Annotated in this window: 54 protein-coding genes and 1 pseudogene (2 of these 55 only partly in view); 44 read left to right on the forward strand and 11 right to left on the reverse strand. The window is 35.6% G+C overall.

What is annotated here, in order from left to right:
* From HHL20_RS01405 to HHL20_RS01510, 22 genes are all read left to right on the forward strand, one after another.
* On the forward strand, positions 1-1,317 hold the 3' portion of the coding sequence (locus HHL20_RS01405) for an alpha-ketoacid dehydrogenase subunit alpha/beta (RefSeq protein ID WP_169229420.1). The gene continues 615 nt to the left of window position 1, outside the view; only the last 1,317 of its 1,932 coding nucleotides appear in the window; its start codon lies beyond the left edge, outside the window; it ends in the stop codon at positions 1,315-1,317.
* Entirely contained in the window at positions 1,310-2,464 is a 1,155-nt protein-coding gene (locus HHL20_RS01410; protein WP_169229421.1) for an acetyltransferase, read from the forward strand. The genes HHL20_RS01405 and HHL20_RS01410 overlap by 8 nt, the downstream gene beginning before the upstream one ends.
* Complete coding sequence (locus HHL20_RS19655) at positions 2,457-3,473, forward strand: Gfo/Idh/MocA family protein (RefSeq protein ID WP_317165918.1); 1,017 nt, start codon at positions 2,457-2,459, stop codon at positions 3,471-3,473. Before HHL20_RS01410 ends, HHL20_RS19655 begins: the two co-directional genes overlap by 8 nt.
* Complete coding sequence (locus HHL20_RS01420) at positions 3,470-4,693, forward strand: oligosaccharide flippase family protein (RefSeq protein WP_169229422.1); 1,224 nt, start codon at positions 3,470-3,472, stop codon at positions 4,691-4,693. Before HHL20_RS19655 ends, HHL20_RS01420 begins: the two co-directional genes overlap by 4 nt.
* Positions 4,694-4,702: 9 nt before the next feature.
* Positions 4,703-5,884 carry an O-antigen polymerase gene (locus HHL20_RS01425; RefSeq protein WP_169229423.1) on the forward strand — a complete coding sequence of 394 codons (1,182 nt, stop codon included), beginning with the start codon at positions 4,703-4,705 and terminating at the stop codon, positions 5,882-5,884.
* Positions 5,885-5,898: 14 nt separating this feature from the next.
* Entirely contained in the window at positions 5,899-7,287 is a 1,389-nt protein-coding gene (locus HHL20_RS01430; RefSeq protein ID WP_169229424.1) for a right-handed parallel beta-helix repeat-containing protein, read from the forward strand.
* 9 nt (positions 7,288-7,296) lie between these two features.
* The gene (locus tag HHL20_RS01435) at positions 7,297-8,445 is read left to right on the forward strand and encodes a glycosyltransferase (RefSeq protein WP_169229425.1); all 1,149 of its coding nucleotides are present in this window, start codon (positions 7,297-7,299) and stop codon (positions 8,443-8,445) included.
* A gap of 283 nt (positions 8,446-8,728) precedes the next feature.
* Positions 8,729-9,871, forward strand: coding sequence for an N-acetyl sugar amidotransferase (locus HHL20_RS01440; protein WP_169231088.1), 1,143 nt, complete (start codon positions 8,729-8,731; stop codon positions 9,869-9,871).
* Positions 9,868-10,482, forward strand: coding sequence for an imidazole glycerol phosphate synthase subunit HisH (hisH, locus tag HHL20_RS01445; protein WP_169229426.1), 615 nt, complete (start codon positions 9,868-9,870; stop codon positions 10,480-10,482). The genes HHL20_RS01440 and hisH overlap by 4 nt, the downstream gene beginning before the upstream one ends.
* A 15-nt stretch (positions 10,483-10,497) precedes the next feature.
* Complete coding sequence (locus HHL20_RS01450) at positions 10,498-11,262, forward strand: AglZ/HisF2 family acetamidino modification protein (RefSeq protein ID WP_169229427.1); 765 nt, start codon at positions 10,498-10,500, stop codon at positions 11,260-11,262.
* A 2-nt stretch (positions 11,263-11,264) separates the two neighbouring features.
* On the forward strand, positions 11,265-13,091 hold the full coding sequence (asnB, locus tag HHL20_RS01455) for an asparagine synthase (glutamine-hydrolyzing) (RefSeq protein WP_169229428.1): 1,827 nt from the start codon (positions 11,265-11,267) through the stop codon (positions 13,089-13,091).
* Positions 13,081-14,118, forward strand: a complete 1,038-nt coding sequence (locus HHL20_RS01460) for a polysaccharide biosynthesis protein (RefSeq protein ID WP_169229429.1) — start codon at positions 13,081-13,083, stop codon at positions 14,116-14,118. Before asnB ends, HHL20_RS01460 begins: the two co-directional genes overlap by 11 nt.
* A gap of 9 nt (positions 14,119-14,127) precedes the next feature.
* Entirely contained in the window at positions 14,128-14,553 is a 426-nt protein-coding gene (locus HHL20_RS01465; RefSeq protein ID WP_169229430.1) for a WxcM-like domain-containing protein, read from the forward strand.
* A complete protein-coding gene (locus HHL20_RS01470; protein ID WP_169229431.1) occupies positions 14,553-15,671 on the forward strand; it encodes a polysaccharide biosynthesis C-terminal domain-containing protein in 1,119 nt (372 codons plus the stop codon). The genes HHL20_RS01465 and HHL20_RS01470 overlap by 1 nt, the downstream gene beginning before the upstream one ends.
* A gap of 5 nt (positions 15,672-15,676) precedes the next feature.
* Positions 15,677-16,927: an O-antigen ligase family protein gene (locus tag HHL20_RS01475; RefSeq protein ID WP_169229432.1), complete on the forward strand. Its 1,251-nt coding sequence runs from the start codon at positions 15,677-15,679 to the stop codon at positions 16,925-16,927.
* Complete coding sequence (gene wecB, locus HHL20_RS01480) at positions 16,884-18,020, forward strand: non-hydrolyzing UDP-N-acetylglucosamine 2-epimerase (RefSeq protein WP_169229433.1); 1,137 nt, start codon at positions 16,884-16,886, stop codon at positions 18,018-18,020. The genes HHL20_RS01475 and wecB overlap by 44 nt, the downstream gene beginning before the upstream one ends.
* A complete protein-coding gene (locus HHL20_RS01485) occupies positions 18,020-19,225 on the forward strand; it encodes a glycosyltransferase family 4 protein (RefSeq protein ID WP_169229434.1) in 1,206 nt (401 codons plus the stop codon). The genes wecB and HHL20_RS01485 overlap by 1 nt, the downstream gene beginning before the upstream one ends.
* On the forward strand, positions 19,222-20,118 hold the full coding sequence (locus HHL20_RS01490) for an NAD-dependent epimerase/dehydratase family protein (RefSeq protein WP_169229435.1): 897 nt from the start codon (positions 19,222-19,224) through the stop codon (positions 20,116-20,118). Before HHL20_RS01485 ends, HHL20_RS01490 begins: the two co-directional genes overlap by 4 nt.
* The gene (locus tag HHL20_RS01495; protein ID WP_169229436.1) at positions 20,115-21,092 is read left to right on the forward strand and encodes an MraY family glycosyltransferase; all 978 of its coding nucleotides are present in this window, start codon (positions 20,115-20,117) and stop codon (positions 21,090-21,092) included. The genes HHL20_RS01490 and HHL20_RS01495 overlap by 4 nt, the downstream gene beginning before the upstream one ends.
* A 1-nt stretch (position 21,093) precedes the next feature.
* A complete protein-coding gene (gene rfbC / locus HHL20_RS01500; RefSeq protein ID WP_169229437.1) occupies positions 21,094-21,633 on the forward strand; it encodes a dTDP-4-dehydrorhamnose 3,5-epimerase in 540 nt (179 codons plus the stop codon).
* A gap of 101 nt (positions 21,634-21,734) precedes the next feature.
* Positions 21,735-23,036 carry a 30S ribosomal protein S12 methylthiotransferase RimO gene (rimO, locus tag HHL20_RS01505; protein WP_169229438.1) on the forward strand — a complete coding sequence of 434 codons (1,302 nt, stop codon included), beginning with the start codon at positions 21,735-21,737 and terminating at the stop codon, positions 23,034-23,036.
* 387 nt (positions 23,037-23,423) lie between these two features.
* Entirely contained in the window at positions 23,424-23,795 is a 372-nt protein-coding gene (locus tag HHL20_RS01510; RefSeq protein ID WP_169229439.1) for a septal ring lytic transglycosylase RlpA family protein, read from the forward strand.
* 58 nt (positions 23,796-23,853) lie between these two features.
* Here HHL20_RS01510 and HHL20_RS01515 read toward each other — a convergent pair whose 3' ends face one another.
* Together HHL20_RS01515 and porX are read right to left on the reverse strand one after the other, a co-directional pair.
* Positions 23,854-24,618 (reverse strand): exodeoxyribonuclease III, encoded by a 765-nt coding sequence (locus tag HHL20_RS01515; RefSeq protein ID WP_169229440.1) that lies wholly within the window; start codon positions 24,616-24,618, stop codon positions 23,854-23,856.
* Between the two features lie 195 nt (positions 24,619-24,813).
* Positions 24,814-26,358: a T9SS response regulator signal transducer PorX gene (gene porX / locus HHL20_RS01520; RefSeq protein ID WP_169229441.1), complete on the reverse strand. Its 1,545-nt coding sequence runs from the start codon at positions 26,356-26,358 to the stop codon at positions 24,814-24,816.
* Between the two features lie 217 nt (positions 26,359-26,575).
* Between porX and HHL20_RS01525 the strand changes: the two genes are divergently transcribed.
* The 9 genes from HHL20_RS01525 (at position 26,576) to HHL20_RS01565 (ending at position 34,716) form a co-directional block, all read left to right on the forward strand.
* The gene (locus HHL20_RS01525) at positions 26,576-27,802 is read left to right on the forward strand and encodes an HD domain-containing protein (RefSeq protein WP_169229442.1); all 1,227 of its coding nucleotides are present in this window, start codon (positions 26,576-26,578) and stop codon (positions 27,800-27,802) included.
* Between the two features lie 72 nt (positions 27,803-27,874).
* Entirely contained in the window at positions 27,875-28,906 is a 1,032-nt protein-coding gene (lpxD, locus tag HHL20_RS01530) for a UDP-3-O-(3-hydroxymyristoyl)glucosamine N-acyltransferase (protein ID WP_169229443.1), read from the forward strand.
* Complete coding sequence (locus tag HHL20_RS01535) at positions 28,899-30,296, forward strand: bifunctional UDP-3-O-[3-hydroxymyristoyl] N-acetylglucosamine deacetylase/3-hydroxyacyl-ACP dehydratase (RefSeq protein WP_029294772.1); 1,398 nt, start codon at positions 28,899-28,901, stop codon at positions 30,294-30,296. Before lpxD ends, HHL20_RS01535 begins: the two co-directional genes overlap by 8 nt.
* Positions 30,297-31,085: an acyl-ACP--UDP-N-acetylglucosamine O-acyltransferase gene (gene lpxA, locus HHL20_RS01540; protein WP_066439196.1), complete on the forward strand. Its 789-nt coding sequence runs from the start codon at positions 30,297-30,299 to the stop codon at positions 31,083-31,085.
* 14 nt (positions 31,086-31,099) lie between these two features.
* Positions 31,100-31,432, forward strand: coding sequence for a hypothetical protein (locus HHL20_RS01545; protein WP_194306220.1), 333 nt, complete (start codon positions 31,100-31,102; stop codon positions 31,430-31,432).
* A 15-nt stretch (positions 31,433-31,447) separates the two neighbouring features.
* The gene (gene efp / locus HHL20_RS01550; protein ID WP_027379799.1) at positions 31,448-32,014 is read left to right on the forward strand and encodes an elongation factor P; all 567 of its coding nucleotides are present in this window, start codon (positions 31,448-31,450) and stop codon (positions 32,012-32,014) included.
* Between the two features lie 150 nt (positions 32,015-32,164).
* Positions 32,165-33,067 (forward strand): UDP-3-O-(3-hydroxymyristoyl)glucosamine N-acyltransferase, encoded by a 903-nt coding sequence (locus HHL20_RS01555; RefSeq protein WP_169229444.1) that lies wholly within the window; start codon positions 32,165-32,167, stop codon positions 33,065-33,067.
* A 90-nt stretch (positions 33,068-33,157) separates the two neighbouring features.
* The gene (gene sucD, locus HHL20_RS01560; RefSeq protein ID WP_029294782.1) at positions 33,158-34,030 is read left to right on the forward strand and encodes a succinate--CoA ligase subunit alpha; all 873 of its coding nucleotides are present in this window, start codon (positions 33,158-33,160) and stop codon (positions 34,028-34,030) included.
* Between the two features lie 17 nt (positions 34,031-34,047).
* Positions 34,048-34,716 (forward strand): outer membrane beta-barrel protein, encoded by a 669-nt coding sequence (locus tag HHL20_RS01565; RefSeq protein ID WP_169229445.1) that lies wholly within the window; start codon positions 34,048-34,050, stop codon positions 34,714-34,716.
* A gap of 81 nt (positions 34,717-34,797) precedes the next feature.
* On the opposite strand, the gene HHL20_RS01570 is transcribed toward HHL20_RS01565, so the two are convergent.
* From HHL20_RS01570 to HHL20_RS01580, 3 genes are all read right to left on the reverse strand, one after another.
* Positions 34,798-36,108 (reverse strand): ABC transporter permease, encoded by a 1,311-nt coding sequence (locus HHL20_RS01570; RefSeq protein ID WP_169229446.1) that lies wholly within the window; start codon positions 36,106-36,108, stop codon positions 34,798-34,800.
* Between the two features lie 2 nt (positions 36,109-36,110).
* Positions 36,111-37,022 (reverse strand): ABC transporter ATP-binding protein, encoded by a 912-nt coding sequence (locus tag HHL20_RS01575; RefSeq protein ID WP_169229447.1) that lies wholly within the window; start codon positions 37,020-37,022, stop codon positions 36,111-36,113.
* 102 nt (positions 37,023-37,124) lie between these two features.
* Positions 37,125-37,475: a T9SS type A sorting domain-containing protein gene (locus HHL20_RS01580; protein WP_169229448.1), complete on the reverse strand. Its 351-nt coding sequence runs from the start codon at positions 37,473-37,475 to the stop codon at positions 37,125-37,127.
* Between the two features lie 120 nt (positions 37,476-37,595).
* Here HHL20_RS01580 and hemB point away from each other — a divergent pair, with 120 nt between their 5' ends.
* From hemB to HHL20_RS01600, 4 genes and pseudogenes are all read left to right on the forward strand, one after another.
* Positions 37,596-38,585 (forward strand): porphobilinogen synthase, encoded by a 990-nt coding sequence (hemB, locus tag HHL20_RS01585; RefSeq protein ID WP_169229449.1) that lies wholly within the window; start codon positions 37,596-37,598, stop codon positions 38,583-38,585.
* Between the two features lie 99 nt (positions 38,586-38,684).
* Positions 38,685-39,410, forward strand: a pseudogene (gene lptB / locus HHL20_RS01590) (LPS export ABC transporter ATP-binding protein); the annotation flags it as partial.
* 499 nt (positions 39,411-39,909) lie between these two features.
* A complete protein-coding gene (locus HHL20_RS01595) occupies positions 39,910-41,634 on the forward strand; it encodes an ABC transporter ATP-binding protein (RefSeq protein WP_169231090.1) in 1,725 nt (574 codons plus the stop codon).
* 74 nt (positions 41,635-41,708) lie between these two features.
* Positions 41,709-42,677, forward strand: coding sequence for a helix-turn-helix transcriptional regulator (locus tag HHL20_RS01600; protein ID WP_169229451.1), 969 nt, complete (start codon positions 41,709-41,711; stop codon positions 42,675-42,677).
* Positions 42,678-42,786: 109 nt separating this feature from the next.
* On the opposite strand, the gene HHL20_RS01605 is transcribed toward HHL20_RS01600, so the two are convergent.
* On the reverse strand, positions 42,787-43,278 hold the full coding sequence (locus HHL20_RS01605) for a DinB family protein (RefSeq protein WP_169229452.1): 492 nt from the start codon (positions 43,276-43,278) through the stop codon (positions 42,787-42,789).
* A 505-nt stretch (positions 43,279-43,783) separates the two neighbouring features.
* Between HHL20_RS01605 and HHL20_RS01610 the strand changes: the two genes are divergently transcribed.
* The 4 genes from HHL20_RS01610 to HHL20_RS01625 all read left to right on the forward strand — a co-directional run bounded on the left by HHL20_RS01610 (position 43,784) and on the right by HHL20_RS01625 (position 47,522).
* Positions 43,784-44,353, forward strand: a complete 570-nt coding sequence (locus HHL20_RS01610) for a cob(I)yrinic acid a,c-diamide adenosyltransferase (RefSeq protein WP_169229453.1) — start codon at positions 43,784-43,786, stop codon at positions 44,351-44,353.
* On the forward strand, positions 44,343-44,972 hold the full coding sequence (locus HHL20_RS01615; RefSeq protein ID WP_169229454.1) for a thiamine diphosphokinase: 630 nt from the start codon (positions 44,343-44,345) through the stop codon (positions 44,970-44,972). Before HHL20_RS01610 ends, HHL20_RS01615 begins: the two co-directional genes overlap by 11 nt.
* A 169-nt stretch (positions 44,973-45,141) precedes the next feature.
* Complete coding sequence (locus HHL20_RS01620; protein ID WP_169229455.1) at positions 45,142-46,017, forward strand: tyrosine-protein phosphatase; 876 nt, start codon at positions 45,142-45,144, stop codon at positions 46,015-46,017.
* Between the two features lie 110 nt (positions 46,018-46,127).
* Entirely contained in the window at positions 46,128-47,522 is a 1,395-nt protein-coding gene (locus tag HHL20_RS01625; protein WP_169229456.1) for a type III PLP-dependent enzyme domain-containing protein, read from the forward strand.
* 117 nt (positions 47,523-47,639) lie between these two features.
* Here HHL20_RS01625 and HHL20_RS01630 read toward each other — a convergent pair whose 3' ends face one another.
* Positions 47,640-48,299, reverse strand: coding sequence for an HAD family hydrolase (locus HHL20_RS01630; protein ID WP_169229457.1), 660 nt, complete (start codon positions 48,297-48,299; stop codon positions 47,640-47,642).
* A 187-nt stretch (positions 48,300-48,486) separates the two neighbouring features.
* Here HHL20_RS01630 and speB point away from each other — a divergent pair, with 187 nt between their 5' ends.
* From speB to HHL20_RS01645, 3 genes are all read left to right on the forward strand, one after another.
* Entirely contained in the window at positions 48,487-49,344 is an 858-nt protein-coding gene (speB, locus tag HHL20_RS01635; protein ID WP_169229458.1) for an agmatinase, read from the forward strand.
* 67 nt (positions 49,345-49,411) lie between these two features.
* Positions 49,412-50,287 (forward strand): bifunctional helix-turn-helix domain-containing protein/methylated-DNA--[protein]-cysteine S-methyltransferase, encoded by an 876-nt coding sequence (locus tag HHL20_RS01640; RefSeq protein WP_185194786.1) that lies wholly within the window; start codon positions 49,412-49,414, stop codon positions 50,285-50,287.
* Between the two features lie 216 nt (positions 50,288-50,503).
* Positions 50,504-51,115 carry an alpha-ketoglutarate-dependent dioxygenase AlkB family protein gene (locus HHL20_RS01645; RefSeq protein WP_169229459.1) on the forward strand — a complete coding sequence of 204 codons (612 nt, stop codon included), beginning with the start codon at positions 50,504-50,506 and terminating at the stop codon, positions 51,113-51,115.
* 104 nt (positions 51,116-51,219) lie between these two features.
* Here HHL20_RS01645 and HHL20_RS01650 read toward each other — a convergent pair whose 3' ends face one another.
* The 3 genes from HHL20_RS01650 to HHL20_RS01660 all read right to left on the reverse strand — a co-directional run bounded on the left by HHL20_RS01650 (position 51,220) and on the right by HHL20_RS01660 (position 54,156).
* Positions 51,220-53,079: a CocE/NonD family hydrolase gene (locus HHL20_RS01650; protein WP_169229460.1), complete on the reverse strand. Its 1,860-nt coding sequence runs from the start codon at positions 53,077-53,079 to the stop codon at positions 51,220-51,222.
* A 155-nt stretch (positions 53,080-53,234) separates the two neighbouring features.
* Positions 53,235-53,654 carry an SH3 domain-containing protein gene (locus HHL20_RS01655; RefSeq protein ID WP_169229461.1) on the reverse strand — a complete coding sequence of 140 codons (420 nt, stop codon included), beginning with the start codon at positions 53,652-53,654 and terminating at the stop codon, positions 53,235-53,237.
* Position 53,655: 1 nt separating this feature from the next.
* A complete protein-coding gene (locus tag HHL20_RS01660) occupies positions 53,656-54,156 on the reverse strand; it encodes a BON domain-containing protein (protein WP_169229462.1) in 501 nt (166 codons plus the stop codon).
* A gap of 344 nt (positions 54,157-54,500) precedes the next feature.
* Here HHL20_RS01660 and HHL20_RS01665 point away from each other — a divergent pair, with 344 nt between their 5' ends.
* On the forward strand, positions 54,501-55,751 hold the full coding sequence (locus HHL20_RS01665) for a dicarboxylate/amino acid:cation symporter (RefSeq protein WP_169229463.1): 1,251 nt from the start codon (positions 54,501-54,503) through the stop codon (positions 55,749-55,751).
* 422 nt (positions 55,752-56,173) lie between these two features.
* Positions 56,174-56,887, forward strand: coding sequence for a phytanoyl-CoA dioxygenase family protein (locus HHL20_RS01670; RefSeq protein WP_185194787.1), 714 nt, complete (start codon positions 56,174-56,176; stop codon positions 56,885-56,887).
* Between the two features lie 36 nt (positions 56,888-56,923).
* On the opposite strand, the gene HHL20_RS01675 is transcribed toward HHL20_RS01670, so the two are convergent.
* Positions 56,924-57,671, reverse strand: partial view of a hypothetical protein gene (locus HHL20_RS01675; protein WP_169229464.1) — the 3' portion only. The gene runs 14 nt beyond the window's last position; only the last 748 of its 762 coding nucleotides appear in the window; the start codon falls outside the window, past its right edge; the stop codon is at positions 56,924-56,926.

Here is a 57,671-nt window from a genome sequence, read left to right on the forward strand (position 1 = left end):
GCAATAGCCAAAACAAGAGAAGGACAGCCCGTCTTCTTGGAAATTGAATGTTACAGGCTAAACTCACACTCAAAAGGTGATGATAACAGAGATGCTGCTGAGATTGAGAAGTTTGTATGTATAGATCCAATACATGTTTTCTATAAAAATCATTCTGCTAAAGCAATCGAATATGAAAATTCTGCCAAAGAATTGCTATATAAATATCTTGAAGAGCTGTCTGCTGAAGAGTCGCTTAGTTCAATGAGAAAACATATTTCAATTTTCAATGAAAAAGCTGATAAGGAAAAGATAACCTCAGAAAAAATAGGAAAAAGAATAAACAAGCTTATCAATGAAGGGCTTGACATATTTCTGGCAAAAGAAAATTCACTCTTTTTGGGTGAAGACATTATGCAGACTACAGAACATACGCCAGGTAACTACGGAGGAGCCTTCAAAGTGTCTGAGAAATTAAGTGAAAAATATAAAAACAGAGTTTTTAATACCCCTATTTGTGAGAGTTCCATTGTTGGGTTTGCAATAGGATCCGCATTGAATGGGTATAAATCTATTGCGGAAATCATGTTTGGTGATTTTCTGACACTGGCTTTCGATCAGATATTACAGCAAGGATCAAAAATTCCCGAAATGTTCGGACAAAAAGTTGAACTCCCTATGATTATTAGAACCCCAATGGGAGGAAGAAGAGGATACGGACCTACACATTCACAAAATATCGAAAAACACTTCCTGTTTATCCCAAATACAAGGGTTTTAGCATTGAATTCGTTTTATGATCCGAAAAATATTTTTAAAACTTTATATCAGCATAATGACATTTTAACTTTAATTATCGAAGATAAAATTTCGTACACTAAAGAAATATTTTGGAAAGATCTGAAAGGATATGAAATTTCTAAAACACAAGAGGAGTTTCCGACTTTGATATTCAGTCCGACAAAAATAAAACCTAATGTAACAATACTTTGTTATGGAGGGATGTTGGATGAAGTACTTGCATCTATTGATGATTTGATAATCGAGGAAATTTTCCCTGAGATAATATGTCCTATTCAGATTTCTCCATTCAATATTAATGAAGTGGTAAACAGTGTGGCAAAAACAAAAAACATTTGTATTGTTGAAGAAGGATCGAAATACGCTGGATTGTCGGGAGAAATCTTCTCATATTTTGTGGAACATAAAATACAAATAAACAAAGCAGTACGAATTTCTAATGAAAGTTTAATTCCTTGTGCCAAAGAAGCAGAAATAACAACCATCCCAAATAAGAACATAATTTTTAACGAGATTAAAAAATTTATTTATGAATAAGTATTTTATTGAGCAGATTAACGTAAGTGACAATGAATATCTTGTTACTTCCATATTGTTCCAAAACGGGGATAAAATAAATAAAGGAGATGTAATTTTTTCTTATGAATCTTCTAAAGCAGACTTTGACGGGGAATCTGATCATGAAGGTTATATTTATTATAACCCTACACTTGCGCTTAGAAAAAACTATAAAATAGGTTATTTATTAGCTGTAGTTTCCGAAAACCCAATAACTGATTTTAACAATATTTTCACAGAAAATAATAGTACTGAACTAGAATCTGGTATTCACATAAATCAGGATAGAATTATTACTAAAAAAGCACAGAAATTAATTGAAGAAAACAATATTGATCCCGGTGTTTTTACAGAGGAAATTGTTTCCGAAGAAATTGTTTCAGATTATCTAAGCAAAAATAAAAAACATACTTTTCAGGATATTGGATTTTACTACTCCGGTACTTTGGACTTTAAAGTTAATAACGGACAGAAAAGACTGGCTATTATTGGTGCAGGAAAAGCAGCCCTCCAGCTTTTGGATACTGTTTTTGAACTTAAAAATATCAATCCTGTTGTATTGTACGACGGTAATCAGAATATCATAGGAAAAAAACTGTTAGGGATAGAAATAAAACAGCTTTCTATTGAGAATATTGTAAAAGATTTTAAAGACCAGATGTTTGATGAGATCATCATATCTTTCTCAGGAAACATTGCTGAAAGAAAAAAATGGTTTGATTTACTTAAAGAAAACGACCTTTCTATAGCTAATATTTTTCATCCTACATGTATTATAAGCAATTTTGTAAATTTAGGTGAAGGAAATATCTTTTTTGCCAATACCAGAATAGGTCCATTCGTTGAAATTGGCAATAATAATGTTGTTTCATCTTACTGCAGTTTTGAACATCATAACAAACTGGGAAACCATAATACATTCGGTCCATCGGTTGTTTTTTCCGGAAGCTGTACCATTGGCGATGAAATTAAATTTGGTACGGGCATCTTTATAGAGCCAAGAGTTAATATTGAAAGCAATAGCATAATTGCCTCAGGATGTATTGTGCAAAGAAATATTTCCGCTTACAGCATTTTAAGAAACACAACAAAATTTGAAATAAAAAAAATTAATACAGGTGAATAAAATAAAATTTGCGGTTGTCGGCTGTGGCCATATTGGCAAAAGACACGCGGAAATGATATCCAGAAACCCTGAATGTGAACTGGTAGCGCTTATAGATATAAAAGAAAAATCAGTCTTAGGAATTGAAAGTTATAATGTTCCTTTTTTCTCATCGTTAGATGATTTTTTAAAATCCGAAATTGAAACGGATGTTATAAATATTGCATCACCCAATGGCTTTCATTTTGAACAAGCTTATAAAGTGATTTCTTCTGGTAAACATGTTGTTGTAGAAAAACCGATGGCATTAAAAAAACAACATGCTGAAAAGCTTATTTTTCAGGCATTACATAAGCATAAGCAAATTTTTGCAGTAATGCAGAACAGGTATTCGCCACCCTCTGTCTGGATCAAAGAGATGATAGAAAGCGGTAGATTGGGAGAAATATATATGGTTCAGCTCAATTGCTATTGGAATCGGGATGACAGATACTATAAGCCTGAATCATGGCACGGTAAGCTGGAGCTTGACGGAGGAACTCTTTTTACCCAGTTTTCTCATTTCATTGATATTATGTATTGGTTATTTGGAGACATTACTAATATTCAGGGTAAATTTGCCGATTTTAACCATAAAGATCTTACTGATTTTGAAGACTCAGGCTTTGTAAACTTTGATTTCGTAGAAGGAGGAATGGGTTCTTTAAATTATTCTACTTCCGTATGGAGCCAAAATCTTGAAAGTTCAATGACTATTATTGCAGAAAATGGGTCCGTAAAGATTGGCGGCCAATATATGGATAAGGTAGAAATCTGTAATGTCAAAGATTATGTATTGCCAGAGTTGCCTCCTACAAATCCAGGGAATGATTATGGAGCATATAAAGGCTCTGCTGCGAACCATCATTACATTATTGAAAATGTAGTGGATGTTCTAAAGGAAAGAAATACGATTACTACCAATGCGCTGGAAGGTCTGAAAGTAGTAGACATAATTGAAAGGATATATGCCTTTAAAAAGAATTCATGAAAGAAAAACTGCAAGGTGTACTCAGGTCATCAAGTATAACGAGTTCTCTTAAGTTAATGATAGGTACCGGAATAAGCCAATTTGTTCCGGTACTCTTTAGTCCCTTATTAGCAAGAATTTATTCACCGGTTAATTTTGGTGATCTAGCTATTTTTATGGCGTTCTCGGTCATTATTGGGATGTGTGCTTCAGGAATGTATGAGTTTGCAATTGTTCTTCCCGAAAAAGATTATGACGCGATAAATATAGTAAAATTGATAACGCTCATTTCTTTATCAATAAGCTGCTTATGTGAAGCTGTTTTTTTAATTCTTAGTTTCTTTATTGAATTAGATACATTTTATCACCTAATACCTTTTTCAATCTTTTTTACGACTTGTTATAATATTTTGTCCTATTGGTATAATAGGACCAAAAAATATAAAAAGCTAAATTTTGTTAGAATTCTTCAATCTGTAATAATTGTTTCCGGAAGCTTTATTTTCTATAACCATGAATATGGATTAATTTATGGCTTTCTATTGGGAGGACTCTTTTGTTGTTTAATGTTCTTATTGAACTTTTTAATCTATTTTCGTAGTATTAATATTCGTGAAATTAAAAGCCTGGCAATTACTTATAAGAAATTTCCCTTGCTGATATTACCATCATCCATGATGAATACGATAAGCAGCTATGCACCTGTTTTTTTTATAAAGAAATTCTATTCATCATCAACATTAGGTTCTTATTCTATATCAAACAGAGTACTTACAGCCCCAATATCTGTAATAAGTACTGCTATAGGACAAGTATATTTCAAAAATCTTTCTGATTATTATAATGAAGGAAAAAGTGATCTTATTAAAAAAACATTTTTAAACAGTACGTATATTTTAAGTCTCATATCAATCTTTATTTTTTTACCTTTATTTTTTTTAGGTAAAGAATTGACAGTTTTTGTTTTTGGAAATGCTTGGAAGGAAGCCGGAGAATTTATCGGAATTATCGCCTTGGCGTCTATGATTAAATTTGTCGTTTCTCCACTTAGTACAATTTTAATTGTTAAAAAAGAATTGAGTAAAGTTGCTAAATGGCAAACCATTTATTTTTTTACAACCATGGGGATTTTTATAATAGGTAGTTTTTTTCCAATTAAAACATTATTGTGGATATATGTTATTCATGAAACAATATTATATGGTATTTATTACTATATTATGAAAAATATAATAACGTAATTAATAATTATGCTTGGTACACTTGAGGTAAATATTAAAAAGACTAAACGATCATTTGCAATTGGATATAGTGCAGTATTTTTAATTTTTTATTGTATAATTCCTCTTTTTTTTATGGGAAATCCTGCAAATGACAAAATTGCCGGTACATTGGCGGGGATTACAATTTTGTCTATTTTAGGCTTTCTTACCTCTTTTTACATTAATTTTTTTCCCGAAGTTAAAAGAAAATATTTGGTTATAAATGGAGATATATTCAGCAGATATGTATTCCTTTTTTATATCATAGTAGTTTTGCTGATTGTAGTTACTGCAGGTGAGTTACCTATTTTAGCTTCCTTAAGAGGTGCTAGTCAGGAGGATCTTTTCGGACTGAGAGAAGGATTTCTAAAAGATCGAAAAGGGTTTGAGATTATTTTTAGCTATTTAATAACATTGATTGACAGTACATTTTTTCCATTTGTAATTATAAGGGCTTTTTTATACAAAAATAAAAACAGATATATATACTTAATTGCTTTTATTTTATATTCTATTTCTTTTTTGGAAAAGGCATATTTTCTAAAGATTGCTATCCCTCTTTTTCTGTTTTTTTATTATAAATCCAAAAATAAGAAAACATATTTACTAATAAGCGGAGGTGCTATTATAGCAATTATCATTTTAATGTTCACCCTCTCGAAGTTTGATGCTATTGAAGTAATAAGAGATGAACCATTTTTTAGTATTTATCATATTCCTTCTACAGTTTCAGAGGCTGTTATCTGGAGGATTGTTGCGGTGCCCGTAATCACTGCATATCAAGGGCTTGATCTCTTTTTTTCAAATAGTTTTAATGGTGAATATCTGTATGGAGCAACAAGTAGCTTATTGTCATCTTTATTCGGACTGGAAAGGATAAACTTTGAGAGAGTATTGTATCAAAGTCAATTCGGTGGGAGTGAGACCGGAAATGCTAATCAGTTTTATCTCATAGAAGCTTTTATTAATTACGGCTACATCGGTGTTTTTGTATTTTCTTTGATTGTAGGAAAAATGGCAAAAGACTTTATCAATACCAAGAATATAGCTGTTATTTGTATCATTCCTTTATTATTTTATAGTCTTTTTAATTCAGGCTTAATAGGAAATCTGTTTAGTAACGGATATATATTATTTTATTTAATGATTAAGTTTGTTAAATTTAAATAAATTTAAAATCTATAATGTTTAAGAAAATTATCTGTACACTATTAATATTTTTAATATCAGAAAGTATATTGGCTGCCGGTTTTGATGATGACACCAAATATCTACAGACTTTGCTTTACGGTAAAAATCGAGTGGAATTTCCATCAGATAAAATTTATACAATTAAAGGTACTCTTTATTTGAAGGATAATCAAACCATTATAGGTAATGGTACAACAATTATACAGTCATTACCCGAAAGCCCTATTTTTGATTGTGCTGAAAAAGAAAATATATCAATCACCGGAATTATTTTGAAAGGATACGGTAACGATTATATACCAACCTCTTCTTCCCTTGCCGTAGGTATCTATTGTTTAGGAACCAAAAACCTGACAATAAAAAAGAATAATTTTTTTAATTTTTCATATTCACCTATATCTGGCTTAAGAAATGTGAAAAATATACTTTTTGAAAATAATTATTGTGAAGGTCCGGGATTAAACAATGCTGAAAATTATCAGAAAGATATGACAGGTGTTGCTTTGGGGGGTGAAGAAATTAAAATTATCAATAATAGAATAACCAACAGCTCACAAGGGATCATTATTGCGGAGGGAAGCAATAAGGTAATTCTTAAAAATAATCAAATATTTAATCTTCCTCTTGAACACGGTATTTATATTGACACCTCATGCTCGAATATTACTATAGAGAATAATCGCATTACTAATGTCAAAGGCTCAGGAATAAAAATCCAGAATAGAAATAAAATAATAGGCTTTGGAATAAGTAAAAATATAATTATAAAAAACAATAGCGTTTCAGATACAGAATTAGGGGATGGTATACTGGTTACCAATACCGAAGGAAGTGAAGTATATGCCGAAAACGTCTTAATTGAGAGTAATACTATAAAAAATACAGGCCAGGATGGTATTAATATGAGAGTTTCGAAAAACAGTAAAGTTTCAGGTAATAAAATTCAAAATACAAAAAGAGCAGGTATATATCTTAAAGATAATCATAATCTTACCATTTATCAAAACAGGATAGAAGATACAAAACAGAATGGTATTTTTGATGAGGGTTCCGGGAAAAATATCAATATAGACAACAATATTATTATAAATACAGGGATAGAAGGTATTGATAAAAATGGACTTAGTTCCGGGATCTTTATTCAGAATGGAGAAAACAGAAGTATTACAAACAATTATGTACAAGGTAATCCCAAATACACCCAATACGCATTATATATTCCTTATGGAAATCAAAATACAATGATCTTGAAAAATAATAAATTTATAGGTGCCAGAGATTCTGGTGCCAGATTTTCCGAGAAAAAAACAAAGTTTAAAGAATTTACCGGGAATCAATTCGACTCCAAACTTAGTGGTTCAAAAAACTTAAATCAACCTTAAATTAATGTGATGAAGAAAAAAGGTTTATTTTTATTTGCCGATTATTTTGATTCTACCACTACAATAATACGTGTCTTAAAAGCTTCAAAAGATGTATTTGGAGAAATTAATTTTCTGTATTGGGCTCGTTCGGGAGAAAAAAGAAATCCGCCTGATGAAGAACTTTATAAAGGATTGCAATTCGATGCTTTTGCAGAAACAGCTAGTCCTAGGAGCTTTTCAGCGCTCTTATTATTTATTAAATTCCAATGGTGGTTGTTTAAACAATTGCTTCAGAAAAAATCAAATTTTATAGTTGCTTTTACTTTTTATACAATATTTCCAGCACTTGTATACAAGTATTTTATCAACTGGAAATGTAAAGTGATTTACGATCCAAGAGATTATGCTGCAGATAGTTATAGAATTAATAAGACCATTAATTTTTTAATAAGGCTAATTGATAATATATTCATCAAGGCCTCGGATTTTGTAATATTTCCGGACAGACAGTATTTTATTTATTATGGATTATTTAAATTGAAAAATAATAAGTTCCTAATTCTTCCTAATTCTACTGAAGATAGCATTGAACAAGTAAAGCAAAATGATATATATTTAAAATATAATCTTCCAAAAGATAAATTTATAATTCCGGTAATAGGATATTTTTCTGAAACAAGAGGTGAAAAAATTCTTTTTGATCTCATTAAAAAAAATGACCCCAGATTATTATTTGTTTTTGCAGGAGATATTAGGGACGAGAAATACTTGAATTTTTTTAAGCAGCACAACAATATAACTTATCTGAAAAAAATACCTTATATAGATGCTTTGTCAATAATGAAAGAAGCTCTGCTGGTACCTCAGCTATATGATCCAGAGCTTAGAAATAATGTTTATGCACTACCGACAAAATACTATGACTGTCTAATGGTAGGTACTCCGATAGTAGTTAGTTTAGGACAAATAGATGTTGCTCGCGAAATCATTGCCAATAAATTTGGATGGGCAATAGATTACTATGATGTAGAAAGTCTTTATAAAATTATCAATGATTATATCAATAACGAACAAACTATAAACAAGGATGAACTCAGAAAATTTTTCTTGGAAAAGTATGATTACAGACTTTATAAGGTAAGGCTTAGAGAGATTTATAGTAAAATGTTAAATTAAATCAGTATTTTGCGAAATAATAGTGAATTTAATAATCGGAGTGTCTTAGTTTATTTCAGTAAATTCTCTCCGATTCGATCCATATTGATTTGAAGGAATATGATTATTAACAATTTTTTACTCTAAAATATAAATTATCATACTATCTCCGGAGTAATTTAAGATAATTCCATCTTTATTATTCGGAATTATCATTTTTTTATATAAATTTTATTACAGTTTCTTAATTTATAGATGCAATAAAAAATAAAAATTAAATTTGCAAATGACGAATAAGACACATATGACAAATAGAAACTATCAGATCTGTACCAAAACAATAATGGATACTACAGATCCACATATAATTTTCAATGAAAAAGGAGAAAGTGATTACTACACCAATTTTAAAGAAAATATTGAACCCAATTGGCATACAGATGGAAGAGGCTATGACGAATTAATGAAAATTGCCGATAAAATAAAAAAAACATCAAAAAATAAAGATTTTGATTGTATTATCGGCCTGAGTGGTGGATTGGACAGTTCGTATGCTGCTTATGTAGCCAAAGAAATTATGGGAATACGCCCCCTTATTTTCCATGTTGATGCAGGATGGAATACAGACAAAGCAGTTGGAAATATAGAAAAACTTATCAATGGATTGGGTCTGGACTTATTTACTGAAGTCATCAACTGGGAAGAAATGAAAGATTTGCAGCTTGCATTTTTAAAATCTCAGATTTCAGATCAGGATCTACCTCAGGATTATGCTTTTTTCTCAGCACTTTACAAATTCGCAAAAAAACATAAAATAAATTATGTTCTTACAGGAGGGAATTTCTCCACGGAATGCTGTAGAGAACCTGAAGAATGGGGCGGTTTTCCGGGGATTGATACTACATTGGTTAAAGATATTCATTCTAAATTTGGTAAAAGACCACTTAGAACTTTTCCGTTAGTTGATATTCTTTCTTATAAAATATACTATAAATATGTTTATGGTATGGAAGTTTTTAAACCCTTGAACCTGGTACCGTATATTAAAAAAGATGCAGAAAATCTTTTAACGGAAAAATTCGGTTGGGAGCCTTTTCAGCATAAGCACCATGAATCCAGATTTACACGTTTTTATGAAGATTACTGGCTGCCGAGAAAATTCGGGTATCAAAAAAGAAAAGCGCATTTTTCATCACTTATTCTTACAGGTCAAATGACCAGAGAAGAAGCTTTAGATAGAGTTTCCAGACCGGAATTATCAGAAGAATTCCTACAGAGGGAATTTGAGTATGTAGCCAATAAACTGGATCTTACAAAAGAAGAACTTCAGCAGATCTTTGAAGGTGAAAATAAAACATACAAAGACTATAAAAATAAAATGGGAATCATAAAACTGGGCGCCCAGGCAATGCAAAAATTGGGATTAGAAAAAAGATTATTCAGATGATAACAATTATTGATTACGGGGTGGGAAATATCAATGCATTTGTAAATGTTTACAAAAGAGTAGATGTTCCCGTAAAAATTGCAAAGTCAAAAGACGATTTACTGGATGCCGAAAAGCTTATTCTTCCAGGAGTAGGACACTTTGACCATGCGATGAACCAGCTTAATAATTCCGGAATGCGCGATACACTCGATGATTTAGTATTAGATAAAAAAATACCCGTCATTGGAATCTGTGTAGGAATGCAGATGATGGCAAACAGTAGTGATGAAGGAAAACTAGAAGGATTGAAGTGGATTGATGCTACTGTTAAAAAATTTGATGAAACAAAAATTAATCAGGTAACGCGGCTGCCACATATGGGTTGGAATGATGTAAAGCCTGTAAAAGACATGGAGCTGTTTAAAGGATTGGAAAAGGACTCAATTTTTTATTTTCTTCATACCTATTATTTTCATTGTCATAACAATGAAGACATAATGGCTGTAACAGAATATGGAGAAGAATTTGCATCAGCAGCACACCATGAGAATAAATACGGAATACAATTCCACCCTGAAAAAAGTCACCACTACGGCGAAATTTTACTTCATAATTTTGCCAAACTTTAAAACATTGTAACACGAATGTTAAGACCCAGAATCATACCCAGTCTTCTAATACAGGATAATGGACTTGTAAAAACAGTAAACTTCAAAAATCCGAAATACGTTGGTGATCCCATTAATGCGGTACGGATATTTAATGAAAAGGAAGTTGACGAGCTTGCCATCTTCGATATTGATGCAACTGTAAAAGGATTAGAACCAAATTATAGCCTTATTGAAAGAATTGCCAATCAGTCTAGAATGCCACTTTGCTATGGAGGCGGTGTAAAAACCGTTGAACAGGCACAAAAAATATTCGGACTTGGGATTGAAAAAATAGCACTTTCATCAGCTGTTCTTCAAAATCCGGGACTCATCACACAGATAGCAGAGAGAGTGGGGTCTCAAAGTGTAATTGTAGTACTCGATGTCAAAAAAAAGCTCTTTGGCGGCCATGAAGCTTATACTCACAACGGAAAAAAATCTACGGGAATTAATCCTTTTAAATTTGCTGAAGAAGCCCAGAAACTGGGCGCTGGCGAAATCATCATCAATTCTATAGATCAGGATGGCATAATGAAAGGCTATGATATTGCATTAATTGATAAGATAAGAGAAAAGATATCTCTTCCTCTCACCGTTTTAGGAGGGGCAGGTTCTTTAAATGATATTAAACAGGTAATTGACAGGCATGGGATTATTGGAGTAGCAGCAGGTAGTTTGTTTGTATTTAAAGGCGTGTACAGAGCCGTTTTAATAAACTACCCTTCTTTCGAAGAAAAAGAAGCTCTAAGGCAAAAATAATTATGTGCGGAATAGCCGGAATAATATACAAGGATTATACACAGGTAAAAGAAGGGACTCTAAAAACAATGACAGATAAAATGTCACACAGAGGTCCGGATGCAGAAGGCTTTTTTATTAATAAAAATATAGGATTTGGACATCGCAGATTATCAATCATTGATACAAGCCAGTCTGCAAATCAGCCGTTTTGTCTTGGTGATCAATATGTTTTGGTTTTTAATGGCGCTATTTACAATTATATTGAACTGAAAGATGAGCTTATAAAAAAAGGTTATCATTTTAAAACAGACTCCGACACGGAAGTCCTGATTACAGCTTATGATTGCTGGGGTGAAGAATGTGTTGGAAAATTCAACGGCATGTGGGCATTTGCTATTTTTGATCGTAAAAAAAATAAAATATTCTGTTCACGCGACCGGTTTGGAATCAAACCGTTTTATTATTTTACAAACAAAAATAAATTTATCTTTGCTTCGGAAATAAAACCTATTTTAGAAATTGAAAAGATCGAAAAAATAAGTATGCAGGTGCTTTTACAGTACCTTATTGCAAATAAATCTGAGCAGTCCAACGAAACTTTTTTTGATGGTATATTAAAACTTCCTCCATCACATAATCTTGTATATAACCTCACAGACAATAAGATTGATATTTATAAATATTATGATGTTCAATTTAGGAAAGAAATTAATGATCTGAGTCTGGAAGAATCTATAAGTATTTTTGAGAAAGAATTTGAAAAATCGATAAATCTAAGACTTAGATCAGATGTTAAAATAGGAACAGCGTTAAGTGGCGGACTAGACAGCGCATACGTAGCTTCAATTATAAATAAAGTAAATGAGGGACCTCAAAAAAAATTAAATATTGTAGCAATTACTGTAGGGTCAATAGACAAGAAAATTGATGAGAGTGAACTTTCTGATATAACCACTCGTTCTTTAGGAATAAAGCATGATATTATAGTTCCGGAAATTGATGAATTTAAAGATACTTTTGAAGAGGTAATCTTTAAGCACGAAGAGCCTTTCGGTGGAATCTCAATCTACATGCAGAAATTCTTAATGAAAGAAGCAAATAAATTAGGCGTTAAAGTACTTTTAGACGGTCAGGGTGCGGATGAAATATTATTGGGATATAATAAATATGTAATAGCCTACTTGAAAGATATTGATATAATCAAAAAATTGCGTCTCATTTCTAAAATAAAAAATCAGTATAACATTTCAGTATTTAAGTTATTACAATTATACCTTTTTTTTTCTTCTTCTCATATCAGAAAGCTTTGGATAAGAAAGAATAGCTTTTTTCTAAAAAACAAGTATGTTAAATATCTTAATTTTAATGTTGGTCTTGAAAAATCTTATGGTAATATATTTAACCTTCAAAAAGATGAAATATTAAGGGATCAATTGCCAGAACTTTTAAAATGGGAAGATAAAAACTCAATGAGCTATTCAATAGAATCCAGACTCCCATTCCTGGATTATAATTTAGTTGAAGTATGTTTATCAATAAATAATCAGTATAAAGTAAAAAATGGCTGGTCAAAATACATACTTAGAAAAAATCTGGAAAAGTATTTACCAGATAAGATTACCTATAATAAAAAGAAAATTGGTTTCGATGCGCCAGTGAAATATTGGTGGCCGAGATCCCAGGAAATAATTGATACGATCAATAATTCAAAAATTGTACAGGAAATTTCAAAAAAGAAATTTACCTTTATAGCAGATCGTGAACTAGAATGGCGTCTATATAATATCGCAGTTTGGGAAAAGCTTTATAACATGAAATTAGAAATTAAAACACACAATGCAGATTAAAGATAAAATACTTCTTATTACAGGCGGAACAGGATCTTTCGGTACAGCTGTCCTGAGAAAATTTATTAACACAGATCATTTTAAAGAAATCCGTATTTTTTCTCGTGATGAGAAAAAGCAGGATGATATGAGAAATCAGTTTAAAAATGACAAACTGAAATTTTATATTGGTGATGTGAGAGACTATAAAAGCATCGAACCTGCAATGAGAGGAGTAAACTATGTTTTTCATGCTGCTGCATTAAAACAGGTCCCCTCTTGCGAATTCTTTCCCATGCAGGCCGTGAAAACCAATGTTGAAGGAACTCAGAATGTCATTGAGGCGGCTGTTCAGAATCATGTAGAAAAAGTAATCTGTTTAAGTACTGATAAAGCTGCATATCCTATTAATGCAATGGGCATTTCAAAAGCAATGATGGAAAAAGTAGCCATTGCAGCCTCCAGAAATCTTGACGATACTGTTGTTTGCCTTACAAGATATGGAAATGTAATGGCTTCAAGAGGTTCGGTAATTCCTTTGTTTGTAAAGCAGATTAAAAACGGAGATTCCATAACCATTACAGATCCCAATATGACCAGATTCCTGATGTCATTGGAAGAAGCAGTAGACTTAGTATTATTCGCTTTTGAGCACGGAAACCCTGGCGATTTATTCGTCAATAAAGCACCGGCCGGAACAATCGGCGATCTGGCTCAGGCTTTGAAAGAAATGTTTAAGGCTGATAATCCTGTAAAAATCATCGGAACAAGACATGGCGAAAAATTATATGAAACGCTCTGTACCCGTGAAGAAATGATTAAGGCAGAAGATATGGGCAATTTTTATAGAATTCCTGCCGACAATAGAGATCTTAATTATGCTCAATATTTTTCAGAAGGTACAGAAGATATTTCTAAAATTGAAGATTACCATTCTCATAACACACAGCAGCAGGATGTAGAAGGAATGAAAAAGCTTTTAATGAAACTGCCGCTCATAAGAAAAGAGGTGTTGGGAGAAGACAACATAATGCAATATCCCGATTAAATATTGTTTATGGAAAGACCAATGATTATTAAAGGAAAAAGTTTTGCAGATGACAGAGGAAGTCTTTTTTTTAATAACGATTTCAATGCATCACAAATTAAAAGAATCTACTATATAGAAAATAGAGATACTCAGTTTATAAGAGGCTGGACCGGTCATAAAATCGAACAAAGATGGTTTTCTGCGGTACAGGGAAGTTTTACCATAAACCTGATTAAAATTGACCACTGGGAAAAACCGTCTGAAAATCTGCCGGTTTTAAAGTTTGAATTGAATTCAGAAAATTTAGACATTCTGCATGTTCCTCCGGGATATGCAAGTGCGATTCAGTCTCATCATGAAAATTCAAGATTGCTGGTAATGGCAGATTATGCCCTCGGCGAAATTACTGATGATTATCGTTTTCCCATAAACCACTTCGAAAATTTAAAATAATGAAGAAAATTGGAATTACCGGCCAGAATGGCTTTGTAGGCTCATATCTATACAATACACTGGGCTTATCCTCGGATAAATATGAAAGAATTCCTTTCCAAAGAGATTTTTTCAATAATGAAGAAAAACTGGATGAATTTGTCGGACAATGCGATGTGATCGTACATCTTGCAGCCATGAACAGGAATTCTGATCCACAAGTTATTTACAATAACAATATTGACCTGGTAAAAAAACTGATTGCATCCTTAGAAAAAACAAATTCAAAAGCACATATTCTATTCTCCTCCTCTTCTCAGGAAGAGAAAGACAATCTTTACGGAAAATCTAAAAAAGAAGGCCGTGAACTTTTGGCTGACTGGGCAGAAAAATCAGGTGGGAAATTTACAGGTATGGTGATTCCAAATGTATTCGGACCATTCGGGAAGCCAAATTACAATTCTTTTATTGCAACTTTTTGTTATAAGCTTACAAACCGAGAAAGCCCCGTTATTGATAACGACGGAGAAGTAAAATTAATCTATGTAGGAGAACTTGTAAAAGAGATCATTAGCCAAATTGAAGCAGAAAAAGATCTGAATTTCTACGAAGTTCCGCACACTTCTGTATATAAGGTTTCGGAGGTACTGAAGAAATTAGAAAATTATAAACAACTGTATTTTGAAAACGGGGAAATCCCTGTTTTGGAAAGTACATTTGATCTAAACCTTTTCAATACGTTCCGCTGCTATTTTGATATTAAAAATCATTATCCTGTAAAATTTACGCAGCATACAGATCCTAGAGGAGCTTTTGTAGAGGTAATAAGGCTTGGAATAGGAGGACAGTGTTCATTTTCAACAACAGTTCCCGGAATCACAAGAGGAAATCATTTTCATACAAGAAAAATAGAAAGATTTGCCGTTATAAAAGGAAAAGCTTTAATACAGCTGAGAAAAATAGACACAGATGAGGTTCTGGATTTTTATCTTGATGGAACAGAGCCTGCTTACGTAGATATGCCGATCTGGTATACGCACAACATTAAAAATATAGGAGAAGAGGAATTATATACAATTTTCTGGATCAATGAACCTTTTAACCCTGAAGATGCAGATACTTATTTTTTAAAAGTATAGTTTAAATGGAACAAGCAATCCGTCTAAAATATTTGATAACTAGACATCAGGAAATGTATTTCTTGGCGTTTGCTTTATTTGGCTATATGCTTATTTATATAGATCCTTATGATTCTAAAATATTTCCTCCTTATATTAATGTACTTGTTAGAGGAATTTTGTTTATTTTATCACTATATTTTATAATAAAAAATTTTTTAATTCTTAAAAATAGAAAAAATATTGCTTTAGCATTTATATTATTTTTTTTGTTTCACTTTTTTAAATTGTATATAACTTTACCAAGCATTGCATTAGATTCTAATGCTTTTTCTAATCTAAAAAATTCTGTCTATTATTATGGTCTTATTGTAATACCTGTTCCGGTAATAGCAATTTTAACTTTAAACTACCAGACAATTGACTTTAATAAGTTTTCTCAAACAATATTTTGGTTTCTATTAATTCTTCTAGGAATTAATTTTGTGCATACAAATTTTATTTTTGAAGATTATAATAGTAATGGGAGAGGTGGGATATTCAGATCATATTATATTTTTGTAGGTCATTATGGTCTTAGTTTGGTCGTCTTATCATTGTATATGTATTTATTTTTAAGACGAAAAGGATATCAATATATACTCGGTATATTAATAGGAGTTTTTCCTATATATGTTTCTGCTGCAAGAAGTCCCATTTTAGCTTTGTTAATAATTCTTTCCCTTTTTCTAATACTTATTAACAAAAAAAAATATTGGATATGTTTTTTTTGTCTATTATTATTATCTTTAGTGGTTTTATATTTCATATACAAAAGCAAAATTGGTGAAGACTTAATTTTTTTTAAAAGATTAAATGACGCAATTTTTGAAAATAATGCATCAGGAAGATCTTTCTATTTGAATCAAGGAATAGATGTATTTATAAAACATCCTTTTTTAGGAGGTAATGCTTTATTTAAAGATGGTATGTACCCGCATAATCTATTTGTAGAAATTCTTATGTCGACAGGATTATTGGGTATGGCTCTGTTTATAATTTATTTTAAATTTGTAGCAGAAAGCTTTTTTAAAATATTAAAGAATATTTATAAATATAAGGAAAGTGGGATATTGATTTTTTTTTTCCTGCAGTATTTTATTTTAGCTCAAACCTCGGGAAGCCTATATTCATCATTTGAATTTTGGTATTTTGGAGCAGCCGTAATCGGTTTAGGATATATAAATTTTACAAATGAAGAAACTAAAAGTAATAACCGTCGTGGGAACACGGCCTGAAATCATCAGATTATCAAGAGTATTATCAGCTTTAGATGCATCTGAAGCTGTTGAGCATATTATTGTTCATACCGGACAAAACTATGATTATGAACTGAATCAGATCTTTTTTGAAGATCTGGGACTTCGTAAACCAGATTATTTTCTGGAAGCAGCAGGTAAAACGGCAACAGAAACCGTAGGAAATATCCTTATCAAAATAGATCCTCTTTTGGAAGATCTTAAACCGGATGCTTTTTTGGTGTTAGGAGATACCAACTCGTGTCTTTGTGCAATCCCTGCAAAAAAACGGCAGATTCCTATTTTCCATATGGAAGCGGGAAACAGATGTTTCGACCAGAGGGTTCCTGAAGAAACCAACAGAAAAATTGTAGACCATACGGCAGATATTAACTTAACCTATTCAGATATTGCCAGAGAATATCTCTTGCGCGAAGGACTTCCTGCTGACAGGATTATCAAAACTGGTTCGCCGATGTTTGAAGTCTTACATCATTATCTTCCGCAAATTGAAAAATCCGATGTCCTTAAACGTCTTAATCTTGAAGAAGGAAAATATTTCGTAGTATCATCTCACAGAGAAGAAAATATTAATTCTGAAAAAAATTTTGACGGATTAATAGAAAGTCTGAATGCAATCGCTGAAAAGTTTCGTTTACCAATTATTGTTTCTACCCATCCCAGAACAAGAAATATGATTGATAAAATGAACTTTGAGGTGAGACCGGAAATTCAATTTTTAAAACCTTTAGGTTTTCATGACTATAATGCGTTGCAAATGAAAAGCTATGCGGTTTTATCAGATTCAGGAACAATTTCTGAAGAATCTTCAATTCTTAACTTCCGCGCATTGAATATACGCGAAGCTCATGAACGTCCTGAAGCTATGGAAGAAGCATCCGTAATGATGGTAGGGCTTTCTCCGGACAGAATCTTGCAGGGCCTGACCCAGCTTCAGCAGCAAAAAACAGGCAGGGAAAGAAATTACAGAACGGTAGCAGATTATTCAATGCCGAACGTTTCCGAAAAGATGGTAAGAATTATACTAAGTTATACCGATTATATTAACAGGGTTGTCTGGAGTAAAAGCTAATGAGAATTCTTATTGTAACGCAGTATTTTTACCCGGAAAACTTTAAAAGTAATGACTTGGCCTTTGAGTTGAAAAAAAGAGGCCATGATGTTACCGTGCTCACCGGAATCCCCAATTATCCTGAAGGTAAAATATTTTCAGGATACGGATATTTCAAAAAAAGAAGACAGATTATTAATGATGTTAAAATTATAAGAGCACTTTTATTGCCTAGAGGAAATGGCGGCGGTGTTAGGCTATTTATCAACTATTTTAGCTGGGCTTTTTTTGCCTCACTAAAAGCATTAAAGCTATCCTCAAAAAAATATGACGCAGTAATAGTTCATGAACCTTCACCAATTACCCAGTTTTATCCCGCGCTGGTTGTAAAAAAACTTCAAAAGACACCAATTTATTTCTGGGTAATGGATTTATGGCCGGAAAGCCTTGAAATTGCCGGCGGTATTAAAAATAAATTCATACTCAATTTCTTCACCAAAATGGTGCGAAATTTTTATAAAGAATCAGAAAAAATATTGATTACCTCTAAAGGTTTTAAAAAATCTATTTTACAAAAAGGTAATTTTGAAAATAAAATTCATTATTTTCCCAACTGGGCAGAAGACACCATATCTTCAGGAAATACAGAATTTCCTATTCCTGAACTTCCGGAAGGATTCAGGATTATGTTTGCCGGAAATATAGGCGAAGCTCAGGATATGGATAATATTATGAAGTCAGCTTTAATGCTTAAAGAAAACAAAGACATTAAGTTTATATTATTGGGAGATGGCAGAAAAATGCCTTTTGTACAGGAATTTATTAAGGAAAATAATCTTGGGCAAACAGTATATACCTTAGGACGTTATCCTGTAGAAGCTATGGCATCTTTTTTTAATAAGGCTGATATATTATTAGTGAGTCTTAAAGATGATCCTATATTCAATATTACAGTTCCCGCTAAAGTACAGGCGTACATGAGTTCCGGAAAACCCATTTTGGCTATGCTGAATGGAGAAGGAGCAGAAAATATAGCTGAAGCCGAATGCGGATTTTCCGTTCCAGCAGGGAATAGTGAAGAATTAGCAGCTAAAATTAAAACAATATCACAAATGAAAAAAGAAGATTTAGCAATTTTAGGAAGAAATGGAAAACAATTTTATAAGTTGAATTATAAAATGGAACAGTGCATTTCAAATCTTGAAAAAATAATTTCCCAAAAATGAAAACAATTATTACAGGAGCTTCAGGGTTTGTAGGGCAGAATCTTTCACAATACCTAAAGAATGAAAACTGCGATATTAAGGCAATATCATTGCGTTCAGACTGGACTCTTGACAACGATGCAGATGCTGTAATCCATCTGGCCGGTAAAGCACATGATGTCGAAAACAGCTCTGCAGAAGAAGATTATTTCAAAATTAATACAGATCTTACAAAAAAAGTTTTTGATGAGTTTTTAAATTCGGATATCAAAGATTTTATTTATTTTAGCAGTGTTAAGGCTGTAGCCGATTGTGTTGAGGATATATTGGATGAAAATCGCTTTGCAGAACCCAAGACTCCTTATGGGAAATCTAAAAGGTTTGCAGAAGAGTATTTACTTACTAAAAAGATTCCTGACACAAAAAGACTTTTTATTATTCGCCCTTGCATGATTCATGGCCCCGGAAATAAAGGTAACCTTAATCTTTTATACAAAATTGTCAAAATGGGAATTCCATGGCCATTAGGAGCCTTTGATAATAAAAGATCTTTTTTAAATATTGATAATCTTAATTTTTTAATATTACAAATACTTAAAAACAAAAAAATTGAATCTGGAATCTATAATTTTGCAGACGATGATTTTTTATCAACCAATGAGCTGATTAAAATTATTGATGAAGTATTAGGCAAAAAAACAAAGCAATTGAATGTATATCCGGATATTATAAATATATTTTCAAAAGTAGGTGATAAAGTAAAACTTCCTTTAAACTCAGAAAGATTAAAAAAGCTTACAGAAAATTATAAAGTATCAAATAATAAGATAAAATTAGCTTTGAATATCAGGCAACTTCCCGTTTCCACTAGAGAAGGATTAATAAAAACTATAAAAAGCTTTCAACACAAATGATAGAATATCTCTTAATTTTCATAACCTTGTTCATTTTGATTCAGGCATATTTTGCAGTTGCAGACAAATATAATATTATCGATAAGCCGAATCATCGCAGTGCCCATTCGCAGATCACCCTCAGAGGAGGGGGAATAATTTTCCCTATTGCCTTTATTATTTTCTCCATATTCAATTATAAGGAGGTAATGGAGACGTATTGGTCTTTCGGACTTGGGTTATTGGCCATATGTCTCGTAAGTTTTATTGACGATGTCAGGACCTTGTCCGGAAAAATACGAATCACTGTTCACTTCCTGTCGGTAGCACTTTTACTTAATTTCACAGGAACATTCAGTGCAATGCCGGTCTGGGTGTGGCCTGCTTTTTTCATCATGATTATCGGTACCCTCAATGCATACAATTTTATGGATGGCATTAATGGGATGACAGGAGCTTATACCCTGGTGACCTTATTAACTTTATTCTACATAAACCGTGATATTATCACATTTACACAGGAAAATTTTATCATGTATGCACTTTTGGCATCTTTAGTATTCCTGTTTTTCAATTTTAGAAAAAAAGCAAAGTGTTTTGCCGGAGATGTGGGAAGTATGGGAATCGGTTTCTGGCTGATCGCATTGATTACTTTACTAATCATGAAAACGCAGGATTATAGATACATACTTCTTTTTTCAGTATACGGAATGGAGGTTGTACTCACGATCATAGAAAGACTCATGATGAAAGAAAATATATTTGAAGCTCACAGAAGGCATCTGTATCAGCTTCTTGCCAATGAGAAAAGAATGTCTCATCTGGTCATAAGCGCGGTTTATGCTTTAACCCAGCTGGTAATAAATCTTTTTTTAATACACTCAGAACTGCCTGTTTACGCAATTATTCCGATTATATTTATTCCGCTTGGCAGCGTTTATCTCTTCCTTAAATTAAGATTAAAGAAGAAAGTACAATCATCAGTAATTAAATAATATGAAAATAAAAGAAACGCCTCTAAAGGACTGTTACATCATTGAACCTACAATTTTTGAAGATGATAGAGGTTATTTTTTTGAAAAGTACAATGAGAAAAGATTTGAGGAGCTTACCGGATTGAATGGTCATTTTGTACAGGACAATATATCCAAATCTTCTTACGGTGTCATCCGTGGAATTCATTTACAAAAAGGAGAGCATGCGCAGGCGAAACTGGTTTCCTGTCTTGAAGGCAGAGTGTGGGATGTGGCGGTAGATCTGAGAAAAGATTCTCCCACATTCGGAAAATGGTTTGGAATCGAGCTTACGGCAGAAAATAAAACACAGCTGTATGTACCGAGAGGTTTCGGACATGGATTTTCGGTGTTAAGTGAAACAGCCGTTTTCGCTTATAAATGTGATAACTTTTACGACAAAGAATCTGAAGCTGGAGTACTGTACAGCGATTCCTATTTGAATATCGACTGGGGAATTCCAGAGCAGGATGCAGTTTTATCTGAAAAGGATCAAATATTACCAGGCTTTAATAAAGAATAAAATTAAAAACAGCAATATCAGGACCACCGCAACAGGTGGTTTTTATTTTTTATTCAGGACTCTTCAATATTTTGTATCTTTGCCAACTCAAAATCAAAAAGATGCGTACAAAATCGGTAGGGAAGAAGAAAATCAATGTAGTAACGCTTGGGTGTTCCAAGAATGTTTATGACTCTGAAGTTTTGATGAGCCAGCTCAAAGCCAATGGTAAAGAGGTGGTTCACGAAGACAAAGGAGATATTGTAGTAATCAATACCTGCGGATTTATAGACAACGCTAAAGAAGAATCTATCAATACCATTCTGGATTATGTGGAGGCAAAAAACAGGGGAGAGGTAGAAAAAGTATTTGTTACGGGATGTCTTTCGGAGCGCTACAAACCGGATTTGATAAGAGAAATTCCTGATGTAGATCAATATTTTGGGACCAGAGATCTTCCTATTTTGCTTAAGCATCTTGGAGCAGATTACAAACATGAGCTGGTCGGAGAACGTTTGACAACAACTCCGAAACATTACGCATACCTTAAAATTTCTGAAGGCTGCGACAGGCCCTGCTCGTTCTGTGCAATTCCTCTCATGAGAGGTGGCCACGTTTCCACACCGATCGAAAAACTTGTTCTAGAAGCTCAAAAGCTTGCTAAAAAAGGGACGAAAGAACTGATTCTTATTGCGCAGGACCTTACGTACTATGGATTGGATATTTATAAAAGACGTGCATTGGGCGATTTACTAAAAGAATTGGTAAAAGTAGAAGGAATTGAATGGATTCGTCTTCACTATGCTTTTCCAAGCGGCTTTCCGGAGGATGTTTTGGATATCATCAGAGAAGAACCGAAAGTTTGTAACTATATTGACATTCCTCTTCAGCATATCAATTCGGAGCTGTTGAAATCTATGAAAAGAGGAACCACCCATGAAAAAACGGATGCGCTTCTGGGAAAATTCAGGGAAAAAGTTCCGGATATGGCCATCCGTACAACTCTTATCGTTGGCTATCCGGGAGAAACGGAAGAAATTTTTCAGGAATTGAAAGATTGGGTAAGAGAACAAAAATTCGACAGGCTCGGATGTTTTACCTACTCTCATGAAGAAAATACCGGTGCTTATGTGCTGGAAGATAATATTCCGCAGGAAGTTAAAGAAGCCCGAGTAGAAGAGATCATGGAAATTCAGTCGCAGATTTCATGGGAAAAGAACCAGGAGAAGATAGGGAAGGTATACCGTTGTATTTTCGACCGTAAAGAAGGGAATTATTTCGTAGGCAGAACAGAATATGATTCTCCAGATGTTGACAATACAGTCTTGGTGTCTGCAGAAAATACTTATATTTCTATCGGAGATTTTGCAGAAGTTAAAATAACATCAGCTGAAGAATTTGACCTTTATGGTGAATTGATATAAAATATCATTTTCAAAAGACTTAAAATAATTAACATTTGGTTACAATCTCCTGCTTACAGGGCCTGAACTTAATGTTGATTATTTTTTTTGAACCTATTTTAGAAGATTAATTAAAACGTTTATCAAAACACTCAATATATAAGTAACTGATTTTTAGTATTTTATAATTGAAGATAAAACACTCAAAATATAGAATAGTTAAAAAAGTTAACTTTTGAGCTTTAATTTTAACGTTTTTTAACAATAGCATTTATAGTAATGATAATCAGATAGTTAAATAAATTATTAACATTAATTTAAGAGTTTATTAACGTTTGTTAACTTTTCGAGTAGGCACTTTAGAAGATTCCTGATACATTTGCCCCGTCAAACAAATAAAAGTTCAAAGTGATGAAAAGATTAATTCTCGTAATCATAATGATGATTTCAACCCTTGGTGTTTATTCGTTCAAAATGAATGCCATAGATGCGAAAAAAACAAGTTATGCATCGTACTACCACGATAAATTTAACGGTAGAAAAACGGCCAGCGGAGAAATTTTCGATAACGCAAAGTTTACTGCAGCCAACAGAACGCTTCCTTTCGGAACAAATATTAAGGTAACGAACCTAAACAATGGTAAAGAGGTAATTGTGAAGATTAATGATAGAGGACCTTACCATTCATCAAGAGCATTAGATATGTCTAAAGCTGCGTTCGATGAAATCGGAGATACCGGCCGCGGTACCATTCCGGTGGAATATGAAATTGTCGATTAATTTTATGATTTAAATTAAAAAGCCAACCTTCGCAGTTGGCTTTTTTTATGCTCAAAAGTTATAAGCTAATCTCCACAAGGGCAGGGCAATGATCCGAATGTACTGCTTCCTTTAAAATAACCGCTCTTGTTAGCTTATCTTTTAAGGTATAAGAAGCGAAATTATAATCCAGCCTCCAGCCTTTATTCCGTTCTCTGGAATTTTGCCTGTAACTCCACCAGGTGTAGTGATCCGGTTCATTATTAAAAAACCTGAAACTGTCGATCAGCTCACATTCATTAATGAAATTAGTCATCCATTCTCTTTCCATAGGCAAAAAACCCGAAACGTTCTTTAATCCTACAGGATTATGAATGTCAATGGCTTCATGGCAGATATTAAAATCTCCTGAAATGATAAGATTAGGAATTTCCTTCTTTAGATTTTTGATATATTCTAAAAAATCATGGCAGAACTGCATTTTAAAGTCCAGTCTTTCAATATTGGAAGCAGACGGAACATATACCGAAATAGCAGAAAAACCATCGTAATCCGCACGGATGACTCTTCCTTCATTATCATAGCTTTCGATACCGCAGCCATATTCAACATGATTGGGCTTTATTTTAGAAGCTAGCCCGACGCCACTGTAGCCTTTTTTTACGGCCGAATGCCAGTAACTGTAATAACCAAGCTTTTCAAGGCTTTCGATATCAATCTGATCGTTTCCCGCCTTGCTTTCCTGGATGCAGATGATATCCGGATCTGCAGATTTGAGCCAGCCCAAAAAATCTTTGGTAAAAGCAGCCCGTATTCCGTTGACGTTGTAGGTAATTAATCTCAAAACTTTAATTTTTTCAAAAATACGAAATGCAGCCCGCTTATAGTGTCTTAAAATAGTTTCGGGCGGAAAAAATCTTTGATTTTTTCCGCCCGAAACATGAGTATAATTAAGATTCAAAGATTTTAATTAATCTTTGCAACCCAAATTGCAAAATTAAAAGACATCGTCAAAAAGCAAAATGCCAAAGGATATCTGCTATTTCGGCTCCAGAACACTGATCGGAATGATACACTCTTCAAGTGAAATTCCGCCATGCTGATAGGTCTCTTTATAATAGTTCACAAAATGATTATAGTTTTTAGGATAGGCAAGGAAAATATTATTCTTGGCAAAAATGTACTTCGAACTTAAATTCCCCTTGGGTAAAAACAGTTTTTCCGGATTGGTAATTGCCCATACATCGCTGTCGTCGTACGTAAGGCTTTTCCCTGTCTTATAACGGATGTTGGTTGACGTTTCTCTGTCGCCCACTACTTTACTCGGTTTTTTTACATAGACCGTTCCATGATCGGTTGTAATAACCAGTTTAAATCCGTTTTCAGCAGCAACTTTAATGATCTTCATTAATGACGAATTCTCAAACCAGTTTAATGTCAGTGATCTGAAAGTCTTATCGTCACGGATAAGCTGATCCACGATATGATTATCCGTCTTCGCATGCGAAAGAATATCAATAAAATTGTAGACAATCACCAAAAGATCATTATTCTTGTGCTGGTTGAAATCATCATAAATCTTACGCTCAAAATCTGCGTTCAATACTTTAAGATACTTCATGGATTTGGAGCTAAGACCGATTCTTTTCATCTGATCTTCAAGGAAATCACGCTCATACTCATTTTTATTTCCTTCCTCATTATCATTAAACCATTTATCAGGAAAGCGCTTTTCAATTTCAGAAGGCATAAGCCCAGCAAAAAAAGAATTTCTTGCATATTGCGTAGCCGTCGGAAGAATACTGTAATAATAATCTTCAGAAACCTTATTGTAATATTTGGTAAATAACGGTTCAATCACCTTCCATTGATCATAGCGGAGATTATCGACCATCAGCAGCAAAACTTTTTCCTTTTCTACTTCCGGTTTTACTTTTTCTTTAAAAAGGGTGTGGCTCATCATGGGCTTATCAGAATCATGGAGCCAGTCTTCATAGTTGTTTTCGATAAACTTGGCAAACTGAATATTTGCCTCTTCCTTTTGAGATTGAAGAAGATCAGCAAACTCATTATCCGTTACTTTGTCAAATTTAATCTCCCAGTTCAGGATTTTCTTATAATATTCCGCCCAATCCTGATAGGTTCTTAAATAAGAAAGCTCCATAGAGAGGTTCCTGAATTCCTGCTGGTACTGAAGAATAGTTTTCTGCTCTACAAGATTGTCCTGCTGAAGGTTTTTCTTTAAAGAAAGAAGAATCTGGTTAGGATTTACAGGTTTCAGAATGTAATCTGCAATCTGTGATCCGATGGCTTCTTCCATAATATGCTCTTCTTCACTTTTGGTCACCATAACTATTTTTAAAGAATTGTCTTTATCTTTAATCATAGGTATCGCTTCAAGACCGGAAATTCCGGGCATATTTTCATCAATAAGTGTTAATGCGAATTTTTCTGAGTCCATTAACTCCAGCGCCTCATTTACATTATTTACGGGAGTTACCTGATAACCCTTTTTTTCAAGGAATACAATGTGAGGTTTAAGGAGATCAATTTCATCATCTATCCATAATATCTTTTCCGACATAAATTTACTTTTTTACATGGTTATTGTATCAAATTGCCGACCAACTATCATTAAAATCTGCCAAAATGAACACGTGTAAAGTTAAATATAAGTTAATGAAAACTGCAATATTTCAGGATAATAATTCTTTGAATTTTCGGGACTTATTTTTTGATACTATTTTAATTTCCGTTCAATTTTAAAATCCCTAAATTTGTTACAAATTCAGACGTTTTCAATGCAGAATAAACTTAAAATCATTAACGATCCGGTTCACGGTTTTATCAGAATTCCACACGAAATCCTATTTGATATTATTGAGCATCCCTATTTCCAGAGATTAAGAAGAATCGGGCAGACCGGCCTTCTGAATCTGATCTTCCCGGGAGCTACCCACACGAGGTTCCATCATGCGCTTGGTGCGATGCATCTAATGTTTACGGCTCTTGAGACATTAAAACAAAAAGGGGTTAAAATATCGGAAAACGAGGAAAAAGGCGCAATGCTGGCAATTTTGATGCATGATATTGGCCACGGCCCGTTTTCCCATGCACTGGAAAGCATGCTGATGGACGATTGGCATCATGAAACCCTTTCGCTGCTACTGATGAATCGACTGAATGAAGAGTTCAAAGGGGAACTGTCTTGTGCCATTGAAATGTTTCAGGGAAGATACCACCGGAAGTTTTTCAATCAGCTAATCTCTTCACAGCTGGATGTTGACCGTCTGGATTATCTGAATCGAGATAGCTTTTTCACTGGAGTTTCCGAAGGAAGTATTAATACCCAGCGTATTATCTCCATGATGAATGTCTGTGAAGAGGGTGAGCTTGTAATCGACGCCAAAGGTGTATATTCCATAGAAAATTTTTTGACCGCCAGAATGTTTATGTATTGGCAGGTTTATTATCATAAAACCTCTGCACTTGCTGAGTTTTTGCTGGTAAAAATTCTTGACCGGGCCAAATATTTAGTTTCGCAGGGTGTAGATCTTCCGGCAGGTGATAATCTGAAATATTTCCTCTACCGCGAAAAAAGTGCAGCTACCGATGAAGATGTTATGAGGTTTACCCAGCTGGATGATAATGATGTCATCCAGGCAATGAAATCCTGGCAAAGTGCGGAAGATAAAATATTATCGTACTGGTGCCGGTGTGTCATTCAGAGAAACCTTCCTAAAACAATTATCTCTTCTCATCCTTTTGATCCGGAATTTATTGAAGAAAAAATAAGAAATACAAATGATTTTTTCGGAATTGATAATGGTGACGAACTGGTACACGAGATCAAAAGAAAACTTCTCCCGTATGATACCGAAAAACAGCCCATTTACCTTCTGCAGAAAAGCGGTAAAAAAATTAGGCTTGAAGAATCGGAAGACCAGCTTTTGTCAGGCCTTATGACCAATATGACAACACGGTATATTCTCATGTTTCCAAGGGATATTTCGGGGGGCAATTCTTAAATATTAATAAAATTTACTTTCCGAAAACCAAAAAATGTTTGCGAATTACAGAATTTCTTATCTTTGCAGAATATGGAATTCACAGCTTCGCAAATTGCAAGTTTTATTGACGGAAAAATAATAGGTGACGGCAATGCACTTATTACAGGAGTTTCACCTATTGAAAGCGGGGAAACTGGGCATCTTTCTTTTATAGCACAAGATAGATTTACGCATTATTTAGATACCTCAAGATGCTCCGTTATCATTGTTTCAGAAAGTCTTATCACAAAAGATTCTTATAATCCTACCGTTATTTCGGTGAAAGATGCTTACCTTTCCTTTCAGATACTGATGAACCTTTATCAGGAGATGCAGGGAAGAAAAGAAGGCATTGAGAACGGCTCTTCAATACACGAGACTGCCGTGATCGGTGAAAAAGCTTATATCGGCGCTTTTACCTATGTTTCAGAGAAAGCGAAGATAGGGGAAGGATCACAGATTTATCCTCAGGTATACATCGGAAAAGGTGTTAAAATTGGGAAAAACTGTAAAATAGACAGTGGTGCCAGAATTTATGATTACTGCATCATCGGAGACAACTGTGTGATTCATTCCAATACCGTAATCGGAGGCGATGGATTCGGGTTTCAACCCACTTCGGAAGGATTCAAAAAAATTCCGCAGCTCGGAAATGTTATCATTGAAGATGATGTGGAAATCGGTTCAAACTGTAGTATTGACCGCGCAACCATCGGATCTACCGTTATCGGAAAAGGAACAAAAATAGATAATCTGATTCAGATCGCACATAATGTGAAAATCGGTAAAAACAATGTCATTGCAGCGCAGGCCGGTATTGCAGGATCCACAACAATCGGAGACTGGAACCAGATCGGTGGTCAGGTAGGTATTGTAGGCCATATTAAAATAGGAAATCAGGTAAGAATTCAGGCCCAGAGCGGGGTTAATTCCAGTGTAAATGACAAAGAAACATTATACGGATCACCCGCAATCAATTATAATGATTATCTGAGAAACTACATTCATTTCAGAAACTTTACTGAAATCGTTAATAGAATTAAAAATCTTGAGAATAACTCAAAAGATAAAACTAATGAGTGATATGCAAAAAACGCTTCAGCAGGAAGTGACACTTTCCGGGATCGGACTTCATACTGGTAAAGAAGTAAAACTTACCATGAAACCAGCCAAAGAAAACACAGGTTTTGTTTTTGTAAGAACAGATCTTGAAGGCCATCCGCAGGTCGAAGCAGATGTAAACTATGTAGTTGCTACAGAACGAGGGACCACATTAGAAAAATTGGGCGTAAAAATTACAACCTGTGAGCATCTTTTAGCCGCATTGGTTGGTTGTGATATCGATAATGCAATTCTTGAAATGGATGCTTCAGAGCCGCCCATTCTCGACGGATCTTCAAAATATTTTGTTGAAGCTATTGAAAGCGTGGGTGTTGTAGAACAGAATATCGCAAGAGAATATCTCGTGGTAAAAGAAGTTCTTACCTACAGCGATCCTGCTACAGGATCTGAAATCACAATTATTCCTTCCGATACGTACGAAGTAACAACAATGGTTGACTTCGGAACTAAAGTTTTGGGAACCCAAAATGCTACATTAAAAAATATTTCCGAGTTTAAAGATGAAATTTCCTCTGCAAGAACATTCAGCTTTTTGCATGAGCTTGAAATGCTTTTGGATCATGGCCTTATAAAAGGTGGTGATATTTCAAACGCGATCGTATATGTAGACAAAGATCTTACTCCTGAAACTACGGAAAAACTGAAAAAAGCTTTTGGCAAAGACAATGTTTCTATACGGCCAAACGGAATTCTTGATAATTTAAATTTAAACTACCCTAATGAAGCGGCAAGACATAAATTACTGGATGTAATTGGTGACCTGGCGTTGGCGGGAGTAAAGATAAAAGGTAAAGTTATTGCCAACAAACCGGGGCATTACGTAAACACGCAGTTTGCGAAAAAACTGAACCGACAGTGGAAACTGCAGAAAAAGAAGAACGTGCCTGATTTCGACCTTACGAAAGAGCCTGTTTTCGACATCAACGGAATTATGAAGCTTATGCCTCACAGACCCCCGTTTTTGTTAATTGATAAAATTCTTGAGCTTTCGGATTCCCATGTTGTGGGATTAAAGAATGTAACGATGAATGAGCCTTTCTTCGTAGGACATTTTCCAAAAGAGCCTGTAATGCCGGGTGTTTTACAGGTAGAAGCTTTGGCGCAGACCGGAGGTATCCTTGTACTGGCAAGCGTTCCGGATCCTGAAAATTACTCTACCTATTTTATCAAAATTGATAAAGTAAAATTCAAGAGAAAAGTAGTGCCGGGAGATACTATTATTTTCAAAATTGAATTGATCGAGCCGATCAGAAGAGGAATCGTCCATATGCAGGGCTACGGATATGTAGGAGACGCGATTGCCGTAGAAGCAGAGTTAATGGCTCAAGTTGCAAAAAATAAAGTTGATTAAATGATTCATCAATTAGCAGCCGTAGATAAGCGTGCGAAAATCAGCAAAAATGTAATCGTAGAACCTTTCACTACCATTGCAGGGGACGTTGAAATAGGAGAAGGAACCTGGATCGGCCCCAATGTTACCATCATGGATGGAGCAAGAATTGGTAAAAACTGCAGAATTTTTCCGGGAACTGTGATTTCGGCAATTCCTCAGGATTTAAAATTCGATGGCGAAGATACTCAAGTTATTATCGGAGACGAAACCACAATCAGAGAATGTGTCACCGTAAACAGGGGAACAAAAGCGCTCGGGTTTACTAAAATCGGAAAAAACTGCCTCATCATGGCAACCTCACATATTGCGCATGATTGTGTAATAGGAGACCACGTTATCATTGTAAACGGTTGCGGTATTGCCGGACACGTAGAAATTGGCGATTATACCGTAATGGGAGGGCTGTCGGCAGTTCATCAGTTCGGTAAAATCGGAAAACATGTCATGATCTCAGGGGGAACGTTGGTAAGAAAAGATATTCCGCCTTATGTAAAAGTTGCTAGAGAGCCGATGTCTTATGCGGGCATCAACTCCGTGGGATTAAGAAGAAGAGGGTTTACCAATGAGAAAATATTTGAAATCCAGAAAATCTACAGAGCTATTTTCCAGATGAAAATGAATGTTTCTCAGGCTATTTCTCACATCGAAAAAGAAATGCTTCCAACAGCAGAAAGAGATGAGATTCTTCAGTTTATTCAGAACTCTCCGAGGGGAATCGTGAAAGGCTACGGAACCGGAAAAGAGTAATCAATAAAATATATATGAAAATTTTAATCTTTTTTATCATGCTTTCAGCGACTTCTGTGTTTGGACAGCAAACGGAAGGATTAAAAACTCAAAAAACAACAAAGACTTCCATCATGGAAAGAAAAATTCCTGAAAAGTCCAAAGACAGCCTTGCCAGAAGTAATTTTAATTCTATCCTGAAGCAAAAGGATAATTCAAGCTCTATTTTTGGAACGGCTAATCAGTATAACTCTGAGGTGCAGATGAATGTAAACCGTTTGCAGAATAATGTGAATACGTTCAATAATAATACATTCAACAGGATGACACCGCAGGGGCAGGGAATACAATTTAATAAAAGAAAATAATTATATACAAAATTAATGGCAACAAGTAACGATATCAGAAAAGGACTTTGTATTGAGTACAGCAACGATATTTATAAAGTTATCGAATTCCTTCACGTAAAACCGGGAAAAGGTCCTGCTTTCGTTAGAACAAAATTAAAATCTGTAACCAACGGAAAAGTAATTGATAATACTTTCTCTGCAGGTCACAAAATCGACGAAGTAAAAGTAATCACCAGAAAGTATCAGTATCTTTACGATGATGAAAACGGATTCCACTTCATGAATAATGACGATTTCTCTCAGCTTTACCTTAATAAAGAAATGATTGAAAACTCAAACCTTATGAAAGCTGGTGAAGAAGTTACAATCATCCTGAAAGAAGCAGATGAAACTCCACTTTCTGCAGAGTTACCACAATCAGTTTATCTTGAAGTAGTGGAAGCTGATCCGGGGGTAAAAGGAAACACTGCAACCAATGCCCTTAAAAACGCCATCGTTGAAACCGGAGCAAGAGTAATGGTTCCTTTGTTTATTGAACCGGGTGACAAGATTAAAGTGAGTACCGAAGACGGTTCATACTTAGAAAGAGTTAAAGAATAATTTTTGATACAATGAATAGAGATTCGGAATGCGAGAGCAAACCGAATTTTTGTTTTATATAAAACCTTAAAAAAGCCCTGGACGGACGATTTATAATAAGGTCGGGCCCAATCCGGCAAATTTTGTTATCATTAAACATCATTGAATAATATGAAGTTTCATCAGCCGCAAAAACTAAGAACAATTGCTGATATTATCGGAGCCAAATTCGTAGGTCCTGAAGATTTTGAAGTCTTGGGAACCAATGAAATCCATATGGTAAAACCAGGCGACATTGTCTTTGTTAATCATCCCAAATATTATGATAAGGCCCTGAATTCCGCTGCCACAATCATTCTTATCGATAAAGAAGTGGCATGTCCCGAAGGCAAAGCCCTTTTGGTTTCAGAAGATCCCTTCAGGGATTTTAATAAAATCAACACCCACTTTACAAGAATCTACAACTTTACCGAAGAACTTCACGATATGGAAATTGGTGAAGGAACTCATATTCATCGTTCAGCGGTAATCGGCAACAATGTAAAAATCGGAAAGAACACCCTCATTTTCCCTAATGTTGTGATCGGGGACAGAACAGTTATAGGAGACAACGTTGTCATCCAGTCCAATACCGTATTGGGAGGCGATGCGTTCTATTACAGAAAATTAGACGGAAATTTTGATCGTCTCATTTCCGTGGGAAATGTAGTCATTGAGAATAACGTTGAAATCGGAAACGGATGTACTATTGACAGAGGAGTAACAGATTCTACGGTTATTGGCGAAGGCTCAGTGTTGGATAATCAGATCCAGATCGGGCACGACACGGTAATTGGCAAAAAATGCCTTATTGCTTCCCAGACAGGGATAGCAGGCTGTTGCATTATTGAAGATGAGGTTACCATCTGGGGCCAGGTGGGAATCGCTTCAGGTCTCAGAATAGAAAAAGGTACTGTTCTACTTGCAAAAGCTGGAGTAAACAGAGATTTAACTAAAGGGACATACTTTGGTTTCCTTGCGGAAGACTTCAGAACCTATCTGAAAAAAGAGGTTAAACTGAGAAATCTCAAATAAACAAATTGTTTAGATTTATCTTAAATCAAAGAAATTTAATTAAATTTGTGTGCATTTAAAAATTAATAAATAAATTAAATAAATAATAAAATGTCAATTTTAGTAAACAAAGATTCTAAAGTAATTGTACAAGGATTTACGGGGAATGAAGGTACTTTCCACGCAAGCCAGATGATCGAATACGGTACCAATGTAGTTGGTGGTGTTACTCCGGGAAAAGGAGGAAGCGAGCACCTTGGAAAGCCGGTATTCAACACGGTAGCTGATGCTGTGGCAAAAGCCGGAGCAAACGTGAGTATCATTTTCGTACCGCCTGCATTTGCTGCTGATGCTATTATGGAAGCTGCCGAGGCAGGGATCAAAGTAATCGTATGTATTACCGAAGGTATTCCTGTAGCAGATATGGTGAAAGTAAAATCTTACATTGCCGACAGAGACTGCAGATTAATCGGTCCGAACTGCCCGGGAATCATTACTTCTGAAGAAGCTAAAATTGGTATTATGCCAGGTTTCGTTTTCAAAAAAGGAAAAGTAGGTATCGTTTCAAAATCTGGTACCCTTACTTATGAAGCTGCAGATCAGGTGGTAAGAGCCGGTTTCGGTATTTCTACAGCAATTGGTATCGGTGGAGATCCAATTATCGGAACTACGACCAGAGAAGCTTTGGAATTATTCATTAATGATCCTGAAACGGAAGCAGTTGTAATGATCGGAGAAATCGGTGGAGGTCTTGAGGCAGAAGCTGCAAGATGGTACAAAGCGAGCGGTTCTACAAAGCCGGTAGTAGGTTTCATTGCAGGACAAACAGCTCCTAAAGGAAGAACAATGGGTCACGCAGGTGCTATCGTTGGCGGTGCTGAAGATACGGCTCAGGCAAAGATGGAAATCATGAGGGAAAACGGTATCAATGTAGTAGATTCCCCTGCTGACATTGGTGTTACCGTGGCTAAGGTTTTAGCATAATTAAAAAAATATACACAATGAAAAAATTTTTATTACCCTCCGCCTTGTTATTGTCGGTGATGTCTTTCGCACAAATAGACTTCAGCAGTACAAGATTCGGGGTGTCTGCCGGAGGTACCCTTTCGGCAGTGAAAAACGCTCACAATCCCTCAGGAAGAAGACTTTCAGTAGAGGCTGGAGTGTTGGCTTTAATTCCTGTTGGCAGTACCAACCAGTTTTTCATTCAGCCTGAAGTACAGTATTTCGGGGCCGGAGAAACAGGAAAAGACAAAGATGCTAAAGGGAAAGACGGTTATGATGCGGTATATGCAAATAACTACATCAGTGTACCGGTAAGTTTTAAGGCTTATTTTTCCGAAGCAGAATCAGAATTTTTCGGATTGATAGGGCCAAGGTTTAATTTCCTGATAGATCAGAAAGTTAAGAATGCTCCTGTATCAAGACCTTATTACGATCCTGATGTTACTGTGGCATCCCTTCCTAATGTCAATGGAAAAGCCAATAGCTTTAATTTTGGAATTGGCTTTGGTTTTGGGTACAGCTACAAAAGACAGCTGGAAGTTGCAGCAAGATATGATTTTGGACTTTCCAATACATATCCCGGACTGGACAATGAACCGAATGGCACTGGTAAAAACAAATCTGAACAGGTTCTCAGTGTAAGTGTGAACTATATTTTCAGGTAAGAAATTTAATTTCTAAACATAAACATTCCCGAAGCTTTGCTTCGGGAATGTTATTTTATACTAATAATTATTCAATTAAAATTATCCTTTAATCCATTTCCAGATCTCTTTAAGCGTAGCTTTATTTCCATACATCAGAATGCCAACTCTGTATATCTTTCCTGCAACGAAAATCATAAAAATGGTAGTCATGAGGAGCAAAGCAATTGATAAAGCAATCTGCCATGCCGGTACACCGAAAGGTATTCTCGCAATCATCGCTACCGGAGAGGTGAAAGGAATAATCGACAGCCAGAACCCCAGCGGTCCGTCCGGATTATTCATTAAGGAAAAACTGCCGTACATTCCCAACATCAGAGGAAGTATGGCAAAAAGAGTGAATTGCTGGGTCTCCGTCTCATTGTCTACTGCTGATCCAATGGCTGCATATATTGAACTGTAGAAGATATATCCTAAAAGAAAAAATACGATAAATACAAAAATAATCAGCGGAAAATTAAGTTCCAGCAGATTGTGAGAGATTTGGGTCGCAATCTGTGCAATATCAAGCTTGCTGGCAAGTTCTTCATTTCCTCCCGGAATATTCTTTTGTATAGAAGAAAAGCCCGTATTCAGAACCAGTGCTCCGATTACAGACATGGTAATCCATACCAAAAACTGTGTTAATGCAACCAAAGTAACGCCCAAAATTTTTCCCATCATCAGTTCAAAAGGTTTTACCGAAGAAATAATAATTTCAACTACACGGTTGTTTTTTTCCTCAAGAACGCTTCGCATTACCCGTACACCATAAATAATGATAAACATAAAAGTAACATACATTAAAAGAATGCTCAGACCACTTTTCACGCCAAATCCCAGATCGGAATCTTCCTTGTTGTTTTCAGAAACGTTGATCGTTTTCAGGGTAAAACTTTTATCAAGATTAATTAGCTGCTTTTCTGCAATACCCAACTGTTTTATTTTTTCTTTTTTAATAACATCCGTGATGTCAGAGACTATTTTCTGCTTTGTGTCAAAGCCAATTTTGTTGTTGATAACAAGTCTTGTGTTTTTCTGAAGATCATCAAAGTTTTGATTTTTGAGTTCCGGCAAAACCAGGATTCCGTCTAACGATTCATTGCCTTTCAGGTTATTAATTTTCGACTTTTCGTCAGCCGCCGAAACAAAAACATACTTCAGCTGTTCGGAAGATTTGAGCTGATTCTTAAACAGACCGCTTTTATCTACGACTTCAATAACGCTGTGAGATTCATTGGCTTTAAACATGAGACCAATGACTGCCCCAAAAGCAACAAGAAGAACAGGAGCAAGAATGGTCAGTATGATAAAGGATTTTTTCTTTACCTGCGTTAGAAATTCCCTTTTTGTAATTAAAAAGATATTATTCATAATTAAAAATTGCTGCTAACTGCATTAATAAAAACTTCGTTCATGCTTGGGATCTTTTCTTCAAATGATCGTACTTTTCCTACGTGGACAAGATCCAGAAGAATATCGTTTTGATTGGTTTCATTCTTTAGATCAAAGGAAATGAGATTATTTTCATATACCGGATGGGAGGTGTCATATTTTTTGATGAAATTTTCAAGTTGGATGTCATTCACGTCAGAAAGGATAATCCCGAAAATATTTTTTTTGAATTTCTCCCTTACATCGAACACCCTTCCGTCGATGATTTTTTTGGAATTATTAATTAATGCAACATAATCACACATTTCCTCCACACTTTCCATACGGTGAGTGGATAAAATAATGGTTGTCCCGTTATTTTTAAGATCAATGATCTGATCTTTTATCAGATTGGCATTTACGGGGTCAAAACCTGAGAAAGGCTCATCCAGAATCAGTAAATTGGGTCTGTGCAGTACGGTGACAACAAACTGAATTTTTTGCGCCATACCTTTAGAAAGCTCAGAAAGTTTCTTTTTCCACCACTGATCGATATGAAGCTTGTCAAACCATTTTTTTGCTTCATTTAGAGCATCATTTTTGGTCATTCCTTTGAGTTCTCCGAAATAAAGCAGCTGGTCGCCAACGGTCATATTCTTATACAAACCTCTTTCTTCCGGCATGTAACCAATATCTTTAATATGATCCGGATTGAGTTTCTGCCCGTTAATGGTAATAGTACCCGAATCTGCTTGAGTGATCTGATTAATAATACGGATGAATGAAGTTTTGCCCGCACCGTTCGGTCCTAAAAGGCCATATACGCTCCCTTTCGGAACATGGATGCTGAAGTCGTCCAATGCTACTTTTTTGCCTGCATTGTAAGTCTTTCTGATATGTTCAGCTTTTAGCATTACATTGTTTTTACTGATTAGTATGAAAAAGTTCCGAAAGTTACGGAATTATTGAAAACAGAATAATCTAAAAGAAAAAATCCTGATGCTTATCAGGATTTATTATTGTTTAACGATTTGTGTAACCTTCATTGTATTGTCGCTCAATATATAGCGTATTAAATATTTTCCTGGTTTTAATTTTTCAATATTAATTTCACCGGAGTTCATATTTACTGTATAGTTAGCAACCTGTGTACCTAAAATAGAATAGAAGGTCACACTTTTAATTTTAAGATTAGAGTCCTTTGCCTTAATAATCAGAAAATCCTTGGCAGGATTCGGATAAGCCACAAGAACACCATCATCAGCTTTTTGAGAAAATGCTGAAGGCTCCTTTATCTGAGCTTTTGCATTGTTGGAAAATCCAACAAAAGCACCTAAAAAGATAAATAAAAGTAAAAGTTTTTTCATCAAATTACAATTTCTATAAATATATTAAAACAAAAATAAACAATTCTACAATCTCCTGCAATATTTTTTTGTTTAAGTTGTAGTAAATTTGCATTAAATTTCATTCAAAAAGTATTCCAAATGATACATTCAAGAAATAGAAGACTGAGAGTAAATGAATCTGTCAGAAGTCTGGTAAGAGAATGCTCCCTTACTACAAGTGATTTCGTAATGCCGATCTTCGTAATGGAGGGCGAAAACAAAGAAGAACCGATTGCATCAATGCCCGGAATTTTCAGGCGAAGCATTGATCTTACGGTGAAAGAATGTAAGGAATTATTTTCTTTAGGAGTAAAAGCAGTCAATTTGTATATGAAAGTTTCAGATCATCTTAAAGACAATACCGGAAAAGAAGCCTGGAACAAAAACGGATTAATGCAGAATACCATCAGAGCTATAAAAGATGCAGTTCCGGAAATGGTAATTATGCCTGATGTGGCACTTGATCCTTATTCAGTTTATGGCCACGACGGTATTATCGAAAATGGTAAAATTATCAATGATGCTACCAATGATGCTTTGGCAAGAATGTCGGTTTCGCATGCAGAAGCCGGAGCGGATATTGTGGCGCCAAGTGATATGATGGACGGAAGGGTTCAGGTAATCCGTGAAGCATTGGAAGAAAGCGGATTTACGGATGTCGGGATTTTAAGTTATGCGGCAAAATATGCCAGCTCGTTTTATGGTCCTTTCAGAAGTGCTTTAGACAGTGCGCCGAAAGATAATATGGAAATTCCGAAAGATAAAAAAACATACCAGATGGACTTTCATAATGCGCGTGAAGCAATGAACGAAGTTTTTAAAGATATTGAAGAAGGGGCAGATATTATCATGATCAAACCGGGGCTTCCATACCTGGATATTGTTTCTAAAGTTCGTGAGGCTATTGACCTTCCGATAGCGGTATACAATGTAAGTGGGGAATACGCCATGGTAAAAGCTGCTGCACAGAACGGATGGCTGGATAATGATAAAACCATTATTGAAAGCCTTACGTGCTTTAAAAGGGCCGGAGCCGATATGATATTCACGTATTTTGCCAAAGAAGCGGCAATGATTTTGAATAGATAATTCCATCAGTGATAATTACTGAAAAACACCTCAGTTGAGGTGTTTTTAAATTTTAGTGTTTGTGTAAAGTAAAACGTTTACATTTTATATATTTGCTTTATGATTTTACGAGGAGAAAACTTAATCAAAGAATACGGTCCGAAAAAAGTTGTAAAAGGCGTATCTGTACAGGTTCAGCAGGGAGAGATTGTTGGATTGCTCGGCCCGAACGGAGCCGGAAAAACCACTTCTTTTTATATGATTGTAGGATTGGTTAAGCCTACTTCGGGAAAGATTTTTCTGGATAAGCAGGAAATCACAACCGATGCCATGTATCGTCGGGCGCAAAAAGGTATCGGATATCTGGCGCAGGAAGCCTCTGTTTTCCGTAAACTTTCCGTGGAGGAAAATATTATGGGGGTTTTGCAGCTTACCAAGCTTTCGAAAAGGGAACAACAGATCAAATGTGACGAACTGATCGAGGAATTTTCATTACAGCATGTCCGTAAAAACAGAGGAGATCTTTTATCTGGAGGAGAGCGTCGTAGAACCGAAATCGCACGCTGCCTTGCTACCGATCCGAGTTTTATCCTTTTGGATGAACCTTTTGCAGGAGTAGACCCGATTGCCGTTGAAGATATCCAAAAAATCGTAAGAAGCCTGGTTGATAAAAACATCGGAATTCTTATTACTGATCACAACGTGCAGCAGACGCTTGCTATTACCAACAAAACATACATCATGTTTGAAGGGAGAATCCTGAAGGAAGGCCTTCCAGAAGAGCTGGCCAACGATCCGCAGGTAAGGGAAGCTTATTTGGGAGAAAACTTTGTGTATCAGAGTATTTTGGATAAGCCTAAAAAGAAAAACTATGCCTATAATATTTGGGCAGGAAACTTCGATTCCAAAGCACAGCTGCAGGAATTTGTGAACCAGAACTTTGCGCAGTTTGATGACCTCAGGTTAATGTACGGTTTTGAAGACATCAGCTTCGCTTCATTGGGAAACTCAGAAATCCAGCATATTTTTAATGATGTAGTGGATAAAACCGCCAATAATGCTTTTGTATTTCAGAAAAAAGAAATCAATTCCCAATACTCATTGGAGCAGGCTGAAGCAGAATCTAAAGCTGCGAGCAGAGAGGAACTGCATTATCTTACAACTTATGTATTCGAAAATTAATTAAAGCATATATTTGCTGAAAATAGAATAAAACGTACCTTTTCTCTGTAAAACGGTACGTTTTTCAATTAAAAGAATTTGTATGGCAAAACCATTCAACAGAACGGTAACCTTATTCGGAATTTATAAACAGTTGGTTCCCTTTATCAGGCCATATCGCCTGATGATTTACGGAACCTTGTTTCTTACATTTCTGGGTGCACTCGCTGCCCAGGTAAACCCATTGGTACTAAAATATACGGTCGATGAAGTTACAAAGCTTACCCGTCTTCCGCATCCGATGTCGGAAGGCATTCATGTGCTTGTTATAATTTCGGTTATTTTATTGGGCAAAGAATTGCTGAATATTTTCATCAATTTCGGACAGAAATTTTACGGTGAAAAAATAAGGATTAATGTAAGCTCAGTTTTGGCTCAGTCGGCCATCGACAAAATCCTTACCTATCGTGTTGCGTATTTTAATGATGAAAATCACGAATCGGGAAAACTGCAGATCAGAATAGACAGAGGAATTGAAAGTTTAACGAGGCTGGTTCAAAACTTTTTTATTGATATGCTGCCTTTGTTTTCGAACGCGATCATTGCTTTAATCATCATGTATTTGCAGAATGTGTATGTCGGAATAGTTTCTACGATTATTGTTCCCATTTATTTTTATGTCAGTTCTTTACAGGCGAAAAAACTGAGTGGCGTAAGGAGAATATTGAGAAACCAGCGTGAGCAGAAAACTTCGGGATTATTGAATCTGATTAATTCCATTATGGTGATTAAAAGTTTTGTACGGGAAAAATTTGAAGGGAAAAAGCAATACGATCTTCAGATGCAGCTGATGGAAAGCCAGATGTTTACCCGGAAAACGAATTTTATTTATGATGGATTAAAAACATTTATCGAGCAGTTTGGTGTAGTTCTCATCATCCTTTTAACGGTTTACTTAGTATTGGATCAGCAGATGACCATCGGAGCGATTATGCTACATATCATGCTTTTTAATAATGTTTCGGCGCCGATCCGACAGCTTCACAGGATTTATGATGATATGAATGATGCCATGATTTATGCTGAAGGCTATTTCGATATCTTAAATGCCGACAATGAAAAAGAACCCAATGGTAATTTTGTTGAAAAAGAGATCAAAGGAAATTTTGAATTAAAAAATATCAATTTTACTTATCCCAACGGAACCCAGGCGCTGCATGATGTTTCCATGAAAATTGAAAACGGGAAAACAACGGCACTTGTCGGTCTCAGCGGAGCCGGAAAATCTACCATTATCAATCTTTTATGCAAATTTTATCTTCCTGATTCAGGTGAAATTATTTTAGATGGAGTTGATTTAAATAATTTTAATAACACTTTTCTCAGAAATGATCTTGGATTGGTACTGCAGAAAAACCATATTTTCCAGGGCAGCATTGAAGACAATATCCGGTATGGAAATATGAATGCAACATTTCAGGAAATTGAAGAAGCAGCCAAAAAAGCATATCTTCATGAGCAGATTATGGATTTACCCGATGGCTATAAGCATGATGCCACACAGCTTTCCGGAGGGCAACAGCAAAGAATTGCTATCGCCAGGTTATTTTTAAAAGATCCGCCGATTATTTTCCTTGATGAGCCCACAGCAAGTCTGGATGCCATCGCAACAGAACAGATCAAAAATTCATTAGATGCCATCAAAGAAGGCAGAACAGTGATTATCATTTCGCATTCTTTATCTCAGATTTTAGATTCAGATAAAATTTATGTGATGAAAAAAGGAAGGGTGGTGGAAAGCGGAACTCACGATGAACTCGTACAGATCAATGGAACGTACCGTGAAATTTTTGATGCTTCTGCAAGAAGCCTTAATCTGGACAAACTTGTAAGCAGCTTTAATAAATAACAATAATACTGTACAGTTTATAGTTTGCTGCCATCAACGATTAATCATCATTTATCAATCATCATTTATAAAAAATGAACGATCATTATCTTAAAAAGCTTGACCGCGTTACTGCAATCCTTACTCAATTGCAGTCAAAACCTATTGTAAGAGCTCAGGATCTTGCCCAAAAGTTCGATGTAAGTGTAAGAACGATCTATCGTGATATTAAAACACTGGAAAATGCAGGAATTCCCATCATCGGGGAAGCAGGAAGCGGTTATTCTTTGATGGACGGATACAAGCTTCCGCCGGTAATGTTTACCAAAGAAGAGGTGCTGAGTTTTATCACGGCTGAAAAGCTCATGCAGAAATTTTCCCATCAGAGTTTGGGAAGCCATTACAGAACTGCCATGGAAAAAGTGCGCTCCGTTCTTAAATATTCAGATAAAAATCTCATACAGAATATCGAGAAGCAGATTGATATCTTTAATTATTATCCTGAAACAGAAGATCACATCAAAGATATTCTCCCAATTATTTTGGAAAGCATTGCCGAAAAACGACAGCTGACTATGGAATATAAAACCATTGACGGAAGTATTTCCATGAGGACCATTGAAGCGGTAGGCGTTTTCTTTGAGTTTAACTATTGGTACATTATGGCTTTCTGTACGTTGCGTAACGATTTCAGACAATTCAGGGTCGACAGGATTTTACAGATTTTTAAAACCCAGAATCCTTTTCTTCAGGAATATGGCCAGATCAATGACTACCGGCAAAATGCAAACGGAAATAAAACCATCGTAAAACTTTTGGTTGAAAAAAAGATCATCAATCACCTTTCCAACTCCAAAAAATATTACGGCTTAATTGAAGAAAAGGAAACCGAGGAAGGTATGGAACTCACTTTTGAAACAGAATGGATCACAGACGGATTTCCACGATGGCTGATTACTTTTGCCGATTATGCTACCATCCTGGAACCGGAGATTCTTAAAATAAGACTGTCCGAACTTCTTACCGATATTTCCACAAAACATCAAAAAACCCCAGCAAACTGATGCTGAGGTTGTTGCAAATTTAATTATAGAATTGTAAGATTTTAAACAATTGATGTTTTGGATGTATGGTTAATCAATGCCCGCAATCTGTAGAGCGGCATCAGAAAGCTTAAAATCTCTCCCAAAAAAAAGGCGGTTCCATTCCAAGCGCTCTCAGGTAAACGTAGCCCTGTCCGCGGTGATGAATTTCATTATCCACGAAATACAGGATATTCTGGTAAACAGGAAACTCATACTGTCCGAATAAATTGAATGTTTCCTGGAAACGTTCTTCCGAGATTTGTCCAAAATAACGGTTGATCACTTCTGTTTCTTCATCCCATTTCTTCAGCAGCTCTGCCTTCGTTGTAGGATTAAAACCTTCTTCGTTATACGCTTTCATATTTTTCTCTACAATCCCTTTCAGAGCCGGACCGCCGATGCTGATCAGTTCCACGGCCAGTTTTGCAAAAGGTCTCATGCCGCCAACGGAAAATTCAAAAAGTTCTTTTTCAGGAAAAGCTTCGATTACTCTTCTTGTAAGGTTTCGGTGTCCCTGCCAATGTTCAAGAAGTTGCTCAGAGGTCATGAATTGTTTGGTGTTAATTGCTGTAGTTGTCATAATTTTAATTTGTTTGTTATTGTTGATACAAAGATAAAACCGGTTGATGACAACAGTTTGTCAGTAGGAATTTCGGGGTTGAAATTTTTTTTAGTTGTCTAAAATATTTTGCAGGTTTTCTTCGTTACAACTATGTATTATGCAATGTTAGGTAAATAATAACTTGAAAGTGGTCGGTCTTTAAGACCGATCATTTTAATTCGGAACATTTGGAAACAAGTCTTTTTAAGGAGCTTATTCCCGCTCTCCGCACTCGCTATTTCTAAGTTTCGGCGGCGAAGCCGCCGCCGAAACTTAGAAATGAGCTCAAACAATCGCTGCGATCGGGGCTAGGGTTTTGTCAATGATACAAATACTGGTGAAAATCTTGAATAGAATCATTGATTGACTTTATAACATAACAGCCGATGGCTGACTTAATATCTACAGCCCGGTGGCTGAGGCTCTCGAAGCCACATTCTTAACCAAACTTGTAAACCTTACAGGAAAAAACTAATTTAGTACGATGAAAATTTACACAAAAACAGGAGACAAAGGTCAGACTGCATTGTATGGCGGAACACGAGTATCAAAAGCCAGTGCAAGAGTCGACAGCTATGGAAATATAGACGAACTGAATTCATTTATCGGGATTGCCAAAAGCCATATTCAGGATGATGAAGTTTTAAAACAACTGAAGAAAATTCAGTTTGATTTATTCACAGTAGGTTCAGAAGCAGCTACTCCCGTTGACAAGTTGATGCTGGCTAACGGAAAATCACGTCTGCCATTAATTATTTCCGATACTGAAATCGAAGAATTGGAGAACTGGATGGATGATTTCGATGAAAAACTTGAACCGCTCCAGTTTTTCATCCTTCCCGGTGGTGGAAAAGCAGCGACTTTTTTGCACGCAGCAAGAACAATTTGTCGAAGAGCAGAACGTTCTCTTGTTTTCCTCAACGAATCGGAAGAAGTAAGACCTGAACTGATAAAATACCTGAACCGTCTTTCAGACTATCTGTTCGTTCTCGCGAGATATATTTCAAAAATCAACAACGAACCGGAAGAATACTGGAACCCGAATGAAAGATAAAGCCCTACTTTTCATTAACGGTGATCCTCCGGAATCTCTTCCTGATCCTGAACAATATAGACTCATTGCCTGTACCGACGGGGCTTTCCATTACCTGAAAAACCTTAATTTTCCATTGGAAAAGCTCGATTTTATTTCAGGGGATTTTGATTCACATTCGGGCTCGGATGAAAATATTTATCAGCATAAATTCATTTACACTCCGGATCAGGATAAAACGGATTTTCAAAAAGCCTTAGAAATTATTTTAGAAAAAGGATTTAAAACCGTTGACGTTTTCGGAGGAAGCGGAGGGGAGCAGGATCATTTCTTAGGAAATCTTACGGTAGCTTTTGTTTTTAAAGATCAGTTAAGCATAAAGTTTTATGATGAATTTTCTGAATATTATTTTATTCCGAAAAAGTTTACCGTAGAAAATGTAAAAAGTAAAATGATTTCATTATATCCATTTCCTTCCGTGGAAAATATTACAACCACAGGATTAAACTGGCCGTTAACAAATGGAAGTTTAAATATTACTTCCCTGATAGGAACCCGGAATTTTGCCGTTGAAGATGAAGTTTCTGTTGAATATGAAAAAGGAGATTTACTTATCTTCATTGGAAAAAACTACTTATAATTCAATTATTGCCAAATTATAAGCGAAAAAATCTGTAGATCAGCGTAATCTGTGGGAAATTAAAATTTGTTCAGAACTAACTGTTATTATTTAATTAATAAATTCTAATCTGTGTAAATCCGTGAAACTAGCGGATTTAAAAAAGCCATTAGCTTCACAGAATCAAAAAATGAAAAATTTAATCAAAATACTTTTTCTCATTGTTTCAATATATTGTGTAAATTCATGCAAAACGCAAAACTTCTCTGCTCCTGAGTACGGAAGAAATATAAGTGAAGAAAATATCAAAATTAAAAAGGTTTATAACTTCCGTGCCATAGGAAATATCACAAATATTGATGGAAGAACCCTGAAAGAAGGAAAATTCTACAGAAGCGGAAATCTTTACAAACTGAAAAATTCTTCTTTTAAAGAACTTGAAAACTTAGGAATACACGAAATTATTGATCTTCGGAACTCGAAAGAAATAGCCCTTAAACCGGATCATATTCCGGGTGAAATCAGTTACAGGAATTATTCAGCTTTTGAGGATGAAGGCGACCAGCTCGATCAGGCTAAAAAATTAGTATTGAAGGGAAAAGTAAACGGTACGGATGCCGACAGGCGAATGCTCGATTTTTACAGGGAATACGTCACAGAAAATCCTGAAATAATCAGGAAGATTATTACAGAAATCTTAGAATCTGATCAGCCTGTTTTATACCACTGCACGGCCGGAAAAGACCGTACAGGAATTATAACAGCGCTTATTTTAACGGTGTTAAAGTTTGATAAGCAGACCATTTACAACGATTATCTGCTGTCAAATAATTACAGAAATGATTTAATAAACAAAAGGCTGAATCTCGCTCATGATCTCCATTTTCTGTATCCCAGAATGGATGTTAAGGTCCTTGAAAAACTAAGTTGGGTAGAACGTGCTTACCTGGATGCAGCATTTAATGAAATCAATAAAAAATATGGTTCTGCAGATGCTTATATTCAACAGGTTTTGAAAATTAATGAAAATAAGCGGGAAGAATACATTCGCAGGTTTACGTATTGATAAACCGGATAGATTTCAGTACCGGATGCGATCAAAAATTATAATAACTTTAACGCTAAAAAACCAAACTTTTTTAGCAATTTTGCATTTCTTAATTCACTTGTTTAGAAATGAAAATAAAATACTCGGAACTAATTGATCAGACATTGTATTTTCCAACAGAAGAATTCAATGTATCTGAAAACAATTTGTTGTTTCACGACATTCCTTTAATGGAAGTTGTTGAAAAATTTGGCACTCCGCTAAAGATTAGCTACCTGCCGAGAATTTCTCAGAATATCCAGAAAGCGAAAAGCTGGTTTAAGGAAGCTTTTGAGAAAACCGAATATAAAAAAAATTATACCTATTGCTACTGTACAAAATCAAGTCATTTCAAATTTGTACTGGAAGAAGCACTGAAAAATGATATTTCCATAGAAACTTCTTCCGCTTACGATATGGACATCGTAAAATCTCTTTATGACAACGGAAAAGTAGATAAGAATATTGAAGTTATCTGCAACGGTTTCAAAACAGACGATTATCTGGCGAAAATTTCAGATATGATCAACAGCGGTTTCGAAAATATTACGCCGATTCTGGACAATTACCGTGAACTTGATAAATTAACCGAAAGCATCGACACTACTTTCGATATCGGAATCAGAATTGCTTCCGAAGAAGAGCCGAAGTTTGAGTTTTATACCTCAAGATTAGGAATAGGATATAAGGATATTATTCCTTACTACAGCCAGAAAATTGCAGAACACCCAAATGCAAGGCTGAAAATGCTTCACTTTTTCATCAATACCGGGATCAAAGATACTGCGTATTACTGGAACGAACTGTATAAATGTCTTCGCGTGTATGCGCGTTTGAAGAAAATTGCACCGGAAGTCGATTCCTTAAATATTGGTGGCGGTTTCCCCATAAAAACTTCCCTGAACTTTGATTACGACTATCAGTATATGGTAGAGGAAATTGTTTCCCAGATCAAAAAATTCTGCGAAGAGGAAGGAGTAGAAGAACCTAATATTTACACCGAATTCGGAAGCTTTACTGTAGGAGAAAGCGGAGCGAACATTTATAAAATCATCTCCCAGAAACGCCAAAACGACAGAGAAAAGTGGAATATGATCGATTCTTCTTTCATGACAACACTTCCTGACACCTGGGCAATTTCAAGACACTTTATCATGCTTCCTCTAAACAGGTGGGAAGATACGTACGAAAGAGTTTTCTTAGGCGGTCTGACCTGTGATTCTGATGACTACTACAATTCTGAACAGCATACCAACGCGATCTATCTGCCGGTTTTCAGCGATACGAAGCCTTTGTATATCGGGTTTTTCCATACGGGAGCGTACCAGGAAACCATCAGCGGATTTGGTGGAATCCATCACTGCTTAATGCCGCAGCCCAGACACGTTTTGATTCAGAAAGACGAAAACGGAGATTTGCAGTACGAAATTTTCCGTGAAAAACAGGAACCGGAAGATGTTCTGAAAATTCTGGGTTACAAATAGTAGATTTTATATTGATAGAAACGGGCTTTAGCCCGTTTGAAAAAACATAACATCAAATTGGCTTTAGCCAAAGCTTACAACAAAAAAAGCTCTCAGATCTAGAGAGCTTTTTTCTGTTTAAAAATATTGTGAGATTTTATCAATCTGAAGATCTTCGTAATCGGAAACTACCGTATCTGCTAATGTATAGTCCTGATTTTTAGAATGTGGGCTTCTGTAAGCCGCACAGAAAATTTTTGCCCGATGTGCCGCTAAAATTCCGTTGGTAGAATCTTCAATTACCATACAGTTTTCAACAGGTTGTCCGGCCATTTCCGCCGCCAGCAGAAAAACTTCAGGATGAGGTTTGGATTCCTTTAGATCGGCACCGCTTATTTTTCCGCTGAAATATTTTTCCAGATCGAATTTTTCAAAAACCATATCGATGGTAGTCATTGTTGCAGAGGATGCCAGAATCAGCGTAACGCCGTTTTCGTAATAGTGTTGAATTAGTTCTTTTACGCCTGAAATCAGATCAAATTCTTCATCATTGTCAAAATAATCTTTAAAATAATCCCGTTTTATTTTTGCGATTTGCTCAAATGTCTGCTTCAGATCAAAATGTTCAATCAAAGTATCACAGACTCTTTTGGTAGAGGCTCCCGTAAATGAGGTATACAACTCCTCGGAAACATCAATTCCAAGCTGATTAAATGTTTTAAAATAGGCTTTTCTGTGCAGGGGTTCTGTATCCACAATAACGCCATCCATATCGAACAGCACAGCTTTTAACGACATACAATTTTGTTTTAACAAAGGTAAGGATTTTGGCTGAAAATGAGACTTTGGAGAATCGATGAACGAAATTTAGTATCAGTTTTTTTTGAAATTTTTGTAAACTGCTGCCACCTATCCCTCATTTTTCAGATCTCCCAACTTCTTCGTATCTTTGGTAATAGTCAACCAATCACTTAAATATAGATCAATGAAAACATACGCAGGAATTTCTGAAGATAAAGCATCACTGGAAAACGCAAAAGTAATGCTGTTAACAGTTCCGTATGATGGAACTTCAACCTGGGGAAAAGGAGCCGATAAAGGCCCGGAATTGTTCCTGAATGCTTCTGAAAATATGGAGCTTTATGACATCGAAACCCAGACAGAACCGTATTTAGAAGGAGTTTTTCTTGCCGGAGAAGTTTCAGAAAATTCGACTCCGGAAGCAATGACGGAAGCTGTTTACCAAAAGACACAAGAACTTTTGAACCAGAAAGATAAATTATTTACCCTTATCGGCGGAGAACATTCTGTATCAATCGGTTCCATTCGTGCGGTTGGTGAAAAATTTGATAATTTAACAGTTCTTCAGTTGGATGCACATACCGATCTTCGCCCTGAGTACCAAGGTTCCGTTTGCAATCATGCATGTGCGGTTTTTGAAGCCAATCAGAAACACAATCTGGTACAGGTGGGCATCCGTTCGATGGATATTGAAGAAACCCAATATTTGCCGGAAGGAAGAGTGTTTTTTGCTCAAGAAATTGCCAATAACGAAAATTGGGTGAATGATGTATTGGAAAAAGTTTCAGGAAATGTGTACATTACGATTGATCTTGACGCTTTTGATCCGTCTATCGTCCCGTCTACAGGAACCCCGGAACCGGGCGGATTGCAATGGTATCCGACGTTGGAACTGTTGAGAAAAGTATTTGAAAAATGTAATGTTGTAGCGTTTGATATTGTGGAATTAATGGATTCTCCGATGGCAAAGCCGAGCGCATTCCTTGCGGCAAAGCTTTATTACAAAATGCTTGCATATTATCATCTTTATAAAAACAATTAAAATTCCGCAGGAATCGGATTTTTTTTGCCGTATCTTCTTCGGAAATTTGTATGGTAAAATTAATGATATGTCCACACAAAATCAGTTAGATTACGAAAGAATTGCCAAAGCGATAGAATATATTCGCAGCAATTTTAAGCTTCAGCCGGGTTTGGATGAAGTGGCAGAAAAAATACACCTGAGTCCCGCTCATTTCCAGAGAATGTTCTCGGATTGGGCAGGAACAAGTCCGAAAAAATTTTTACAGTTCATCAGCCTGGAGCATGCCAAATCTTTACTGAAAGAAGAGAAAGCAAGTTTATTTGATGCCGCTTTTGAAACAGGACTTTCCAGTACGAGCAGGTTGCATGATCTGTTTGTGAAAATCGAAGGAATGTCTCCGGCAGAATATAAAAACGGCGGAAGAAGCCTGAAGATCAATTACAGTTTCTCCGAAAGCCCTTTTGGAAAAATTATTGCAGCTTCCACAGATAAAGGAATCTGTTATATGGCTTTTGAAAACAACATACAAAAAGCGTTGGGAGATTTGCAGGCCAGATTTCACAATGCTTCTTTTTTTGAAAAACAAGACGAATTTCAGAAAAATGCACTTTCCATATTCAATAAGGACTGGACTAATATTAATACCATAAAATTACATTTAAAAGGTACCGATTTTCAGCTTAAAGTATGGGAAAGCTTGCTTACCATTCCTATGGGTAAACTTTCTACCTATGGAAGTTTAGCCGGGAAAATAGGTCATCCCAATGCATCAAGAGCCGTCGGAACAGCAATTGGCAGTAATCCGGTAGCTTTTTTGATTCCCTGTCACCGCGTGATTCAGTCATCGGGAAAAATCGGTGGGTATATGTGGGGAAGCGATCGAAAACAGCTGATGATCGGCTGGGAAAGTTCTCTTGTTTATTCGGATTTTAAACATAATGGTACAAATTTTCAAGAATAAGTACAAATTGATTTATTTAAAATTTTATAAGGTCAATAATTTCATTAATAGGAACGGGCTTTAGCCCGTTTTAGAGATATAAATCAAATCGGCTTTAGCCAAATCATCTTAATCATTGCATAGGAATTAAGTTTATTTTAATACTACTTTGCTTAGATTCTTACAGAATGACAAGATGAGAGTAACATAAAATCTAAACATAAAACTCAGATTGTCATGCTCAATTTATTCGAAGACATATCGGATTATCCTTTAAATCTTCTTTCCCATGATGGAACAGTTCACTATTACGGAAAAATTTTTCCACAAGAGAAATCAGACTTTTATTATGATTATCTGCTGAACGAAATTTCGTGGGAACATGATGAAGCGGTGATTTTCGGGAAACTGATCTTAACCAAGAGAAAAGTGGCCTGGTTTGGAGAAAAACCATTTGAATACACCTATTCCAAACGGACAAAATATGCAAAGCCGTGGACTCCTGAACTGCTTGAACTGAAAAAGAAATGCGAGGAAATTACAGGCGAAACCTATAATTCTTGCCTTTTGAATTTATATCACGACGGCAGTGAAGGAATGGCATATCATAGCGATGCTGAAAAGGATCTGAAAAAACATGGAGCTATTGCTTCTTTAACATTCGGAGCAGAAAGGAAGTTTTTATTTAAACATAAATCTACCAAGGAAAAAGTCGAAATTTTTCTAGAAGATGGAAGCCTGCTCGTCATGAAAGGAACGACACAGGATCATTGGCTGCACCGCCTTCCGCCAACTACAAAAGTGAAAAGCCCGCGAGTGAATCTTACTTTCAGAACGATTGAAGAATAAAAGAAATGGTGGCTTCGGGAACCTCAGCCACCATTTAGGTGTAATTTTAAGATGTAACAATATCGCTGTCGGTAGCTGAGGCCCTCGAAGCCACAGTTGCATTTTTATTTCAACACCTCAACTTCAATCGCGCTGTCATCAAAAACTTTGATAAAGGCTTTCGTATAATCTTCCTTTGTTGCAAAATTCGGATTTTCCATAAATTTCTGAGGGTTGATCGCAAAGAGCGGGAACCAGGTAGAAGAAATCTGGATCTGGATTTTATGTCCTTTTTTAAAAGTGTGAACCACATCCTGTAACTTGAAATTCACTGCCGTTTTTTGATTCGGGATTAATGCTTCTGCTTTTTCTCTTGAATTTCTGAATCTTGCAGGCATAATTTCACTGCGTACCATTTGGTGATAATTTCCGTAGACCACACCGTCTTTCTTGGCTTCAGGTTTAAAATCTTCGGGATAAATATCAATCAGCTTCACGGCAAAATCTGCATCGGTGGAAGTGGAGGCGATATTTAATTTAGCCATAATCTCTCCGGCAAAAGTGATGTCATCCGTCAGTACATCTGTCGTGAAAGTCAGAACATCCGGCCTTCCTTCAGCAAAACGCTGGTCTTCCGACATATAATTCTTTGGGGTGAAGCCATTAAAATCTTTTAGTTTATCAGAGCTTAAAACAGGATTATTAGGGTCGCTGTAATATTCTGAAAAGCCTTGTCCCGCAGCATTTTTCAATGTTCCATTTGCTAAGTAGAAATTTACTTTCTGTGCTTCTTTAGGAGGATAGGCTGCAAATTCTCTCCATTGTTTGGCACCGGTATCGTACATTAAAGCTTCAGGTAAACCTGCATCTTCTTTTGTGTTGCCTTTCAGGTAATGATTGAAAAATTTCGTCTCTACATTTTTCTGGTAATATGTTGCAATGCTGTCCCCGAAGTAGATTTCATTATGGAAATGTTTCCCTTGCTCGTACGCCCAGGCTCCATGAGAAAAAGGTCCCATTACTATCGTGTTTTTGGCTTTCGGACTTGTTTTTTCGATCGTTTTATAGATATTTAACGGCCCCGAAAGATCTTCAGCATCAAACCATCCGCCAACGGTCATTACCGCATGGTTTACGTTTTTAAGATGGGGAAGAAGACTTCTTTTCTGCCAGAATTCATCATAACTCGGATGATTCATAATTTCTGTCATAAAGAAATTATCTTTATAGTATTTTTCATAACCATCTTTCAAGGTTCCCATATCTCTGTAAAACTTAAGGCCGTCTTCCGAAGTTACTTTTACCATAGAATCTGTATACCAGGCCTTTTTTTCAGGCTTTGTTTTTTGAACTCCAAAAACAGGGAACGTTCTGAAATAACCCAGCATTACTTTTCCGTTATGGAGAAAATCGTCATTCCAGAAATCTGAAATCGGAGCTTGCGGAGAAGAAGCAACCAAAGCAGGATGCTGTGCCAGAATTCCTGCAGCAGTATAAAATCCGGGGTACGAAGTTCCGTACTGGCCTACTTTTCCGTTGTTTCCTTTGATATTTTTAAGAAGATATTCTATGGTATCGTAGGTGTCTGTGCTTTCATCAACATCTTTCTTTGTCTTGCGGTCTACCTGTGGAGTCATATTGGTGAACGTCCCTTCACTCATATATCTTCCGCGTACATCCTGAAATACAAAAATATATTTGTCTTTCATAAGAAACTGATTGGGCCCGAGTTTTTCCCGATACTCATTTTCACCGTAGGGCGCAATACTGTAGCAGGTTCTCTGCATCAAAAAAGGATATTTATTTTTACTGGAAATATCTTTCGGAATGTAAACAGCCGTAAAGAGCTTTACCCCGTCCCGCATTGGGATATACATTTCCTTTTTTACGAAATTATCTTTCACGAAAGTATTTTCGGGATCTTTCTGTTGTGAATTTCCGAAAACAAAACATACAATGAATACAATTGAAAAATAAGTTTTCATGCTTTAAAATTTGCAGCTAATTTAGTCATAAACCGGTTTTTAATACAATTTTATAAAAGAAAATAATTATTATGAAAATAATAAGCTATTGTTCTTATACAACAAAGCATCCATTTGGAGAAAAGGATGCTTTTGATTTTTATAATAAATTAAATTTATGCTTTCAGATAACGTGAATAAGCGTAACCTTCCTGTCCATCAGAAGTTTTTACTTTCCACCAGTCATCGGAAGTCTGCTCAACAAGTGATATAGAAGAGCCTTTGCTTACTTTACCGATAATGGCTGCATCAGTGGATGGTTCCTGTCTTATATTAAGGTTAGAATCATCTGTCGCTACTGTGAGTTCCGTTCCGGCTGCAAGACCGGAAACCTGTACGTCAATATTAATATCGGAAGCGGAGTAGGTAGAATCAATAGCTCCCAAAGCATTCCACACCGCGTCTTTGGCCGCCGTGTTGGAAGCACTTCCTGAAACATACAGTATACCGTCCTGCTCCTGGACTTTAAGATCAGAGATGCCTGCAGACTGAGCAGCAGAAACCACACTCGAATATTTGTTTTCTAATGTACTCATCTTATTTGTTATTAACAGTATAGTTATAATTTACTTTTCCTACTTTTAAAGCATCTACCGATTCTTTAACCTTTCTTGCATCAGAAGAAGAAATATTTCCGGTTAAGGTTAATTCACCGTTAATGACTTCTACCTTTACTCCGGGAATGTCTTTTACAGCATCCTGTACCTTTTGCTGTACGGCAGGGTCTACAGCAGACTGTGTTTCTACAGGAGCAGGTGTTGCTGCGGCTGCAGGAGCTACCGTTGCCATATCATGTACGTCTTTGATTCCGTTGATGGCTTTTAGTTGTTTGATCATTTCATCTTTTGCTTCCTGAGTTTCAAATGTGCCGCTGAGATGTGCAACACCATCTTTTACTTCTACAGAAGCTCCCGGATTAGATGTTACTACCGTAGTAGCCTGGGTTTGAAGGTCGGTATCAGATACCTTTTTTTTACAAGAAACTGATCCCAGAGATATGGCTACAGCTAAGGCAGCCATTGCGATAGTTTTTTTCATAGTTGTATATTTTGATGTATTTAATATGATCAATATAACAATAAAATTTATACCAAAAAGGTAAAATCAGGATTTATTTTTATTAATTACATTAGCACGTATAGAATGTAAGCAATAGTTTTTTAAAAGAACGTTGGTTAAGGTTCTGATTTTTAAAATACTATATTTTTATTGTAAAACTAAATCTTATAATACCTAACAGTTTTACGATTTAAATACAATTGAAATAATAGCAGAAAATTAAACAGGTATATATAGCTTTATTAAGCCTATTTTTAAACTGTATGATGTGGGATTGGAAGCAATTCTAAAAATATTATATTTGCCAAACTTGAATTATCAATATGAAAGGACAGAATAAACTATTTATAGCCATTGTCATCGCACTGATTCTAGGCGTTGCAATCGGTGGATTTGTGCACCTACAGTATCCTGAAAGTGCAGAACCCTTTTCTAAAAACATAAAACTTTTAGGAACGGTATTCATTCGTCTGGTGCAGATGATCATTGCGCCTCTGGTATTTACAACTCTGGTGGTGGGAATTGCCAAAATGAGTGACATCAAAATGATCGGACGGGTAGGTACAAAAGCAATGTTATGGTTTATCTCTGCTTCCCTCGTATCGCTTTTTATTGGTCTTGTATTGGTCAACTGGCTGGAGCCGGGACACGTAACAACTCTTCCGATCCAGGATGCTGCCTCGGCAGAAGAACTTCTGAAAAGCAGCAAAGGGTTTTCTATGGAAGATTTTGTAAAACATATTATTCCTAAAAGTGTTTTTGAAGCGTTTGCCACCAATGAAGTCCTACAGATTGTGGTATTTTCTATCATGTTTGGGATTGCACTGGCCAATTTGGGAGACGAATATGCACAGCCTGTTGTAAAGCTGTTTGATATTATTGCACACGGAATCCTGAAAATGGTCGGCTATATTATGTGGTTTGCACCTCTCGGAGTTCTGGGAGCCATTGCCGCAGTAGTAGCCACCAACGGGTTTGAAATTTTTAAAGTTTATGCTATTTACCTCAGAGACTTCTTCTTTGCACTGGGTATTCTTTGGCTTGTGCTTTTGTTAGTAGGATATCTGATTATCGGAAACCGCCTTTTTGAGTTGTTGAGAAGAATTAAAGAACCTTTGCTTATTGCCTTTTCCACCACCAGTTCCGAAGCCGTTTTCCCTAAGCTTGTGGAAGAACTTGAGAGATTCGGGTGTAATAATAGAGTAGTATCGTTCATTCTGCCGTTAGGATATTCATTTAATCTGGACGGAAGCATGATGTATATGACTTTTGCCTCGATTTTTATTGCACAGATTTATGGTATTGAAATGACTATCGGGCAGCAGATTACGATGCTTTTGGTACTGATGCTTACCTCAAAAGGAATTGCAGGTGTTCCGAGAGCTTCGCTGGTAATTATTGTTGCAACGTGTTCCATGTTCGGAATTCCGCCGGAAGGTATCGCCCTTATTTTGCCAATTGACCATTTCTGTGACATGGGAAGAAGTATGACCAACGTTCTTGGGAATGCACTGGCAACGTCTGCGGTTTCTAAATGGGAAGGACAGCTCGATAATCACGGCGGTGATTTGTAAAATAGTTTAACATAACAAATAAAAATGGTCATGATGAATTTCATTATGGCCATTTTTTGTATAAGGAGCTTGTTCCCGCTCTCACTACTCGCTTTTCCGTTAGTTTCTGCGGCGGCGGTTCCGCCGCCGCAGAAACTAACGGAAAGAGCTCAAACATGCCGTTCGATCGGGGCTAATTTGTCATTCCTGAACATCATCTATATTGTTGCTGAGATTCTTTCAGGATGACAACGTACCGCAATACACCGGTAATAAATTAAATAAAAAATTATATATCTGGGAAGTCTGTGTCATCTGCGGGAGACAAAATTCATACAGATGGGATGAAAATTAACACCTTTACGAAATGAAAATATCCTCATTAAAGGAAAATCTTTTCGATCTTTGTGGTTAAAATAGCTATTCCATTCAGAATAATGATAATGAATTTAGACCATTATAAAAGCACAATACAGAAAAGTGGTTTTGCGGTAATCAACAATATTTTTTCAGAAGAAGAAATTGAAAAGATCGGGCAAGTCATTGAAAACATAGATACTTCTAAAGAAGCCTTCAGGAAGTCAGAAGACCTTTTCGCCATAAGGCAGTTTTTGAAGGAGGTTCCTGAAGTACAAGATCTGATTTTTAATGATAACATACAGAAGATCATTGCAGAAGTTTTCGGTGAAAAATATTTTGTGGTAAAAAGCATTTATTTTGATAAACCTGAAAAATCCAACTGGTATGTTGCTTACCATCAAGATCTCACGATTTCCGTGGATAAAAAAGCGGAACTTCCGGGCTTTGGTCCGTGGACGACAAAACAGAACCAGTTTGCCGTTCAGCCGCCGCTTGATATTTTGGAAAATATTTTCACCATCAGAATTCACCTGGATGATACTGATGAAAACAATGGTGCATTGAAAGTAATTCCAAACTCACATTTGAAAGGAATTTACAGACCTGAAACCATTGACTGGTCCGTAGAAACAGAAACCATCTGCAACGTAGAAAAAGGCGGAATAATGATTATGAAGCCTTTACTTCTTCACGGATCAAACCGTACTACAAACGGAAAGAAAAGAAGGGTAATTCATATCGAATTTTCAGACAGACAATTGCCGAAACAGCTGAAGTGGTCGGAAAACATGAATTAAAATAAAAACCTCTTTCAAAAGAAGAGGTTTAGTTTTTTACCATTCAAAATTGATTATTTCTCCATATTTTGTATTGATATTATCCGGAAGGTATAAAAGTAATATCAAAAATTCTTCTCCGGGTTTATGATTGAAGAACATAGGGGTGTCGATAATCATATTTCTTTTAAGAATATTTTCAATTTCCTGATCTTTATCTCCGAAAGGTGTGAACGGAGTCAGTTTCTCAATTTTAGAATGATCATTAACTTTTACCTTATAAATTGCAAACGGATTCTTCGGCATAAAGTTTTTAATTGCGGAAAGATCAGATTTGTCACCTTTTTGTAATTCATCAAAGCATGTTGCAAATTGCAGTCCTGTGAAAGCAAATTTATTTTTATCAATATAGGCGAATGCTTTTTCCAAAACTTCAGATGTTGCTTTTTCCTTCTCCATATTAAACCTGTATTTCGGAGAACAGGACGAAATAGAATATTCACCATTGTATTTATTCAATAAAATAAGATATGTTTCACCAGGCTGTACATCTGTTTCGCATGCTCCTGAATACGGATTTCCGATAAGACCCCTTACAGTAAGTGTTTGGAATTTCTTACCTTTATAAATCTTTTCAAATTTTATATCTGCCTTATAAGTTCTCTGTTCCACATTTTCGCCGTAGACCTTTATAATTCTGATAATTCCCGCAACATCTGCAGCTAGATAGTTTTCTGCTAACGGATCTGTTTTACATTTGCAGGCGTACAACGTTACAACGTTTAAAACTAAAAAGAAGAAAAAT

The sequence above is a fragment of the Chryseobacterium cheonjiense genome (assembly GCF_012927265.1).
Lineage (GTDB): Bacteria > Bacteroidota > Bacteroidia > Flavobacteriales > Weeksellaceae > Chryseobacterium > Chryseobacterium cheonjiense.

Excerpts from the sequence above, each read along its gene's own strand:
- HHL20_RS01490 (WP_169229435.1), top strand. The coding sequence starts at position 19,222 with ATGAAAACAATTATTACAGGAGCTTCAGGGTTTGTAGGGCAGAATCTT.
- HHL20_RS01430 (WP_169229424.1), top strand. The coding sequence starts at position 5,899 with ATGTTTAAGAAAATTATCTGTACACTATTAATATTTTTAATATCAGAA.
- HHL20_RS01595 (WP_169231090.1), top strand. The coding sequence starts at position 39,910 with ATGATTTACGGAACCTTGTTTCTTACATTTCTGGGTGCACTCGCTGCC.
- rfbC (WP_169229437.1), top strand. The coding sequence starts at position 21,094 with ATGAAAATAAAAGAAACGCCTCTAAAGGACTGTTACATCATTGAACCT.
- HHL20_RS01525 (WP_169229442.1), top strand. The coding sequence starts at position 26,576 with ATGCAGAATAAACTTAAAATCATTAACGATCCGGTTCACGGTTTTATC.
- lpxA (WP_066439196.1), top strand. The coding sequence starts at position 30,297 with ATGATTCATCAATTAGCAGCCGTAGATAAGCGTGCGAAAATCAGCAAA.
- HHL20_RS01450 (WP_169229427.1), top strand. The coding sequence starts at position 10,498 with ATGTTAAGACCCAGAATCATACCCAGTCTTCTAATACAGGATAATGGA.
- HHL20_RS01475 (WP_169229432.1), top strand. The coding sequence starts at position 15,677 with ATGGAACAAGCAATCCGTCTAAAATATTTGATAACTAGACATCAGGAA.
- HHL20_RS01645 (WP_169229459.1), top strand. The coding sequence starts at position 50,504 with ATGCTCAATTTATTCGAAGACATATCGGATTATCCTTTAAATCTTCTT.
- HHL20_RS01410 (WP_169229421.1), top strand. The coding sequence starts at position 1,310 with ATGAATAAGTATTTTATTGAGCAGATTAACGTAAGTGACAATGAATAT.
- HHL20_RS01425 (WP_169229423.1), top strand. The coding sequence starts at position 4,703 with ATGCTTGGTACACTTGAGGTAAATATTAAAAAGACTAAACGATCATTT.
- HHL20_RS01435 (WP_169229425.1), top strand. The coding sequence starts at position 7,297 with ATGAAGAAAAAAGGTTTATTTTTATTTGCCGATTATTTTGATTCTACC.
- HHL20_RS01640 (WP_185194786.1), top strand. The coding sequence starts at position 49,412 with ATGTCCACACAAAATCAGTTAGATTACGAAAGAATTGCCAAAGCGATA.
- speB (WP_169229458.1), top strand. The coding sequence starts at position 48,487 with ATGAAAACATACGCAGGAATTTCTGAAGATAAAGCATCACTGGAAAAC.
- HHL20_RS01665 (WP_169229463.1), top strand. The coding sequence starts at position 54,501 with ATGAAAGGACAGAATAAACTATTTATAGCCATTGTCATCGCACTGATT.
- wecB (WP_169229433.1), top strand. The coding sequence starts at position 16,884 with ATGAAGAAACTAAAAGTAATAACCGTCGTGGGAACACGGCCTGAAATC.
- hisH (WP_169229426.1), top strand. The coding sequence starts at position 9,868 with ATGATAACAATTATTGATTACGGGGTGGGAAATATCAATGCATTTGTA.
- HHL20_RS01620 (WP_169229455.1), top strand. The coding sequence starts at position 45,142 with ATGAAAAATTTAATCAAAATACTTTTTCTCATTGTTTCAATATATTGT.
- HHL20_RS01575 (WP_169229447.1), bottom strand. The coding sequence starts at position 37,022 with ATGCTAAAAGCTGAACATATCAGAAAGACTTACAATGCAGGCAAAAAA.
- HHL20_RS01420 (WP_169229422.1), top strand. The coding sequence starts at position 3,470 with ATGAAAGAAAAACTGCAAGGTGTACTCAGGTCATCAAGTATAACGAGT.
- HHL20_RS01670 (WP_185194787.1), top strand. The coding sequence starts at position 56,174 with ATGAATTTAGACCATTATAAAAGCACAATACAGAAAAGTGGTTTTGCG.
- efp (WP_027379799.1), top strand. The coding sequence starts at position 31,448 with ATGGCAACAAGTAACGATATCAGAAAAGGACTTTGTATTGAGTACAGC.
- HHL20_RS01565 (WP_169229445.1), top strand. The coding sequence starts at position 34,048 with ATGAAAAAATTTTTATTACCCTCCGCCTTGTTATTGTCGGTGATGTCT.
- HHL20_RS01460 (WP_169229429.1), top strand. The coding sequence starts at position 13,081 with ATGCAGATTAAAGATAAAATACTTCTTATTACAGGCGGAACAGGATCT.
- HHL20_RS01535 (WP_029294772.1), top strand. The coding sequence starts at position 28,899 with ATGAGTGATATGCAAAAAACGCTTCAGCAGGAAGTGACACTTTCCGGG.
- HHL20_RS01485 (WP_169229434.1), top strand. The coding sequence starts at position 18,020 with ATGAGAATTCTTATTGTAACGCAGTATTTTTACCCGGAAAACTTTAAA.
- HHL20_RS01625 (WP_169229456.1), top strand. The coding sequence starts at position 46,128 with ATGAAAATAAAATACTCGGAACTAATTGATCAGACATTGTATTTTCCA.
- hemB (WP_169229449.1), top strand. The coding sequence starts at position 37,596 with ATGATACATTCAAGAAATAGAAGACTGAGAGTAAATGAATCTGTCAGA.
- HHL20_RS01470 (WP_169229431.1), top strand. The coding sequence starts at position 14,553 with ATGAAGAAAATTGGAATTACCGGCCAGAATGGCTTTGTAGGCTCATAT.
- HHL20_RS01630 (WP_169229457.1), bottom strand. The coding sequence starts at position 48,299 with ATGTCGTTAAAAGCTGTGCTGTTCGATATGGATGGCGTTATTGTGGAT.
- HHL20_RS01465 (WP_169229430.1), top strand. The coding sequence starts at position 14,128 with ATGGAAAGACCAATGATTATTAAAGGAAAAAGTTTTGCAGATGACAGA.
- lpxD (WP_169229443.1), top strand. The coding sequence starts at position 27,875 with ATGGAATTCACAGCTTCGCAAATTGCAAGTTTTATTGACGGAAAAATA.
- HHL20_RS01545 (WP_194306220.1), top strand. The coding sequence starts at position 31,100 with ATGAAAATTTTAATCTTTTTTATCATGCTTTCAGCGACTTCTGTGTTT.
- sucD (WP_029294782.1), top strand. The coding sequence starts at position 33,158 with ATGTCAATTTTAGTAAACAAAGATTCTAAAGTAATTGTACAAGGATTT.
- HHL20_RS01600 (WP_169229451.1), top strand. The coding sequence starts at position 41,709 with ATGAACGATCATTATCTTAAAAAGCTTGACCGCGTTACTGCAATCCTT.
- asnB (WP_169229428.1), top strand. The coding sequence starts at position 11,265 with ATGTGCGGAATAGCCGGAATAATATACAAGGATTATACACAGGTAAAA.
- HHL20_RS01615 (WP_169229454.1), top strand. The coding sequence starts at position 44,343 with ATGAAAGATAAAGCCCTACTTTTCATTAACGGTGATCCTCCGGAATCT.
- rimO (WP_169229438.1), top strand. The coding sequence starts at position 21,735 with ATGCGTACAAAATCGGTAGGGAAGAAGAAAATCAATGTAGTAACGCTT.
- HHL20_RS01650 (WP_169229460.1), bottom strand. The coding sequence starts at position 53,079 with ATGAAAACTTATTTTTCAATTGTATTCATTGTATGTTTTGTTTTCGGA.
- HHL20_RS01555 (WP_169229444.1), top strand. The coding sequence starts at position 32,165 with ATGAAGTTTCATCAGCCGCAAAAACTAAGAACAATTGCTGATATTATC.
- HHL20_RS01495 (WP_169229436.1), top strand. The coding sequence starts at position 20,115 with ATGATAGAATATCTCTTAATTTTCATAACCTTGTTCATTTTGATTCAG.
- HHL20_RS01440 (WP_169231088.1), top strand. The coding sequence starts at position 8,729 with ATGACAAATAGAAACTATCAGATCTGTACCAAAACAATAATGGATACT.
- HHL20_RS01660 (WP_169229462.1), bottom strand. The coding sequence starts at position 54,156 with ATGAAAAAAACTATCGCAATGGCTGCCTTAGCTGTAGCCATATCTCTG.
- porX (WP_169229441.1), bottom strand. The coding sequence starts at position 26,358 with ATGTCGGAAAAGATATTATGGATAGATGATGAAATTGATCTCCTTAAA.
- HHL20_RS01570 (WP_169229446.1), bottom strand. The coding sequence starts at position 36,108 with ATGAATAATATCTTTTTAATTACAAAAAGGGAATTTCTAACGCAGGTA.
- HHL20_RS01580 (WP_169229448.1), bottom strand. The coding sequence starts at position 37,475 with ATGAAAAAACTTTTACTTTTATTTATCTTTTTAGGTGCTTTTGTTGGA.
- HHL20_RS01605 (WP_169229452.1), bottom strand. The coding sequence starts at position 43,278 with ATGACAACTACAGCAATTAACACCAAACAATTCATGACCTCTGAGCAA.
- HHL20_RS01655 (WP_169229461.1), bottom strand. The coding sequence starts at position 53,654 with ATGAGTACATTAGAAAACAAATATTCGAGTGTGGTTTCTGCTGCTCAG.
- HHL20_RS01610 (WP_169229453.1), top strand. The coding sequence starts at position 43,784 with ATGAAAATTTACACAAAAACAGGAGACAAAGGTCAGACTGCATTGTAT.